Source organism: Streptomyces sp. NPDC006385, assembly GCF_040612485.1.
Taxonomy (GTDB): Bacteria; Actinomycetota; Actinomycetes; order Streptomycetales; family Streptomycetaceae; genus Streptomyces.
This window is the reverse complement of sequence record NZ_JBEXQG010000020.1, coordinates 1-57,671: the sequence shown is the minus strand read 5'-3', so window position 1 is coordinate 57,671 and position 57,671 is coordinate 1. Positions and strand designations below refer to the sequence as shown.

The 57,671-nt window shown below is 73.1% G+C and carries 43 protein-coding genes and 4 pseudogenes (1 of these 47 running past the window's edge); 24 read left to right on the top strand and 23 right to left on the bottom strand.

Annotation, left to right across the window (positions count from 1 at the left end; genetic code table 11):
• Together ABZ078_RS18070 and ABZ078_RS18065 are read left to right on the top strand one after the other, a co-directional pair.
• A protein-coding gene (locus ABZ078_RS18070; RefSeq protein ID WP_356576311.1) for a cytochrome P450 crosses the window boundary here: on the top strand, window positions 1–465 show its end. The gene continues 807 nt to the left of window position 1, outside the view; only the last 465 of its 1,272 coding nucleotides appear in the window; its start codon lies off the left edge, out of view; the stop codon is at window positions 463–465.
• Window positions 462–1,697 (top strand): cytochrome P450, encoded by a 1,236-nt coding sequence (locus ABZ078_RS18065; protein WP_356576309.1) that lies wholly within the window; start codon window positions 462–464, stop codon window positions 1,695–1,697. Before ABZ078_RS18070 ends, ABZ078_RS18065 begins: the two co-directional genes overlap by 4 nt.
• A gap of 124 nt (window positions 1,698–1,821) precedes the next feature.
• Here ABZ078_RS18065 and ABZ078_RS18060 read toward each other — a convergent pair whose 3' ends face one another.
• Window positions 1,822–3,354, bottom strand: a complete 1,533-nt coding sequence (locus tag ABZ078_RS18060; protein ID WP_356576428.1) for a helix-turn-helix domain-containing protein — start codon at window positions 3,352–3,354, stop codon at window positions 1,822–1,824.
• A gap of 232 nt (window positions 3,355–3,586) precedes the next feature.
• Here ABZ078_RS18060 and ABZ078_RS18055 point away from each other — a divergent pair, with 232 nt between their 5' ends.
• The 3 genes from ABZ078_RS18055 to ABZ078_RS18045 all read left to right on the top strand — a co-directional run bounded on the left by ABZ078_RS18055 (window position 3,587) and on the right by ABZ078_RS18045 (window position 5,974).
• Window positions 3,587–4,207: an L-threonylcarbamoyladenylate synthase gene (locus tag ABZ078_RS18055; RefSeq protein ID WP_356576307.1), complete on the top strand. Its 621-nt coding sequence runs from the start codon at window positions 3,587–3,589 to the stop codon at window positions 4,205–4,207.
• A 121-nt stretch (window positions 4,208–4,328) separates the two neighbouring features.
• Window positions 4,329–5,084 (top strand): dienelactone hydrolase family protein, encoded by a 756-nt coding sequence (locus ABZ078_RS18050; RefSeq protein WP_356576304.1) that lies wholly within the window; start codon window positions 4,329–4,331, stop codon window positions 5,082–5,084.
• 92 nt (window positions 5,085–5,176) lie between these two features.
• A complete protein-coding gene (locus ABZ078_RS18045) occupies window positions 5,177–5,974 on the top strand; it encodes a DUF899 domain-containing protein (RefSeq protein WP_356576302.1) in 798 nt (265 codons plus the stop codon).
• Window positions 5,975–6,048: 74 nt separating this feature from the next.
• Here the strand turns inward: ABZ078_RS18045 and ABZ078_RS18040 are convergent, their stop codons facing one another.
• From ABZ078_RS18040 to ABZ078_RS18030, 3 genes are all read right to left on the bottom strand, one after another.
• Window positions 6,049–6,543 (bottom strand): universal stress protein, encoded by a 495-nt coding sequence (locus ABZ078_RS18040; protein WP_356576300.1) that lies wholly within the window; start codon window positions 6,541–6,543, stop codon window positions 6,049–6,051.
• 76 nt (window positions 6,544–6,619) lie between these two features.
• Window positions 6,620–7,876 carry an SLC13 family permease gene (locus ABZ078_RS18035; RefSeq protein WP_356576427.1) on the bottom strand — a complete coding sequence of 419 codons (1,257 nt, stop codon included), beginning with the start codon at window positions 7,874–7,876 and terminating at the stop codon, window positions 6,620–6,622.
• A 109-nt stretch (window positions 7,877–7,985) separates the two neighbouring features.
• Entirely contained in the window at window positions 7,986–8,873 is an 888-nt protein-coding gene (locus ABZ078_RS18030) for an arginase family protein (RefSeq protein WP_356576298.1), read from the bottom strand.
• Window positions 8,874–9,041: 168 nt separating this feature from the next.
• Here ABZ078_RS18030 and ABZ078_RS18025 point away from each other — a divergent pair, with 168 nt between their 5' ends.
• The gene (locus tag ABZ078_RS18025) at window positions 9,042–10,544 is read left to right on the top strand and encodes a metallophosphoesterase (RefSeq protein WP_356576296.1); all 1,503 of its coding nucleotides are present in this window, start codon (window positions 9,042–9,044) and stop codon (window positions 10,542–10,544) included.
• Between the two features lie 26 nt (window positions 10,545–10,570).
• On the opposite strand, the gene ABZ078_RS18020 is transcribed toward ABZ078_RS18025, so the two are convergent.
• Entirely contained in the window at window positions 10,571–22,798 is a 12,228-nt protein-coding gene (locus ABZ078_RS18020; RefSeq protein ID WP_356576294.1) for an amino acid adenylation domain-containing protein, read from the bottom strand.
• Between the two features lie 117 nt (window positions 22,799–22,915).
• Entirely contained in the window at window positions 22,916–24,895 is a 1,980-nt protein-coding gene (locus tag ABZ078_RS18015; protein WP_356576292.1) for a BTAD domain-containing putative transcriptional regulator, read from the bottom strand.
• 144 nt (window positions 24,896–25,039) lie between these two features.
• Between ABZ078_RS18015 and ABZ078_RS18010 the strand changes: the two genes are divergently transcribed.
• The gene (locus tag ABZ078_RS18010) at window positions 25,040–25,918 is read left to right on the top strand and encodes an alpha/beta hydrolase (protein ID WP_356576290.1); all 879 of its coding nucleotides are present in this window, start codon (window positions 25,040–25,042) and stop codon (window positions 25,916–25,918) included.
• Window positions 25,919–25,969: 51 nt separating this feature from the next.
• On the opposite strand, the gene ABZ078_RS18005 is transcribed toward ABZ078_RS18010, so the two are convergent.
• From ABZ078_RS18005 to ABZ078_RS17995, 3 genes are all read right to left on the bottom strand, one after another.
• Complete coding sequence (locus ABZ078_RS18005) at window positions 25,970–26,944, bottom strand: TauD/TfdA family dioxygenase (protein ID WP_356576288.1); 975 nt, start codon at window positions 26,942–26,944, stop codon at window positions 25,970–25,972.
• 107 nt (window positions 26,945–27,051) lie between these two features.
• A complete protein-coding gene (locus tag ABZ078_RS18000) occupies window positions 27,052–27,657 on the bottom strand; it encodes an AAA family ATPase (RefSeq protein WP_356576286.1) in 606 nt (201 codons plus the stop codon).
• A 21-nt stretch (window positions 27,658–27,678) separates the two neighbouring features.
• The gene (locus tag ABZ078_RS17995) at window positions 27,679–29,232 is read right to left on the bottom strand and encodes a glycoside hydrolase family 32 protein (RefSeq protein WP_356576284.1); all 1,554 of its coding nucleotides are present in this window, start codon (window positions 29,230–29,232) and stop codon (window positions 27,679–27,681) included.
• A 190-nt stretch (window positions 29,233–29,422) separates the two neighbouring features.
• On the opposite strand from ABZ078_RS17995, the gene ABZ078_RS17990 reads away from it, so the two are divergent.
• From ABZ078_RS17990 to ABZ078_RS17975, 4 genes are read left to right on the top strand one after another with little or no spacing between them, the layout of a single operon-like run.
• Window positions 29,423–30,832: an extracellular solute-binding protein gene (locus ABZ078_RS17990; RefSeq protein ID WP_356576282.1), complete on the top strand. Its 1,410-nt coding sequence runs from the start codon at window positions 29,423–29,425 to the stop codon at window positions 30,830–30,832.
• Window positions 30,829–31,782, top strand: coding sequence for a sugar ABC transporter permease (locus ABZ078_RS17985; RefSeq protein ID WP_356576280.1), 954 nt, complete (start codon window positions 30,829–30,831; stop codon window positions 31,780–31,782). Before ABZ078_RS17990 ends, ABZ078_RS17985 begins: the two co-directional genes overlap by 4 nt.
• A 14-nt stretch (window positions 31,783–31,796) precedes the next feature.
• Window positions 31,797–32,651 carry a carbohydrate ABC transporter permease gene (locus ABZ078_RS17980; RefSeq protein WP_356576278.1) on the top strand — a complete coding sequence of 285 codons (855 nt, stop codon included), beginning with the start codon at window positions 31,797–31,799 and terminating at the stop codon, window positions 32,649–32,651.
• The gene (locus tag ABZ078_RS17975) at window positions 32,648–34,048 is read left to right on the top strand and encodes a glycoside hydrolase family 32 protein (protein ID WP_356576276.1); all 1,401 of its coding nucleotides are present in this window, start codon (window positions 32,648–32,650) and stop codon (window positions 34,046–34,048) included. Before ABZ078_RS17980 ends, ABZ078_RS17975 begins: the two co-directional genes overlap by 4 nt.
• Here the strand turns inward: ABZ078_RS17975 and ABZ078_RS17970 are convergent.
• Entirely contained in the window at window positions 34,011–35,075 is a 1,065-nt protein-coding gene (locus ABZ078_RS17970) for a LacI family DNA-binding transcriptional regulator (RefSeq protein ID WP_356576425.1), read from the bottom strand. The two genes, ABZ078_RS17975 and ABZ078_RS17970, sit on opposite strands and share 38 nt — an antisense overlap.
• Before the next feature lie 96 nt (window positions 35,076–35,171).
• Here ABZ078_RS17970 and ABZ078_RS17965 point away from each other — a divergent pair, with 96 nt between their 5' ends.
• The 3 genes from ABZ078_RS17965 to ABZ078_RS17955 all read left to right on the top strand — a co-directional run bounded on the left by ABZ078_RS17965 (window position 35,172) and on the right by ABZ078_RS17955 (window position 37,419).
• Window positions 35,172–36,002, top strand: a complete 831-nt coding sequence (locus tag ABZ078_RS17965; RefSeq protein ID WP_356576274.1) for an aldo/keto reductase — start codon at window positions 35,172–35,174, stop codon at window positions 36,000–36,002.
• Window positions 36,003–36,058: 56 nt separating this feature from the next.
• Complete coding sequence (locus ABZ078_RS17960) at window positions 36,059–36,670, top strand: DNA polymerase ligase N-terminal domain-containing protein (protein WP_356576272.1); 612 nt, start codon at window positions 36,059–36,061, stop codon at window positions 36,668–36,670.
• A gap of 314 nt (window positions 36,671–36,984) precedes the next feature.
• On the top strand, window positions 36,985–37,419 hold the full coding sequence (locus ABZ078_RS17955; protein WP_356576270.1) for a cupin domain-containing protein: 435 nt from the start codon (window positions 36,985–36,987) through the stop codon (window positions 37,417–37,419).
• A gap of 18 nt (window positions 37,420–37,437) precedes the next feature.
• Here ABZ078_RS17955 and ABZ078_RS17950 read toward each other — a convergent pair whose 3' ends face one another.
• The 4 genes from ABZ078_RS17950 to ABZ078_RS17935 all read right to left on the bottom strand — a co-directional run bounded on the left by ABZ078_RS17950 (window position 37,438) and on the right by ABZ078_RS17935 (window position 41,541).
• The gene (locus ABZ078_RS17950) at window positions 37,438–39,774 is read right to left on the bottom strand and encodes a SpoIIE family protein phosphatase (protein WP_356576423.1); all 2,337 of its coding nucleotides are present in this window, start codon (window positions 39,772–39,774) and stop codon (window positions 37,438–37,440) included.
• 97 nt (window positions 39,775–39,871) lie between these two features.
• The gene (locus tag ABZ078_RS17945; RefSeq protein WP_356576268.1) at window positions 39,872–40,330 is read right to left on the bottom strand and encodes a peroxiredoxin; all 459 of its coding nucleotides are present in this window, start codon (window positions 40,328–40,330) and stop codon (window positions 39,872–39,874) included.
• Window positions 40,327–40,707, bottom strand: coding sequence for a hypothetical protein (locus ABZ078_RS17940; RefSeq protein WP_356576266.1), 381 nt, complete (start codon window positions 40,705–40,707; stop codon window positions 40,327–40,329). The genes ABZ078_RS17945 and ABZ078_RS17940 overlap by 4 nt, the downstream gene beginning before the upstream one ends.
• A 72-nt stretch (window positions 40,708–40,779) precedes the next feature.
• Entirely contained in the window at window positions 40,780–41,541 is a 762-nt protein-coding gene (locus ABZ078_RS17935) for a helix-turn-helix transcriptional regulator (protein WP_356576264.1), read from the bottom strand.
• A gap of 27 nt (window positions 41,542–41,568) precedes the next feature.
• On the opposite strand from ABZ078_RS17935, the gene ABZ078_RS17930 reads away from it, so the two are divergent.
• Complete coding sequence (locus ABZ078_RS17930) at window positions 41,569–42,813, top strand: MFS transporter (RefSeq protein ID WP_356576262.1); 1,245 nt, start codon at window positions 41,569–41,571, stop codon at window positions 42,811–42,813.
• Here the strand turns inward: ABZ078_RS17930 and ABZ078_RS17925 are convergent.
• Window positions 42,744–43,070, bottom strand: a pseudogene (locus ABZ078_RS17925) (MarR family transcriptional regulator); the annotation flags it as partial. The gene ABZ078_RS17930 and the pseudogene ABZ078_RS17925 overlap by 70 nt on opposite strands.
• A gap of 199 nt (window positions 43,071–43,269) precedes the next feature.
• Between ABZ078_RS17925 and ligD the strand changes: the two are divergent.
• The 3 genes from ligD (at window position 43,270) to ABZ078_RS17910 (ending at window position 46,285) form a co-directional block, all read left to right on the top strand.
• On the top strand, window positions 43,270–44,250 hold the full coding sequence (gene ligD / locus ABZ078_RS17920) for a non-homologous end-joining DNA ligase (RefSeq protein ID WP_356576260.1): 981 nt from the start codon (window positions 43,270–43,272) through the stop codon (window positions 44,248–44,250).
• A gap of 140 nt (window positions 44,251–44,390) precedes the next feature.
• Entirely contained in the window at window positions 44,391–45,167 is a 777-nt protein-coding gene (locus ABZ078_RS17915) for an NPP1 family protein (protein WP_356576258.1), read from the top strand.
• Window positions 45,168–45,268: 101 nt separating this feature from the next.
• Window positions 45,269–46,285: a questin oxidase family protein gene (locus ABZ078_RS17910; RefSeq protein ID WP_356576256.1), complete on the top strand. Its 1,017-nt coding sequence runs from the start codon at window positions 45,269–45,271 to the stop codon at window positions 46,283–46,285.
• On the opposite strand, the gene ABZ078_RS17905 is transcribed toward ABZ078_RS17910, so the two are convergent.
• Entirely contained in the window at window positions 46,270–47,286 is a 1,017-nt protein-coding gene (locus ABZ078_RS17905) for a DUF5937 family protein (protein WP_356576421.1), read from the bottom strand. The two genes, ABZ078_RS17910 and ABZ078_RS17905, sit on opposite strands and share 16 nt — an antisense overlap.
• Window positions 47,287–47,402: 116 nt before the next feature.
• Between ABZ078_RS17905 and ABZ078_RS17900 the strand changes: the two genes are divergently transcribed.
• Together ABZ078_RS17900 and hemC are read left to right on the top strand one after the other, a co-directional pair.
• The gene (locus tag ABZ078_RS17900) at window positions 47,403–48,611 is read left to right on the top strand and encodes an MFS transporter (protein ID WP_356576254.1); all 1,209 of its coding nucleotides are present in this window, start codon (window positions 47,403–47,405) and stop codon (window positions 48,609–48,611) included.
• Between the two features lie 17 nt (window positions 48,612–48,628).
• Window positions 48,629–49,564: a hydroxymethylbilane synthase gene (gene hemC / locus ABZ078_RS17895; protein WP_356576252.1), complete on the top strand. Its 936-nt coding sequence runs from the start codon at window positions 48,629–48,631 to the stop codon at window positions 49,562–49,564.
• A 71-nt stretch (window positions 49,565–49,635) separates the two neighbouring features.
• On the opposite strand, the gene ABZ078_RS17890 is transcribed toward hemC, so the two are convergent.
• The 4 genes and pseudogenes from ABZ078_RS17890 to ABZ078_RS17875 form a co-directional block, all read right to left on the bottom strand.
• Window positions 49,636–50,157: a hypothetical protein gene (locus ABZ078_RS17890; RefSeq protein ID WP_356576251.1), complete on the bottom strand. Its 522-nt coding sequence runs from the start codon at window positions 50,155–50,157 to the stop codon at window positions 49,636–49,638.
• A gap of 291 nt (window positions 50,158–50,448) precedes the next feature.
• Window positions 50,449–50,832 (bottom strand): annotated as a pseudogene (locus tag ABZ078_RS17885) (multidrug ABC transporter permease); the annotation flags it as partial.
• Window positions 50,792–50,998 (bottom strand): annotated as a pseudogene (locus ABZ078_RS17880) (ABC transporter ATP-binding protein); the annotation flags it as partial. The pseudogenes ABZ078_RS17885 and ABZ078_RS17880, both read right to left, overlap by 41 nt.
• A gap of 119 nt (window positions 50,999–51,117) precedes the next feature.
• Window positions 51,118–51,285, bottom strand: a pseudogene (locus ABZ078_RS17875) (MarR family transcriptional regulator); the annotation flags it as partial.
• Window positions 51,286–51,576: 291 nt separating this feature from the next.
• Between ABZ078_RS17875 and ABZ078_RS17870 the strand changes: the two are divergent.
• Entirely contained in the window at window positions 51,577–52,368 is a 792-nt protein-coding gene (locus ABZ078_RS17870) for an RNA polymerase sigma factor SigF (RefSeq protein WP_356576249.1), read from the top strand.
• 16 nt (window positions 52,369–52,384) lie between these two features.
• Here ABZ078_RS17870 and ABZ078_RS17865 read toward each other — a convergent pair whose 3' ends face one another.
• Window positions 52,385–52,717: an ANTAR domain-containing protein gene (locus ABZ078_RS17865; protein WP_356576247.1), complete on the bottom strand. Its 333-nt coding sequence runs from the start codon at window positions 52,715–52,717 to the stop codon at window positions 52,385–52,387.
• A gap of 167 nt (window positions 52,718–52,884) precedes the next feature.
• On the opposite strand from ABZ078_RS17865, the gene ABZ078_RS17860 reads away from it, so the two are divergent.
• On the top strand, window positions 52,885–53,688 hold the full coding sequence (locus ABZ078_RS17860) for a VOC family protein (protein ID WP_356576245.1): 804 nt from the start codon (window positions 52,885–52,887) through the stop codon (window positions 53,686–53,688).
• 20 nt (window positions 53,689–53,708) lie between these two features.
• Here the strand turns inward: ABZ078_RS17860 and glgX are convergent, their stop codons facing one another.
• Complete coding sequence (gene glgX / locus ABZ078_RS17855; RefSeq protein ID WP_356576243.1) at window positions 53,709–55,853, bottom strand: glycogen debranching protein GlgX; 2,145 nt, start codon at window positions 55,851–55,853, stop codon at window positions 53,709–53,711.
• Entirely contained in the window at window positions 55,850–56,365 is a 516-nt protein-coding gene (locus tag ABZ078_RS17850; protein ID WP_356576241.1) for a pep a2, read from the bottom strand. The genes glgX and ABZ078_RS17850 overlap by 4 nt, the downstream gene beginning before the upstream one ends.
• A gap of 301 nt (window positions 56,366–56,666) precedes the next feature.
• Between ABZ078_RS17850 and ABZ078_RS17845 the strand changes: the two genes are divergently transcribed.
• Window positions 56,667–56,969 carry a DUF5133 domain-containing protein gene (locus ABZ078_RS17845; protein WP_356576239.1) on the top strand — a complete coding sequence of 101 codons (303 nt, stop codon included), beginning with the start codon at window positions 56,667–56,669 and terminating at the stop codon, window positions 56,967–56,969.
• Between the two features lie 70 nt (window positions 56,970–57,039).
• Window positions 57,040–57,671 (top strand): maltotransferase domain-containing protein (locus ABZ078_RS17840; protein WP_356576235.1); only part of this gene is annotated, 632 nt, incomplete at its 3' end.

Below are 57,671 nucleotides of genomic sequence, written 5' to 3'. Positions count from 1 at the left end.
GGGGCCCGCCCCGTGATGGACGCGGTGGTGGAGGTGCTCCACCACGAGACGCCGCTGGCCAACTACGGCATCCACTACGCGCGCAGGCCCGTGTCCTTCCACGGCGCGTGGATCCGGGCCGCGGTGCCGGTGGTCGTCTCCTACGGTGCGCTGGCACTCCCCCATGGCCCGAAAGGCATGGGAGGTGCTCCCATCGCCGCACGGGAGGTCACCGGCGGCCGCCATCCCAAGGACGCCTCGCACCTGTCCTGGTCGGCGGGCCCGCACGCCTGCCCGGTCCGACAGCACACGCTGCTCATCGCCACCGAGGCGATCGAGCGGCTCACCCAGTGGCTGCCCGACCTGGAACCGGTCGTGCCGCGCGAGCGCCTGACCTGGCGGCCGGGGCCCTTCCACCGCTCGCTGACCGCCCTGCCCGTCCGGTTCAGTCCTCGCTCCCCCGACCAGCCAGGAGTCCCCTCGTGACCGTGACCGATCGCATCGACCGCATCGCGTTGGACCCGTTCGGCGCCGACATCCCCGGCGAGAGCGCCCGGCTGCGCGCCCTCGGCCCGATCGTGCCCGTGGAACTGCCCGGCGGCATCCCCGCGTGGGCGCCCACCGGCTACGACACCCTGAAGGAGCTCATTCTCGACCCGCGAGTCAGCAAGGACCCCCGGCTGCACTGGCGGCTGTGGCCCGAGATCGGCGCGCACCCTTCCTGGGGCTGGATCCTGGGCTGGGTCGGTGTGGTCAACATGCTCTCCGCGTACGGCGCCGACCACGGACGGCTGCGCAAGCTGGTCGCGCCGAGTTTCACCCAGCGGCGTACGGAGACGATGCGTCCGCGGGTGGAGGCCATCACCGCGGAGTTGCTCGACGCGCTCGACGCCGATGACGGCGCGGTGGTGGACCTCAGGGCCGGGTTCGCCCATCCGCTGCCGATGCAAATGATCTGCGAACTGTTCGGGGTACCGGAGGAGTCGCGGGAGGCCACCGGGACGCTCGTCGCGGCCATCATGGACACCTCCGAGCCGGGTCCGGAGCACGCCGCGTTCGTGCAGGAGCAGATCGGTACGGTGCTGCCGGCGCTGATCGCCCACCGCGGCGAGCACCCCGGGGACGATCTGACGACCGAGCTGATCCGGGTGCGCGACGAGGACGGCGACCGGCTGAGCGACGAGGAGTTGCTGTACACGCTGCTGCTGGTGATCGGCGCCGGTTTCGAGACGACCGTCAATCTCATCGGCAACGCGGTCGTCGCCCTGCTGACCCACCCCGAGCAGCTGGCGGCCGTGCGGTCCGGGAAGATCGGCTGGGACGCGGTGATCGACGAGACGCTGCGGGTGCATCCGTCGATCGCGTCGCTGCCCCTGCGGTTCGCCGTCAGCGACATCGAGGTCGGCGACGTGACCATCGCGGCCGGGGACGCCATCCTCACGACGTACGCCGCCGCGGGGCTGGACCCCGCGCGCTACGGGTCGGACGCGGACGCCTTCGACGCCTCGCGCGGGGCGGACGACCATCTGGCGTTCGGGATCGGTGTGCACCGGTGCCTCGGCGCTCCACTGGCGCGCGTCGAGGCCCGCACGGCGTTGCCCGCCCTCTTCGACCGCTTCCCCGGCATGGACCTGGCCGTGGGGAAGGACGAGCTGCGTCAGGTGCCGTCGTTCATCGCGTTCGGCTGGCAGGAGATACCGGTGCGGTTGCGGGGCTGAAACCCGCGGGCGCGGGGACGCGACCGGTCCCCCGTTCCGGTCGTGCCCCCGCGGCGGAGTCGAACTTACGTCTACGCGGGGGGATTGGGTATCGCACCGATGCCCGCTTCACCGCCCGCGGGGCTCACTTGTGCACAAGTGAGTCCGGAAGGCCCGGTTTCGCCCCGGGCAGGGTGGGATGGTCCAGGTCGCCCGTGGCGAGATGGGCGAGGACGACCTCGTACAGATCGCTGCCGCCGGCGAGGAGTTGGCGTTCGAGGACGGGTTCCGCGCCGCGGACGTGCTCGCGGACGGTCTGGGCGTGCACGCCGAGAGCCTGCGCGGCGCGTTCGGCGTTGCCGCCTTCGGCGATCCAGGCGCGCAGGGTGCGGCGCAGGTCCCGGGTGCCGTGGTCCAGGCGGGCCAGCAGGTCCTGCGCCCAGGTGCCCATGGCGGGCCCGGAGAGCAGATCGCGCAGCGAGGCGTCGGCGGCTTCCGGGCGGTCGGGGTCGGCCGGTTCGTCCGCGCGGCTCACGTGGATGTTGAGCGCCAGATGGACCACCGCACGGGCGGTCAGGTCGGAGAAGTCCGTGCGCAGCAGGGCTTCCACGCGTTCCATGCGGGCGCGGACGGTGTTGCGGCTGACGCCGAGTACCTTGGCCGCGTTGACGGCGGTGAACTCCAGGCCCAGCCGGGTGGTGGCGAGCAGTTCGGCGCGGGTGTGGTGGGGCAGGGTGTCGAGCGGCCGCAGCAGCCGGGCCGTCCAGTGGTACAGGTCCGCCGGGTCGATGAGGCGCTCGGGGTGGGTGCGTTCGGCGTAGACCGCGGCCTTGTCCGGGCGGAAGTGCGCGACGGCCAGGGCGCTCACGGCCTGCCCGTAGGCGGTGGCGGTGCGGGCCAGGCTCTGCCGGACGCTGCCACCGAGGAAGGTGCGGGGGCGAGAGCCGATCAGCGACCGCAGTTGCCCGGCCTCGGCCTCGCCGGGCGTCACGACGATCACATGCCGGTCGATCGCCGGGCAGCGCACGACCAGGGCCCGCTCGCCCGTGGCCTCGATGCATTCCTCGGCGAGCCGGTCGCGCTCCTCGGCGGTGCCCTCGACCACGTAGACGCAGGCGGTCTCCGTGTCGAGCAGGCCGGGCCACAGTCCCGCGGCGACGCGGCGGGCGGAGACGGTGTCCTCGACCATCAGTAACTGCAGGATGGCCAGGCGCAGATCGGACGTGGCCCGCTCCAGCCGGCGTCCGGCGGCGGTCGTCTCGCCCGCCTCAAGCAGGAGCTCGATGACCTGGACGGTGTGCGTGACCATGTCGGCGGCGCGGCGGTCGAACGGTGTCTCCCGCGACACGGCGAGAACGCCCGCGGACGCCGAGTTCGGATACGCCACCCTGACCAGGCGCAGATGACGGCCCTGCCCCTCCCAGGCGGCGGAGGCGATGCGGCCGGCGGCGATGTCCGCGACGAGGTTGTGGTCCAGGGGCGGCCGCGTGCCGGCGAGGAGCGTGCCGGTGTCGTCCTGGAGTGCGGCGGTTCCCTGTACGGCGTCCGCGAGCCAGGCGACGATCCGGCGGACGTCGCGCCCGGTCGGCCGCAGGTGATCCAGCAACTGCTCCGCCCACGCCGGGGCGTCGGCGCTGCTCACCCCCGGCTGACGGATTCCGTCCTCTCTGCCATCCACGTCGGCCTTCTCCTCGTCCTGCACCTCATCCACGGCATACCGGTCGGGACGTTACCTCACGCGTGCGCGGTGGTATGCGGGCGTCCGCGTGGGAGAACGGGTTTCCCAGGACCGGGGGGCTCATCCCCCGTCCGGGGCGTCGAATCCGTGGCGTGCACGGGCGGCCGCGTTCCCCGGGCGTTCCTTCCCGGGCTTGCGTTGCCGTCCGTCCTCCAGGGCATAGGCTCGGCGGATGGCGAAGTACTTCGACGTGCACCCCGACAACCCTCAGCCGCGCACCATCTCCCAGGTCGCCGAGAGCGTCCGCTCCGGTGCGCTCATCGCGTATCCGACGGACTCCTGCTATGCGCTGGGCTGCCGACTGGGCAGCCGTGACGGCATCGAGCGGATCCGGACGATCCGCCGCCTGGACGACCGGCACCATTTCACCCTCGTCTGCCAGGACTTCGCGCAGCTCGGCCAGTTCGTGCGGGTCGACAACGACGTGTTCCGGATGATCAAGGCGTCGACGCCCGGCAGCTACACGTTCATCCTGCCCGCCACGAAGGAGGTGCCGCGCATGCTCCAGCACCCGAAGAAGAAGACGGTCGGCGTACGCATCCCCGACCACGGCGTCACCCAGGCGCTGCTCGCCGAGCTCGGGGAGCCGCTGCTGTCCAGCACGCTGCTGCTGCCGGACGAGGACGAGCCGATGACGCAGGGCTGGGAGATCAAGGACCGGCTCGACCATGTGCTGGACGCGGTGGTCGACTCCGGGGACTGCGGCACCGAGCCGACGACGGTGATCGACTTCTCCGGCGGCGAGGCCGAGATCGTGCGCAAGGGGGCGGGTGACACGTCCCGGTTCGAGTGAGAAAGGGCCGTGGTGGGGGTGGCCGAGGCGCCCACAGGTGTGCATGTCACGATGACCGTGAACCGGCCCCTCCCACGGGCCGTTCCCGCCGACGCCCCACGCAGAGAGGCAGGTCCCAGCCATGACCGCCGTACAGGGAACCTCCGTCGACATCCCCACCGAGGACGGCACCGCCGACGCCTATCTGGCCCGTCCCGTGGACGGGGAGCCCCGCCCGGGGGTCCTCCTCTACATGGACGCCTTCGGTCTGCGGCCCCGTCTCCAGGCGATGGCGGACCGGTTGGCCGAGGCCGGGTACACGGTGCTGGTACCCAATGTGTTCTACCGTCACGGGCGTGCTCCGGTGGTCGAGTTGCCCGAGTTCATCGACCCCGCGGCCCGGCCGGAGATCTTCCAGAGCATCATGCCGATCATGCGGGCGCTGACGACCGAGCGGGCGATGCGCGACGCCGGTGCCTATCTGCGGTGGCTGGCCGACTGCCCCGTGGCGGCCGACGGCCCGGTCGCGCTGACCGGCTACTGCATGGGCGCACGGCTGTCCCTGCTCACCGCGGGCACCTACCCGGAGCGGGTCGCGGCGGCGGCCGGGTTCCACGGCGGCCGGCTCGCGACCGAGTCGCCGGACAGCCCGCACCTGGTCGCCGGGAACGTCACCGCCGAGCTGTACTTCGGCCATGCGGACCAGGACCCGTCCCTGCCCGTCGAGCAGATCGAGCGTCTTGAGGCCGCGCTCACCGAGGCGGGGGTCCGGCACCGCTGCGAGGTCTACCCGGGTGCGGGGCACGGGTTCACGCAGGCCGACACCTCCTCGTACGACGCCGAGGCGGACGAAAGGCACTGGGCGGCGCTGCTCGATCTGCTGAAGCGGACGTTCTGAGGCTGTCGTCCGAGCATCTCGGCACGGTGTGCGGCACGGGTGGGGCGGGGGCAAGCTGAAGGAGTGCCTGCCTCGACCAGGGGAGATCCGAGATGACGTCGATGGCGAACCTGCCGGATGTGGTGTCGCGCGAGGAGTGGCTCGCCGCCCGCAAGGAGCTGCTGGCCAAGGAGAAGGAGCTCACGCGCGCGCGTGACCGGGTCAACGCCGAGCGGCGGCGGCTGCCCATGGTCCGCGTCGACAAGCCGTACGCCTTCGAGGGCCCGGACGGGACGGTGAGCCTGCTCGACCTGTTCGAGGGGCGCCCCCAGCTCGTCATGCACCACTTCATGTGGACGTACGACATCGACGCCGACGGCGTCGAGCATCCCCGTGACACCGGCTGCCCCAGCTGTTCCTCCGCGGCCGACTGGATCGGCGCGCTGCGACAGCTCCACGTCCGCAACACGACGCTGGTGGCGGTGAGCCGGGCGCCGTACGCGAAGATCGCCGCGTACCGCGCGCGGATGGGGTGGGCCTTCCCGTGGTACTCGTCGGCGGGCAGCGACTTCAACTACGACTTCCACGCGACCGTCGACGAGCGGGTCGCGCCGGTGCAGGTCTTCCATCGCACGGAGGCCGAGCTCGCCGAGGCCGGCATGCCGTGGTCCAAGGACCTGCGCGGCGACTGGCCGGGCATCAGCGCCTTCCTGCGGGTCGGGGACGAGGTGTTCCACACCTACTCGGCCTTCGGCCGTGGCATCGAACAGTTCCACTACGGCATCCCCTACCTCGACCTCACCGCGCTCGGCCGGCAGGAGGCGTGGGAGGAACCGCGAGGGCGCGCGGCGCCCCTGGGGTTGCAGGCCGGTGGTCCCGGCCTCCGGCTGCCCGACGAGTACGACGCTTGAGGCCGACGCGCGTATGACGTTCGGCGCCGGGTGTGACGTTCGGCGCCCGCGTGTCACCGCGCCCCGGCCGTGCGTCAGCGGGGGTGCGGCGGGGGCGGTGTCGTGGTGCCGGCCGGGTCCGGAGCGGGCTCCGGCCAGACCAGCAGGACCGGGCAGGGCGCGTGGTCCACGACGAACCGGCCGGCCGGGCCCAGGCTCCTGGGCCCGAGGTGGCTGCGATCACCGTCCCTGGCCACGATGAGCAGGTCGGCGCCCTCGGCGGCGTCGACGACCTCGTGTTCGACGCGGCCGGAGCGTTCCACGGGCGTGCAGGCCCTGCCGAGCCGGTGGGCCGCCTCCCCCAGCAGCCGGCGGGCGGAATCGGCGGCCAGCTCCTCCATCCGGGTGCCGGGGTCGCGCTCGGGATGGCCCCGGCCGAGCAGACCGGCGAAGGCGCCGTGCGCGGCGCCCGGGCTCTCGTGCCCGGTGACATGCAGCAGCACGATCTCCGAGCCCTCGGGGACGTGGGTGCGGGCCGCGTCCACGCAGGCGGGCCAGGTCCCCTCGACGATCCACACGATGACGGCCATACAGATCAGCCTCCGGCCTCTCGTTCCGGTCGTTCCGGCTCGGTCAGGTTCTGCTCGGGTCCTCCTCGGTGTCCGCTCAGGTTCCGATCAGGTGCAGTGCGCCCCACAGTGCCACCGTCGAGCAGGCGAGCGCGGCGGGCACCGTGTACAGGCCGAGCCGGGTGAACTCCCCCAGCTCGACGTCGGTGTCGTGTTCGTGCACGATCCTGCGCCACAGCAGCGTCGCCAGGGACCCGGCGTAGGTGAGGTTGGGGCCGATGTTGACGCCGAGGAGCACCGCCAGCACCGCGCCGGGACCGGCCGACTCGGTCAGGGGCAGCAGCACGAGCACGGCGGGCAGGTTGTTGATCACGTTCGCCAGTACGGCGGCCAGCGCCGCGATGCCCAGCAGCGCGAGCAGGCCGGTGCCGTCGGGGACGAGACGGCCGAGGGCGCCGTCCAGCCCGTTGTCGACGACCGCCCGCACCACGATGCCCAGCGCCAGGACGAAGGCGAGGAAGGGGACGGCGGTGGCGCGCACCAGGGCCGCCGGAGTGGTGCGGCGCCGGACCAGGGCGCGGACGGCCAGCACCAGCGCTCCCGCGCAGGCCGCCCACGCCGGATCGATCCCCGCCGCCGAGGTCACCAGGAACCCGGCGAGCGTGCCCGCCACGGTGACGAGGGCGAACACCGGCGGCTCAGGTGTCCCGGCGGCGGGCGGGGCCTGCGCGCCGGCGTCCAGCTCCACCGCGAAGAACCGGCGGAAGACCGCGTACTCGACGGCGATGGCGGCCAGCCACGGCAGCGCCATCAGCGCGGCGAAGCGGGTGAAGCTCAACCCGCTGGCGGCGAAGGCCAGCAGGTTGGTGAGGTTGGAGACCGGCAGCAGCAGCGAGGCGGTGTTCGACAGGTGGGTGCAGGCGTACACGTGCGGCTTGGCACGGGCACCGATCCGGGCGGCGGTGGCGAAGACCACCGGGGTCAGCAGCACGACCGTGGCGTCCAGGCTCAGCACCGCGGTGATCAGCGAGGCGACGAGGAACACCTGCCCCAGCAGCCGGCGCGGGCGCCCCGCGGCGGTGCGTGCCATCCAGGCGCCGCACGCCTGGAACAGGCCCTCGTCGTCGCACAGTTGGGCCAGCACCAGGACGGCCGCCAGGAAACCGATCACCGGGCCGAGGCGGGCGGCCTCGTCCGACGCGTGGTCCAGTGAGATCGCCCCGGTGGCGATGACCACCCCGGCGGCGGGGACGGCGAAGACCGCTTCCGGCAGCCCTCGTGGACGCACCACCGCGCAGACCAGCACCACCACGAGAAGGACGATGCAGAGCGCTTCCGCGAGGGAGCCGTTCAGGGTCGGAGCCTTTCCAGGGGGGGTGCCGGTGCGTCGGACGGTCGCCCGACCGCCTGATCATGAGGGTGACCAAAGCGTACGCAGTCACCCGTGCCGACCCCCGCGCCGGTCACCCCACCCGTACCGCCAGCCCGCGGCGCAGGCACTGGGCGAGGCGGACGGCGATCGTGCCGTCCGGGTCGAGGCGGGGGTTGAAGATCGTGACGTCGAGTCCCACGGCCCGTGTGCCGGCGAGAGCCGTGCGCAGCGCGATTTCCAGTTCCTCCCAGGTCAGCCCGCCGGGGATGCGGTAGTCGACGGCGGGCATGATCGCGTCGTCGAGGACGTCGACGTCGAGGTGCACCCAGAAGCCGGCGCTCGGGCCGGCGGTGAGCCGGTCGACCGCGCGGTGCGCTGCCGTGGCGGCGCCGGCCGCGCGTACGCCGTCGAGGTCGACGGCGTGCAGGTCGGGTGGCAGTGGCTGCATACCGGCCTCGGCGGACTCGTCGGCATCGCGGAAACCGAGGGCCACGACGTCCTCGTCCCGCAGCAGCGGGCCACGTCCCTCCAGGTCGGTGAGCGACCGGGGGCCGCGGCCGGTGGCGAGGGCGAGTTCCATCGAGGCCGCCTCGCCGTTCGGCTCCGCCGAGGGCTGGTAGAAGTCGGTGTGGCCGTCCAGGAACAGCAGGCCGTGCCGGCCGCGGCGGCGCAGGGCGAGGAGGTTGCCGAGCAGGATGCTGCAGTCCCCGCCGAGGACGACGGGAAAACGGCCGGTGTCGAGGACGTCGCCGACCGCGTCGGCCAGCCGAGCGGAGTACCGCGCGATGGCGTGCGCGTTGAGGACCCCGGTGTCGGCGTCGCGCACCGGGTCGTAGGCCGGGGGTTCGACCCGCCCGGCCCGTACCGCGTCGAGACCGGCCGTCAGGCCGGCGTCGAGCAGCGCCGTCGGCAGGTCCTGGACCCCGGAGGGCCGCAGGCCGAGTACGGACGGCGCCTCGATGATCGCGAGTTCCCGCATGTCCGGCCCTTTCCGCCGCTGCCCGCCGCCACCCGCTACCCGCCCGCACTCCATCTGTGCCACATCCGCGGGGCCGGCACCACTCGTGGCCGGGTTCGGGGAGTCGGCTCATGGGAGGCCCCGCCTCCCCCCTCTCGGCCTTCCCTAGATCATTGTTACGGTGCATCCGTGTCTGACTCCTCACGCGATACCGCCGAGGGCGCCGGCTGGGGCGCCGCCGAACTCGGCGTGTACAAGCGGCTGATGCCGCACAAGGTCGAGAAGATCTCCTGGCTCAACCCGAAGACGCTCTGGGCCGCCCGCAACGGCGTGCTGGCGTCCTGGTTCGCAGACCCCACGGGCCGTACCCGCAGCCGTTGGGTGGCGCAGCGGGCGGCCGCGGGGGCGCCCGCCGACAAGGTGATCCGACGCGACGACCCGGACCGCTTCTCCTTCCTCGTCATCGGCGACACCGGGGAGGGCGACGACTCCCAGTACGCCGTCGTGCCGGGCTTGCTGAAGGTGGGTCAGGACACGCGGTTCGCGGTGCTCGCCAGTGACGTGATCTATCCGGTCGGCAGTGCGGACGACTACGGCCCCAAGTTCTTCCGGCCGTACCAGGACTACCAGGCGCCCATCTACGCGATACCGGGCAACCACGACTGGTACGAGGACCTCGGCGCGTTCATGCGCGTCTTCTGCGACGACGCCCCACCCCTGGAGCCCGAGGCCGCGCCGCGTCCGCTCAGCAGGGCGTGGGTGCGGTCGCTGCTGTGGCACCGGCCGCGCAAGGACGACGGCCAACGGCTTCCGGAGGCACGGCGGTTGAGGTCGGCCGCCGCCCAGCGGGCCGTCCAGCCGGGGCCGTACTGGGCGATCGACGCCGGGCCGGTGCGGATCGTCGGCATCGACACGGGACTGCTCGGGACCATCGACGCCGAGCAGGGCGCATGGCTGCGCGAGGTGTCCCAGGATCCCCGGCCGAAGATCCTCGTCACCGGCCAGCCCCTGTACGTGGACGGTGAGCACCGCCCCTGCGCGATCGAGGGCGGCGGCACCGTCGACGAGATCGTGCGCGACCCGGCGCACCGCTATGTCGCGGCGATCGGCGGCGACATCCACAACTACCAGCGCTATCCCGTGCAGGTGGACGGCCGCACCATCCAGTACGTGGTCTCGGGCGGCGGCGGTGCGTTCATGCACGCCACGCACACGATCCCGCGGGTCGACGTCGCGAACGTCACCGAGAAGGACTTCCACTGCTATCCCCTGCGCGGCGACTCCCTGGCCTTCTACAGCAGGCTCTACGGGCGCCGGCTGCGCATGCGCCGCTTCTTCACCCTCACCGAGGCGGAGGCGGCGGCCGTCGTCGCCGAGCGCCTGGGCATCCCGCTGACCCGCGCCCAGGAGAAGACGGCCCGCATCACGTGGCGCACCCGCGTGGTCGCCGGTCTGCTGGGCGCCGGCCGCCGCCCCGACCGCACCGCGCGGTTCCGCCTCCCCGTGCGCAAGATCTACACCCAGCTCTTTTCACCGAGTTCGGAGACCTACAGCCCGCCGTTCTTCAAGTCCTTCCTGCGCCTGGACGTCACCCCCGAGACCGTCCGCCTGCGCTGCTACGCCGCGACCGGCAACCGCGCCCAGGAAGTCGACCCGCCGGTCGAGGACGACATCATCATCCCCCTGCGCTGACCTGCACGAGGGCCGTGCGCCGATCCTCACCGGCATCGCCGCCCGGCCGGTCCTGGCGCCGGGTCGGCGCTCGGCGGTCCGAGGAGCAGCCCCTCGCCCTCGGCGATGACGTGGTCGAGCAGGTGCAGCGGGGCGGGCCGGATCCCGGCGGCCTCGGCCGCGTCCCAGTGGGCGAGGGCACGGGGCAGGTCGACGAGGCCGTGGATCAGGGGCAGGTCGTCCGAGGGACGGCTGGAAACCGTGCGCCGGGTGTGGAGCAGTGATTCCAGGCGGCACGAGGCCATGGTGTCCGGGATCCCTGGCCGCAGGGCGAAGCCCGCTCTCGCCACGTCCGGCAGTTCCCCGCTCAGCCGGGTCCGGGTCGCGTCGAGGGCGAGCAGACCGCCTCCGACGACCAGCACGTCCTGGTCGCGGCGCATCCGCTCCCGTGCGGTCGTGGTGTCGAAGCAGTGCGGGAAGGAGTCGTCCACGACGATCGTTCCGGGGCGCAGCCGGCCGACGTCCAGGAGGGCGGTCGCGCCGCTGACGGCGGTGACGATCACGTCGGCTTCGTAGACCGCCGCGGGCAGGGTCCGTCCCGACTCCACGATCCCGACCGGCGTTCTCGGATGCCCGGACGACAGGTCTGCCGCCAGCCGCCGCAGCCGCGCGGTGCTGCCCGGCAGGTCGCACAGCAGCAGCCGGGCCGGTGGGCGGGGTGCCGTCGCCAGCAGCAGGCGGAGGGACGAGGTGCCGATCGAGCCGCACCCGACGACGGCCAGGGAGAGGTCGTCCAGGCGGCGGCCGGTGGCCGCGAGTGCCGAGTGGACGGTCTTGGCGACGGCGACGGTCGTCGCCGCGTGTCCGGTGGTGAGCGCCGCGCTCGTCTTGGTCTGGCGCAGGACGTCGTAGCCGTAGCCGGTGAGCGACGGGATCATGCCGGCGAGCGAGACGCAGCGGGCGCCGAGCGCGGCGGCGTGCTCGACGGCGCGGGCGGTGCGGGCCGCCAGGTCGCCGCCCGCGGCCAGTTCGTCGGCGAAAAGCGGGAGCGCGACGAAACCGGAGTTCCCGAGCGGGGTCGTGGTCTCCTCCAGCAGTCGGGCACGGCCGTCCGGGAAGAGGAGCGCCCGGACCTCCTCGCGGCCGAGGCCGGGGCTGTCGTACGGCAGGCCGGCGAGGGCGGCGAGGTGCTGCGGGGCGGGCAGGTAGCCGACGAGCGCGGCGTCGAGGGAGGCGGTGGGGCGCCGCCGGCCACGGGCACGGACGGGACCGGTCTCGCTCGGCGCGTCCCGCATCCGGCCGCGTATCGCCTGCGCGAACCCGTCGACTTCGCGGGCGGTGAGAGCCGCGGCCGAGGCCCGGACGGTGACGCGCAGGCCCGTCCCGTCGGCCACCGGGCGCACGGCCAGGAACACGTCGGTGCCCAGCGGCGGTGGGGCGAGGGCGGTGTCGGACTCGTCCACGTGCAGGGTCAGGCCGCCGTCGGGCAGGGAGCCGAGCGAGGTGAAGTCGAGGAAGGTGAAGAAGAACTGGGCGTGGTACGGCAGTCCCGCCGCCGTACGCGGCTCGCCCGGCCCCGCCGCCCGGGCCAGCTCCGCCTCCGCGGCGATGTCCCTCAAGTCTTCCTCGAATGAGGGCGGTTGCCGCCCCGGATCCAGTTCACCGGTCCGGGCCGGGCGCAGTGCCACCGCCTCCGCGAACGGGCCGAACACCCGGTGTGCGTCGGCGGTGGACTCCTCGCGCCCGGTGACGGCGAGCCCGAGCACGAGGTCGCGCTGTCCGGTGAGCTCCGCCAGCGCACGGTAGTAGGCGGTGAGCAGCGGCGCGTACAGGGTGCGCCGCGCCGCTCGGGCGAGTTCGCGCAGCGCCTCGGTGGTGGCGGCGTCCAGGGTGAACCCCGCGGTGTGGAACGCCGGTTGCGGCCCGGCGCCCTCGGCGGTGGGCCGGCGCAGCACGGGGGGCGAGTAGGGCGCGTGGAGCCGTGCGCGGTACTCCTCGGCCGCCCGGTCGCGGGGTCGCGGTCGTACGGCGGACAGGGCGACGTGGTCGCGGAAGGTGCTGTCGAGCGGCGGCAGGCCGTGCGGCAGACCGCGGTCGAGGCGGTCGTAGGCGGTGAGCAGTTCCCTGGTGAGCAGGGCGGCGCTGTAGCCGTCGCCGATCAGGTGGTGCGCGTGGACGAGGAGCACGTGCTCGTCCGGCGCCACGGTGAACAGCCGCAGCCGCAGCAACGGCCAGGTCCAGGGCTGGAGTCGGCGCCCTGCCTCCTCGGTGATCCGCTGCTCCAGCAGGTCGGGGTGCGCGAGGGTCTCCGCCTCCACCGGCAGGCGCAAGGAGTCCGGCAGTTCCTGCTGGACCGGCGGGCGGGCGCCCGCGGGGAAGGTCGTGCGCACCATCGGATGACGGGCCACCAGAACGTCGACGGCACGCTGGAAGACGTCGAGCCGCAGTGACCCGGTCAGCCGGAACCGGGCGAGCCAGCCGGAGCCCGCGGCGGGGTCGACGGTCTCGGCGAGCAGGAATCCCCGTTGGGAGGGCGTGAGCGGGTAGGGGCCCGCGGGCCGCGTGACGGCGGACCGCCCAGGCGGCTCGGGCGAGGGGCGGGGGGCGGCGGTGTCGAGGGCGGCGGTGTCGAGGGCCGCCGCGAGGGCGCTGAGCGTGCGGTGGGTGTAGACGGTGGTCGGCCGGGGGACGGCGGGCAGTTCCTTGCGCAGACGGGCGAAGAGTTCCAGCACCATGATGGAGTCGCCGCCGAGGGCGAAGAAGTCGTCCTCGCGGGTGACGGCCGGCACGTCCAGCAGGGCCGACCAGATGCGGGCCACGGTGTCCTCGGTCGGGGTGGCGGGCGCGGTCCCGGGTCCGGGGCGCGCGGGCACCTCGGCTGTTCCCTCGGACGTTCCCTCGGTCGTTCCCTCGGGCGTTCCCTCTGTCGTTCCCTCTGTCGTTCCCTGGGCCTCGTGGGCCAGCCGGTTGCGGTCGATCTTGCCGGTGCCGGTCAGGGGGATCGCCGGGAGCGTGCGGATGCGGCCGGGCAGCATGTAGGGCGGTAGCACGCGGGACAGGAAGGCGCGCACCTCGCGTGCGTCGGGCTCCCCGGAGCCGGGCCGGGGTTCCACGTACGCCAGCAGGCGCCCGTCGACGAGCAGCACGGCGGCACGGGCGAGGTCCGGGTGGGTGAGCAGCGCGGCCTCGACCTCACCGAGTTCCACGCGGTGGCCGCGGACCTTCACCTGGTCGTCGAGGCGGCCGAGGAATTCCAGGACGCCGTCGGCGCCTCGGCGGACCCGGTCACCGCTGCGGTACCAGCGGCGACCGTCGCGTTCGACGAACGCCTCCGCGGTGAGCCGCGGCTCGCCGAGGTAACCGGGGGTCAGCCCTGTTCCGGCGATGAGCAGTTCACCGGGTTCGCCGGGCTCGCAGGGACGGCCGTCCTCGGAGACGACGGCGAGGTCGGTCCCGGCCACGGGCCGGCCGATGGGCAACTGCCGTACGCCGTCGGCGGGCCGGGTGTCGATGATGTGGCAGGTGGCGTTGATGGTGGCCTCGGTGGGCCCGTAGAGGTTGGCGACCCTGTGCTCCGGGCCGCCGCACGCGTCGAGCAGGTCGAACCAGCGGCGTACGTGCGCGGCGGGCAGTGCCTCGCCGCCGACGTGCACCCAGCGCAGTGCCGACAGGTCCGGAGGTGTCCCGTCCTGCCGTGCCCGGGTCTCGGCGGCGGTCAGCAGGCGTTCCCACAGCGTCGGCACCGAACTCCACACCGTGATCCGGTCGTCGACGATCCGCTCCAGCAGTGCTTCCGGGTCGCGCAGGAGGTCCCGGGTGAGCGTGTGGATCGTGGCGCCGGCCAGCAGCGGCGCCAGCAACTGGCGTACGGAGGCGTCGAAGCAGACGGACGCCGTCTGCGCGAGCCGGTCTCCCGGGGCGTAACCGAAGGCGGTCAGTGACCAGTCGAGGTAGTCGAGCATCGATCGGTGGGTGATCGGGACCGCCTTGGGGCGGCCCGTGGAGCCCGAGGTGAAGATCACGTAGGCGATGGCGTCGGGATCGGCGGGCGGCGTCTCGTACGAGGGCGGGGCGGCCGGGTGCCGGTCGTCGGCCGCGACCGGCGTGATGCCGTCCAGCGCCGCAGCGGCTTCACGCGTCGCGGCCTGGCAGACCACTGCGCCGAGTCCGGTGCGCCGCACCTGGTCCCGCAGCCGGGCCACGGGATGCGTCGCGTCCAACGGCACCCAGCCGGCGCCCGCCCGGAGGATGCCGGCCACGCCGACGACGGTTTCGGCGCCCGGCTCGGTGAGCAGGCCGACCAGGTCGCCGGGGCGTACGCCCTTCGCTCGCAGCCGGGCGGCGACAGCTCCGGAGGCGGCATCCAGTGCGGCGTAGGTGAGCGTGGTGCGGCCGGTGTCCACCGCGACGGCTCGTGGTGTCGCCCGGAACCGGGCACACAGGCGATCGACGATCCCTCCGTCGCCGTCGCCGTCGCCGTCGTGCGGTTGCGGACGGGGGGACGGCGCGGTCGCGGCGTGCAGTTCGGCCAGGTACTCGGCCGCGAGACGTTCGACGGTCCGGCGGCGGAAGAGGTGAGCGGGGTGGTTCCAGGACAGGCGCAGGGCCGCGTCCGATTCCCAGCACAGCAGGCCGAGCCGGGTCGCGGCGGAGGCGGTGGCCGCGGCGGTCGGGGTCACGGTGACCGGCCAGTCGTGGCCGTGGCTCACCGGGAAGCGGGCGAAGCTGAACCCGGCCGGGGCAACCGTGCGCGGGGCGGGTCCGGTGGCGGGCAGCAGCGCGGCGATGTCGGGGCTGGTGAGCGTCGCGTGGGACTCCGCCTCGCGCCAGATCCGCCGCAGCCGCCGGGCCAGCACGGTCACGGGCTCGTCGGGGTCGACGGTGACGAACACCGGCAGGGTGTCGGCGAGCGGGCCCACCAGACGGTCGATCCCGGGCAGGGGCGCCTCACGGCGGGCACGCGCCACGTTCACGGCTACGTGCCGCCTGCCGCTCCAGCGGGCCAGGCAGCGGCCGTACACCGCGAGGAGCAGATGGAAGAGGGAGACCTCGTGCCGGGCGGCCAGCGCCCGCAGCGCCGCCGTGAGCGCCGGGTCGACGGTGGTCTGGTGGTGGGTGAGCGGCGGCGCCGGGAGTGCTTCCGGGTCGCCGTCGTACGGGAGGGCGGGTGCCGGTTCCTGTTCCGGTGCCGGTTCCTGTTCCTGTTCCTGTTCCGGTGCCGTGGTGGCCACGGTGTGTTCGGCGATGCGGTCGCGCCAGTACTGCGCGTCCCGGGTGAAGGCGGGCGACCGGCGGTCGGCGGAGAGGAGGTCCGCGTAGTCGGCGAACTCGGCGCATGGGGTGGGGAGTTCGGGAGGGCGGCCCTGGGCGAGCGCGGTGTGGAGCGACCAGAGCTCCTCGCACAGCACCTTGAGGCTGTAGCCGTCGGCGGCGCTGTGGTGGACGGCCAGCAGCAGGTGGGCGAGGTGGGCGTCCCGGGGGTCACGGACGAGGACGGCGCGCGCCGGGTCCTCGGCGGTCAGGTCGAACGGGCGGTTGCACAGCCGCTGTTCGAGCTCCGGCAGCGGTGGCGCGGTGTCGTCCGGCTCGTGCACCTCGTACCAGCGTGGCGCGCGGTCGGTGGGCTCGGCCGGCGCGATGTACTGGCGCGGCGGTGTGTCGTGCGCGGTGACGCGCAGGCGCAGCATGGGGTGCCGTGCGGCGAGGTGGGCCAGGGCACGGCCGAGGAGGCCGGTGTCGAGGGGGCCGCGGATGGTCTGGCGTAGGTAGCCGAAGGCGGCGACGCCCTCGTACAGCGCCTCGGTGGTGTGGAACGCGAGTTGGAGCGGGGTGAGGGGGCGCGGCGGGGACTCCTCCTGGCCGCGGTGCACGGCGGCGGGGGCATGCGGAGCGGTCGGCTTCTGCCCGCCGATGTGGGCGGTCAGTTCACCGACGGTCCGGTACTCGAAAAGCAGCGTGGCGGGCAGGGGCAGGCCGAGTTCCGTCTCCAGGCGGCGCGCGAGGTCCACGGCGGTGAGCGAGTCGAGCCCGAGGCCGAGGAACTGCTCGTCGTCGCCGATGTCTTCGGGAGCGCGGTGCAGTGCCTCGGCCAGCAGGCGCCGCACCAGCTCGGCGACGCCGGCCGGGTCGGGCACGGCGGCACCACCGTCCGGCGAGGTGCGGGTCGGGTGGGGCGCGCTGTCGTGCGAGCGGTCCTCGACGGCGACGGGCGCGGGCGCCGATGTCTCGGTGGAGGTCACGAGCAGGTGCGCGGCATCCGTGGCGACGGCCGTGCGCAGCGCGGCGATCGCGGACCGCGCGGTCATGGGCGCCACTCCGCGAGCGCGCAGCCGTGCCCCGGCCGGTGACCCGGCGGCCAGTCCCGCGTCGGCGACGGGCCCGAACCCGATCGCCTGCCAGGGCCTGCCCGCCGCGCGCTCGGCGGCGGCGAAGGCGTCCAGGAAGGCGTTGGCCGCCGCGTAGTCGCCGAGCGCGCCCGCCAGTCCGGGCACCACGGACGAGAGGGAGGAGAAGGCGGCACACACCGCCGGTCGCCGGCCGTGCCGGTGCAGCGCCTCGGCGAGCAGGAGCGTGCCGCGCACCTTCGCGGCGAGCACCTCCTCGATCTCCCCGTCGGTCTTGGAGCGGAGGGTGCCCGGCCGGACCGTTCCGGCGGCGTGGAACACCCCGTCCAACGGGGGCAGTGTGGCGAACAGGGCGTCGACGGCGGCTTCGTCGGACACGTCGGCCGCGTGATACCGGGCCCGGGCGCCCCGGGCACGCAGATCGGCGAGCAGGTCGTCGGGGGCGGTCTCGGAGCGTCCGGTCAGGATCAGTCGGGGCGTGCCTCGGTCGGCCAGGTCGCGTGCGAGCGCGGAGCCCAGGCCGCCGGCTCCGCCGGTGATCAGGTACGTGCCGTCCGGCGGGAGGACGCCGAGCGCCGTGGCGGCGTCCGTCACGTCGGAAGGCGTACGGCGGAGTCGGCGGCCGCCGCGCCACGCGACCGCGCCCATCGCACCCTCGGCGCCGTCCGCTTCCGGCCCCTGTGCCGAGAACAGCTCCCGTTCCAGGGCGTCGGCCCTGGCGTCGAGCGTGTCCTGCGAGGACAGGTCCACGCTGCGGGCGGTGAGCCCTGGGTGCTCCTCCGGGAGGGCCAGTGCGAAGCCGTGCGGGAGTGCCCGCGTCGGGCGTGCCCGTTCCGTCGCGGTGCCGGTCACGTACGCGTCCTCGGTGACCACCAGCAAGCGGGAGCGGCCGACGGCGAGCGCATCGAGTACGCGGCGCAGCGAGGCACCGCCGAAGCCCACGGCGACGTCCCCGGCCTGGTGACCGCCCTCCGCGGCCTCCTCCACGCCTCCCAGCCACACCACGGTGTCCGCCGAGGCAGCGCCCTGCCCGTGCGCATCGCCCTCCCCCAGCACCGTCACGCCACGGCCGGTGAGCCGCTCGGCCAAGGCCAGGCCGAGCGACTGGCCGGCGCCGAGCAGCCGTACCACGCGGGGGCCCGCCGCCGAAGTGAGCGGTGCGTCCCGCCAGTCGAGGCGCCGCACCGAGCTCGCCGAGCCGGGTGTGCGGGGCCGGTACCGGGTGCGCTGGTACGGGTACGTCGGTACCGGCACCCTGGGGCGAGGCGCAGCGCGGGGCGTCCGGTCGAGTGCCGCTCCGCGTGTCCACCATCGGCCCGCGGTCTCCAGCAACGCCCGCGCCCCGCAGGTGTCCGCGTCGCTGCCCGGAACCGAGGACACCCCCGTCGTCCACACCGCCACGTCCGACGCGGCCTGCGCCCCGGCGACCGCGCGGATCGCGCCGCCCAGGGTGTTCCCCGGGCCGAGTTCGACGAAGGTGTCGTAGCCCTCCTCCAGGAGCCTCGTCACAGCGGCGCCGAAGCGCACCGGCCGGACCGCGTGTTCCTGCCAGTGGGCGGGCGTGAGGCCGGGCCGCCACTCGCCGGTGACCGTGCTCAGCATGGGGACGGTCGCCGGTCTGACCGTCAGTGCCTTCGCCGCGTGCCGGAGTGGTTCGAGGACCGGCTCCAGCAGCGGCGAGTGGAAGGCGTGGGAGACACGGAGCCTGCGCGCGGTCACGCCCCGTCCGGTCAGCTCCGCGAGGGCACGGTCGACGGCCTCCTCGGCACCCGAGATCACCACCTGCCCGGGCCCGTTGACGGCGGCCACGCTCAGCGAGCCGCCGGACGCGCGGACGAGCTCGGCGACGGTGTCCTCGTCGCCCCTGACGGCGGCCATGGCTCCCGGCGGGGCCAGCTCACCGGTCAGGCGTCCGCGCTCCGCCGCGAACCCCACCGCCTCGGCGAGGCTCAGCGCACCGGCGGCGCACGCGGCCGCGATCTCACCGACGCTGTGTCCGGCGACCGCGTCCGGGGACAGACCCCACTGCGCCAACTGCCGTGCCAGGCCCACACCGAACGCGACGAGCAGCGGCTGGGCCACCTCCGTCCTGGCCAACTCCCCCGGATCCACCCGGGGATCGAGGCACCACTCGGCGAGCGAGCGCCCGAGCACGGGGCCGGTCAGCTCGGACGCCTCGTCCAGGACCTCGCGGAACACCGGAGCCGACCGGTACAGAGCGCGTCCTTGACCGGGCCGCTGGGCTCCCTGGCCCGGCAGCAGGAACACCGTCCGCGGGCGGGTCCGGGCGACCGCGAAGTCCGCTGGGCGGGCGGCGTCGAGACGTTCCGCGAGATCACCGTCGGCGACCACGGCGAGCCGGTGGGGGCCGTCGTCGCGGGCGGTGTTGACGGTGGAGCAGATGTCCGCCTCGCGCAGGTCCGGGTGCGCCCGTACGAACGCTGCCAGTGCGGCGGCGGACGCGCGCAGGGCGTCGGCGCCGCGGGCCGACAGGGTGAGCAGGTGCGGGCCGTCGGCGGCACGGCTCTCGGAGGTTGTCCGTCCGGGTGCCTCCTCCAGGACGGCGTGCGCGTTGGTGCCGCCGAAGCCGAAGGCGTTCACGCCCGCGATCAAAGGGCCGGGAGCCCGCAGTTCCCGCTGCTCGGTGACGAGTTCAAAGCCGGGGGCGACGCGTCGCAGGTACGGCGCGGGCGGAGTGGTGTGCGGGGAGGGCGGGATCCGGCGGTGCTGGAGTGCCAGGACCGTCTTGACCAGGCTCGGCATGCCCGCCGCGTTGAGCAGGTGCCCGATGTTCGCCTTGACCGAGCCGAGCAGGCGCGGGAGTCCGTCCGTGCGGGGTGGGAAGGCATGCCCGAGTGACTGCGCCTCGACCGGGTCGCCGACCGGCGTGCCGGTCGCGTGCGCCTCGACGTAGGACACCGCGTCGGGGTCGATGCCGCAGTCCTCGTACGCCTGGGTGATGACCTCGCGCTGGGTGCGCGGGTTGGGGGCGAGCAGGCTGAGCGAGCGGCCGTCGTTGTTGACGGCGGTGCCGCGGACCAGCGCGAGCACCGGGTCCTGGTCCCGCAGCGCGTCGTCCAGGCGGGCCAGGACGAGGGCCGCTCCGCCTTCCCCGGGCACGATCCCGTCCGCGGTGGCGCCGAAGGGGCGGCTGCCGCCCGTCGGGGAGAGCGCGCCCGCGCGTGCGAGCAGCCGGTGGCCGGTCGGGGTGAGGGCGAGCTGGACGCCACCGACCACGGCGACATCGCACTCACCGCTCTGGAGACTGCGACGCGCCAGGTGAAGCGCCACGAGCGCGGAGGAACAGGCGGTGTCCACCACGAGGGCGGGGCCGTCGAGGTCGATTGCCTGGGAGAGGCGGGCGGCCATGAGGTTGGGCAGGTTGCCGGTGAGCGCGCCGGGCTGGGCGGCGAGGTCGCCGTCCGTGGCGGCGGCCAGGATCTCCCGGTGTCCGCTGTCACCGACGGCGGCGAACACGCCGATCCGGCGACCGGTCCGCCGTGGCCCCGCGTATCCGGCGCGCTCCAGGGCTTCGTGGGCCAGTTCCAGGAAGATCCGCGCCTGCGGGTCGGTCGCGCGGGCCTCCTCGTCGTCCAGGCCGAAGAAGGCGGCGTCGAAGGAGGCGGGATCGGGGAGGAAGGAGCCGTGGAGACCGGAGGCGCCCGGTGCGCTCTCCCAGCCCTCCCGGCCCTCCAGGCTCTCCCGCCCCTCCCAGCGGCCCTCGGGCACACCTGTCACCGTGTCACGCCCGGACACGAGCAGGTCCCAGAACGCCTCGGGCGTCTCCGCGCCCGGGAACCGGCAGGCCATGCCGAGAACGGCCAGCGGCCGGTTCCCCCCGCTTGTGCCGGACGGCGCCGGGGCACGCCGGGTGGCGGTGCCGGTGCTAATGCCGGTGCCGGTGCCGGTGCCGGTGCCGGTGCCGGTGCCGGAGCCGAGAACCTGCCCGGCCAGCGCCGCCACGGTGTCATGGTCGCGCAGCACGCCAGGTTCCACTGTGACGCCCAAGGCGTCCTCGATGCCGGCGAGCACCGTCATCGCCTTCAACGACGAGCCCCCGAGGGCGAAGAACCGGTCATGCCGGCCGATGTCCGTCGGCGCCAGGTCCAGGGTCCGGGCCCAGATCCCCCGGATCACGTCCTCGACGTCACGCCGCGACCGCGGCACCGCCGCCACCGCCGCCGCCACCACCGGCACCCGCCAACCGCAGCCGCCCTCCGGCCGGTCCGGCTCGATCCCGGTCTCGGCCTCGCCTCTGCACCGCGCCGCCGACAGCCGCTCCTCGACCGCCGCGTAGGCGCCCGCCTCGAACCGGGCACGCATCAGCCCCCGCCGCAGCTTGCCGCTCGTCGTCCGGGGGAACGCCCCGGGCGGCAGGGGCACCACCCGTACGTCGTCGTGTCCCAGCGCCTCCCGTACCCGGGCCGCCGCGGCGTCGAGCACGGGAAGGGCGGTGGCCGGGGCGGGCCGCGCCCACTGGACGAACACCACGACCCGGTCGCCGCCGGTGTCCGGATCGGTGGACCCGATCGCCGCCACCGTGCCCTCGGGCAGTCCTGGCGTGGCGGCGGCGGTCTCTTCGAGGTCGGGCGCGTGGAAGGTGCGGCCGCCCACGAAGACGACGTCCTTGTGCCGGCCCGTGACACACAGCCGGCCCTCGTCCAGGAAGCCGAGGTCGCCGGTGCGCAGCCAGCCTCCGGAGAACGCGGCCGCGCTCGCCTCGGGGCTGCGGTGGTAGCCGCCGGCCACCTGAGGGCCGCGTACCTCGATGTGTCCGACGCGCCGTTCACCCAGCCGCTTCCCGGCGTCGTCCGTGACCCGGATCTCGCAGTCCGGGACGGGACGGCCCACGTCCATGAACTCCACGGCGTCCGGGCCGGGTTGCGCGGGCACGGCCCGCCCACGGCTGAGCGCCTTCCGGTCCAGGCGCAGGGGCGCGGCGATCTCCCCGAGCGGGGGTACGGTCACGGCGAGGGTGGCCTCGGCCAGTCCGTACACGGGCAGCATGGCCCTGGCGTCCAGCCCCGCCGCACCCGCCTCGGCGGTGAACTCCCGCCACACGCGCGGCGCGATGGGCTCGGCGCCCACGAGCATCAGGCGTACCCGGCTCAGGTCCAGTGCGGCCCAGGTGCTCCGGGGTACCCGCCGCACCGCGAGGGCCAGCGCGAAGTTCGCCGCCGACAGCAGGGTCGCGCGGTGCCGTGCGGCGGCTTCCAGCCAGCGCTCCGGGCGCTTGGCGAAGGTGACAGGCTCCAGTCGTACCTGCTTCAGGCGGGCCGCCATGGGGACGAGGTGGGTGCCTATCAGGCCCATGTCGTGGAAGTACGGCATCCAGGTCGCCACCACGTCGTCCGGCGTGATCGCCATGGCGGCGCGGATCTGCCGGAGGTTGGCGAGCACGGCCTCGTGGGTGAGTTCGACGCCCTTCGGGGTGCCGGTGCTGCCGGAGGAGAACTGCAGGAAGGCGAGGTCCTGCGGGTCCCGCCGGGGCAGGGGGCGCGGCGGCCCGGCCTCGCGCAGCTCCCGCAGGCGCAGGGCGCGCACCGGGCCCGGGACGTCGGCGAGGAGAGCTTCGGTGGCGTCGTCCACCACCACGGCGGGCCGACCCAGGAACTCCCACACCGGTCCCACCCGGCGTGCGTCGGGGGCGAGCGGCACGGGCACGAGTCCCGCGGCGAGCGCCCCCCAGAACATCGGCTGGAAGTCCTCGCCGAGCTCCGCGAGCAGCGGGACGGGCGTGCCCGGTTCGAGTCCCGCCGCGCGCAGACCTCCGGCGACGCGCAACGCGTCGTCGCGCAGCGCGGCGAAGGAGACGGCGCGCTCGCTGCCGTCTCCACTCACGTGCACGACGACCTGACCGGGTGTCTCCTCGGCGGCGTGCAGCAGGACGTCGAGGAGCGTGACGGCGGTACGGCGCCCGGGAGTCGGCATGCGCTTCCTTCCTCGTCCCACGGAGCGGGGCCCGCGGTCGTGCCCTGCCGCAATCCGGTACCGGGCACGGGCGTTTTCGATCATTGACCTGTACGACGACGAGTTCCGTCGAACGGTTCACCCGTGCCCCAGGGCGGAGGCGAGGTCGGCCAGGTGGGCCGAGACCGGGCCCAGGGTGAGCAGGCCGCTGCCGGCCCCGGCCAGTTCGTTCGCCGCCGGCGTCAGGGCGGTGTGGGCACGTGCCATGGTCTCCCGGTCGCCGAGGGTGAGTGCGGCGCGGGCGGTGAGGCACCACAGGACCTCCTGGAGGAGGTCGCGGGGCGGTTCCGGGGTCGCGCGGAGTGCTTCGGCGGCCTGCGGGCGACGGCCCTGGTCGAGGAGGAGCAGGGGAAGCGCCCAGGGGGCGTACGGGCCCCAGTCGGTGTCGGCGTCGGCGTCGAGGCCGGCGCGGAGAGGCATCGCGTGCCGCAGCCGCAGGCACAGCAGCGCGAGCGGCAGCAGGCCGTCGGCGAGGCCCGGCATGCCGGCGCCGTTCAGCAGGGCGGCCGCGTCCCGGTAGGCCGCCGCCACCTCCGGCACCGGGGCGTGGCCGGTGGCGTCCAGCCGCAGGGCGGCGTACCAGCCGGTGAACACGCCCACCAGCGGCGCCTCATGGCGTACGGCCAAGGCGTCCGCGGCTGCCGCATGGCGGTCGGCGGCGGTGAAGTCCCCGAGGGCGCTGCGGGCCTGGAGCCGGACGAGGTGGCCGAGGATCTCGAACGTGGCGAGGCCGTGCCGGGCGGAGAGGGCGACCAGTTCGGCTCCGATCCCGTCACGGCGCGGGGCCAGTCCCGTGCGGTCGAAGCACTGCATGAAGGCCGCGTTGAGGGCGAACGCCAGCAGCGCCGGATCGTCCAGTCGGCGGGCGATCTCCTCGGCCCGGCGGGCGGCCCGCGGGCCCCGGGCGAGCGGGGTGCCGCGCGATTCCAGGGCGATCGTGGCCAGCAGCCGGGCCTCGGCCGCCTCGTGGCCCTCGGCCGGCAGCGCGGTCAGGGTGCGTTCGGCGGCCGCGACCACCTGCGCTGCCTGTCCGGGATCGTCGAGGCGGGTCCAGATCGCCGGGACGTCGTAGGCGCCGATCACCCGGGCGGTCAGTTCGGCGTCGCCGAGTTCCTCGGCGGCCGCGATGGCCGCGACCCGGTGCTCGCGGGCGGCGAGCAGTCCGCTGCCTCCGGTGACGGCGAGGCTGCGCAGCAGGCCGGTCGTCGACTCCAGGCGTGCCCGGGAGTCGGGGGCGACGGTGCGGTCGTAGGCGGCGGCGACCCGCTCCCAGACCCGCCCCGCGGGAGTGCCGGGCGCCCGGTCGAGGTGGTCGGCCTGGTGGAGGATGTCCGCCTCCAGTGAGCGCAGGCCGGGGCCCGGGTCGATTCCGAGCTCCTGGGCCAGCAGGGCACGGGCCCGGCGCAGCACGTCCAGCGCGTCGGCCTGCCGGCCCGTGCGGTAGAGCGCGAGGGCCAGCAGGCGCCAGGCGTTCTCCCGCCATGGGTGCTCGGCGGCGTGCGCCCGCAGGTCCGCGGCCGCCCGGTCGGCCGTGCCGAGGGCCAGGAGCGCCTCGGCGCGCAGTTCCACGGCGTGCAGGCGCAGCTCGGCCAGGCGGCGGCTCTCGGCCCGGGCCCATGCCTGTTCGGCGAACTCCGCGTAGGCGGGGCCGCGCCACCAGCCGAGCGCCTCCTCCAGCCGTACGACGGCCTCCTTGGGCGGTGGTGTCGTGGCGGCGGCGACCGTCTGCTCGAAGCGCCAGGCGTCCACCGCGTCCGTCGGGGCGCGCAGGGCGTAGCCGGGGCCGTCGGTGACCAGCAGCCGGGCCGGCGTGCGGGGCGGGCGGTCGGGTTCGAGGGCGCGGCGCAGCGCGGCGACGAACGTGCGCACGGCGCCCACGGCGTCGGCGGGCGGTTCCGTCCAGAGGTCGTCGACCAGTCGGGAGACGGGCACGACGCGCCCCCGGGCGACGATCAGCCGGGCCAGCACCGAGCGGTGTCGCGGCCCCTTCAGGTCGATCGCGGTCCCGTCCGCGTCCCAGGCCGTGACCGGCCCGAGCACACCGAAGCGACGCCCCACCGTCCCCCACCGCCTTCCGTCTTCGCGGGTCGCCCCACGGCCTGCCGCTCATCCAGTGCTCATCCGCCCGCAGGAGGATCGGGGCACGAGATCCTCTTGAGAGCCATCCTCCACCCATCGATTCCCTTCGGAAGGAGCGGAGCCGTGGCACCTGTCATCGCCGGCTTCGGTCATCATCGCGTCCCCGTCGCCGACGGGGTGTCCCTGCACGCTGCCGTCGGCGGCTCCGGCTCGCCCGTCGTGCTGCTGCACGGATTCCCGCAGACCCACCTGATGTGGCGCCATGTGGCCGCCGACCTCGCCGCCGACCACACCGTGATCTGCCCCGACCTGCGCGGCTACGGCGCCAGCGACAAGCCGGCGGAGACCGACGGCAGCGTCTACGCCAAGCGCACCATGGCCGCGGACATCGTGGCGCTCGCCCGCGAGCTGGGGCACGAGCGTTTCGCGCTGGCCGGGCACGACCGTGGCGCCCTGGTGGCCTTCCGTGCCGCGCTCGACCATCCCGACACGGTCACGCACCTGGCCTGCCTGGACGTCCTGCCGACCCTGGACATGTGGGAGGTGCTGCACGGCGTCACCGCCGCCGTCGGCTTCCACCTGTACCTGATGGCCCAGCCGCCCGGCCTGCCCGAGCGCATGATCAGCGCCGCCCCGGACGCCTTCTTCGGTCACTTCCTCGACATCTGGACGTCCGACCGGCGGGCCGTGCCGGACCAGGTGCGCGCCGCCTACCTGGCGGCATGCCGCGAGGCGGTGCCCTCGATCGTCGCCGACTACCGTGCGTCGGCCGGCGTCGACATCGAACACGACCGGGCCGACCGGGCGGCGGGCACCACGCTCCGCATGCCGGTCGGCGTCCTCCAGCAGGACTGGGGCGCCGCCCTCGGCTTCGACGCCGCCGCCCTGTGGCGTGCCTGGGCGCCCGGTCTGCGGCACACCACGGTCACGTGCGGCCACTTCATGGCCGAGGAGGCGCCCGACGACATCGCGAAGGCGCTGCGGGAGCTGCTCGCCCGCTGACCGCCCGCGCCCCCAGGGGCACCTGCCGGACGCCGGGCGGACGGGCCTCGGCTACCAGCGCCCCGGTTCGGTCCCGGTGATCGGCTCGGAGGGTTTGCCGTCCACCCCGACCGGCACGTCACCGGCGAGCATCACCCGGTGCATGATCCGGGGGTGGTCGAGGTGGGCGTTGTCGCTGGGGGCGAGGTGGATGGTGGCCCGGTTGTCCCAGAAGGCGACGCTGCCGGGCTCCCAGCGGAAGCGGACCGTGTACTCGGGCCGTACGGCCTGCTCCATCAGCATGTCGAGGATCGCCCGGCTCTCGGCCCGCGAGAGGCCGGCGATCTGCTCGACGTAGTAGCCGTTGACGTACAACACCCGCTCCCCCGTCTCCGGATGGACGCGCACCAGCGGATGCAGCGAGGCCACCTGATGGTCGAGCAGATGGCGGACGTAGGCGTCGTCGCCGGGCCGCGGCTGGTAGCCGACGCCGAGGCGGTGCTCGGCGCGCAGGCCGTCCACGAACTCCCGCACCGGGCCGGACAGTCCGGCGTACGCGGCGGCGAGGTTGGACCAGGTCGTGTCGCCGCCGTACGGCGGTACGGTCTCGGCGCGCAGGATCGTCGCGGCGGGCGGGTCGACGCGGGCGCCGTGGTCGCAGTGCCAGCCGCGCAGCAGGGTGTGGCGGCGGCGGCGCAGCCACTCGTCGTGTTCCATGCCGAACTTCCCGCCCAGCTCCAGCCGGTCGGCGGTCGTCTCGACCTCGGGGAAGTCCGCCGGGGAGGCACTCCCCCGCTTGCGCAGGACGACCGGTTCGCCGAAGCGGCGCGCGAACGCCACATGCCCGGCGTGGTCCAGCCGCTGTCCGCGGAAGAACACCACCTTCCAGCGCAGCACCGCCGCCCGGATCGCGGCGAGCACAGTGTCGTCGAGCTCTCCGGCCAGGTCGACGCCCCTGATCTCCGCCCCGATGTGTCCGGCGACCGGTTTCACCTCGATCCCGGTGCCCTGCTCCGTGCCGTCCGCAGTGGCCCTGTCCGTCGTCATGTGCGCTCCGTAGGTCCGTCCGCCCGGCTCCGGTCCGAGCCGGTCCCCCGAAGATCGTGACAGTGTTTCGCGGCACTGGCGACAGGGCCCGCTCCCTGCCCCCTCGCCTACGCGGCGCGCACGTCGACGGCCGCCAGGACGAGGTCCGCCACCTCGGCCGCCGAGCGCCCTGCCGTGTCGATCCGCGCCAGTCCGTGCCGGTCGACGGCCTGCGCCATCAGCTCCTGGTAGCGCTCGGCGCGGGCGAGGAACTTGTCCACCAAGTACCGCTCCCGGTCCTCCAGTTGGCCGTAGCGAGCCGACGCCCGCATGCGCTCGCGCAGGGCCGTGTCGTCCGCCGTGAGCCATACGGCCCGTGCGTGCGGCACGGTCAGCCGGGCCACGCGGGCGGGCCAGAGCGCGGAGCCCTCCAGGACCAGGCCCGGTCCGTGCCCGGCCGCGTGGTCGGCGATCAGTTCCTCGATGCGCGGCCACAGGCGTGCGTAGTGGTCGAGCACCGAGCGGATCAGCTGGTCGACGTCGAGGGTGGCGTAGTGCTCGGCCACATGTGGCGGCGGCTCCCACTCGGGCGTCCGCCAGGGCCGCCCCGGGTGACGGGCCAGCAGGTCGGTCGAGCGGCAGTCGAACCCGAGCCGCCGCGCGACGGCCCGGGCCGCGGTCGACTTGCCGGTGTGGGACGTTCCCCCGATGAGCACTACGCGCACGTCCTGCATGCCGGTGATCCTAGGGGCTGCTCAGACCGAGAACTCCCTGATCACGGTGTTCCGGAACACCGCCGACCCGTCGATCGTGAACAGTGCGAGCCCGGTGTCGGCCGGATCCGGGAAGGCCTCGGTCGAGTGCACGTACCGGCCGTCGTCCACGAACATCTCGACGGACGTACGGTCGATCAGGATGCGCAGTCGCACCGTGCGCGCCGACGGGTCGAAGGGGCTTCGGCTCTCCTGCCATCGGCCGGAGGTGTCGGGGCTCACGGTGTATCCGCGGTTGACGAAGGCGTAGTCGCCGTAGATGCCGGCGTCGATGTGGCGGCCGCCGTCGGAGGATCGCCGCAACTGGAGCCCCGCGCCGGTGAGTTGATTCCAGGTGATCTCGGTCGTCAACTCGTAGGCCGTGCCGGTGTAGTCGAGCAGTAGGGCCCCGTCGACCTCCAGGTCGCCGAGATCCACCGTGCGGGAGACGTGTCCGTCGAGGCCGGCGACCGGCTGAGAGGCCAGGTAGTACGCGCCGTCCGCCGCCCGCTTCAGCGTGACCTCGCGGACGATCGAGTCGGTGCCGTTGAAGCCGTCGCACTCGATCGTGGGCGTGGTGTTGGCGTAGTCCCAGTGGTTCATCCAGCCGATCGCGTAGCGGGTGGCCGGGTCGAGCATGCCGTTCGCGTCCCGCTTCTCGAAGGTGACGGCCGCGTACCAGTCCCAACCATGGTCGAGCCACTGCGGGTCGGAGGCGTCGGCGGTGAAGGTGGTGCCGTCGAAGGCGCCCGTCCAGTAGGCGTACGTGCTCGGCAGCCCGGACGCCTTGCCGTTGGCGCTCACGCCCAGCACCCACTTCCAGGTGCCGTCCTCGGCCTGGATGCGGAAGAGGTCCGGGCACTCCAGGACGCCGATGCCACCCTTGATGAAGCCGCCGACGTACGTCCACGACTCGAGGTCGGCGGAGTGGTAGAAGCCCACTTTGTCGTTCTCGGCGAGCGTCATCACCCACCGGCCGCGTTCCTCGTCGCGGATCACCTTGGGGTCGCGGAAGTCCCGGACGCCGGGGTTGGGCAGGACCGGGGCGGTGCCGTGGTTGGTGAACGTACGGCCGCCGTCGGTCGAGTAGTACAGGTACTGCGCCTGCGTGACGTCGTCGGGCGCCATGGTGGCGAGGACGATCACGGCGCCCGCGCCGAAGCCCGCAGTGTTGCCGGTGTCGATCACGGCCGAGCCGGACCAGACGTCGCCGTTGGGGGTGGTGTTCTTCGGTACGGCGATCCCGCGGTCGGTGAAGGAGACCAGGTCGGTGCTGGTGGCCAGGCGCCAGGCGGTGCCGGCCGTCGTGCCGCCCGTCGAGTAGTCGGGGTTGTAGAGGTAGTAGTAGTGGTACTCGCCATCGATCCACACCGGTCGCTGCGGGTCGTTCATCCACTGGTCAGGGACGGTGAAGTGGTATTCGGCGCGGTAGTTGCCCGTGCACGCGGCGGCGGCCTCGGACGCGGCCGCCGCGGGCCTCGAACCGGTCGGCAGTAACGCACCGGCCGCACCCACGACCGAGGCAACGAAAAGCGACCTTCTGGATATTCCAGGCATACCGGATGCACCATGCACAGCACGGCTCCCTTCCCTGACAACGCCGTCAGAGTTTGCGGCTCACGTGAGATCAGGACTGTGGGACCTAACTCGTTAAAGGTCAAGTGGTTCGCAGGTATTGACAGGGCCGTAACACGCTTCCCATCATCTGGGGCATCACTTTCTCGACTAACACGAGTTAGGCCCCTGCATGACTGACTCGCACCTCAACCGCCGCACCTTGCTGCGGTACGGCGCCTACGGCGCCGGAGCCGCCGCGCTCGCCGGTACCGCCGCCGGCTGGGACCGGCTCACCGGAGCCGACATCCCGGGCCGCGACGACGGCTCCCTCGTCGTCGCCACGCTCGGCCCCGCCTACGGCCCGGAGGCCATCCGCACCCTCACCGAGGGCTTCAAGAAGGTCCACCCCGACATCAAGCTGCGGATCAACGCGGTGCAGGCCGTCGACTGGTCGGACTTCTTCGCGAAGATCCTCACCCAGGTCGCGGCGGGCACCGCGCCCGACCTCGTCTACGTCGCCACCGAGGGCGTCCAGCTGTTCGCGCAGCGCCTCGGCGTCCCGTTGGACCGCTGGGTGAAGCGGGACGCCGAGGAGCTGCGCGAGTACTTCGCCGACGTCCACCCCTCGCTGGTGGAGTCGATGATGTACGAGGGGAGTCTGTACCAGCTGCCGGTCGAGTTCAACGCGGCCGACATGTACTTCAACACCCAGGTGCTGAAGCGGGCGGGCGCGGACCTCCCGCCCGCCGACTGGACCCGCGACGACTTCACCGCGCTGCTGCGGGACATGAAGAAGTCGAGCGGCTCGCGGTTCACGCCGTACTTCTGGACGAACCGGCTGTGGGGCGGCGTGGTGCCCTGGCTGTTCGCGAACGGCACCAACCTGCTCGCGGAGTCCAAGGCACCCGGCGGCGCCTGGCTGTGGGACTCCTTCTACCCGCCCGCCCAGCGGCAGGGGCGCGGGGGCGGCTTCCGCTGGACGACGCCGCAGGCCACCGACGAGCGCGTGGAGGAGGCGTACGACTATCTCGCCTCGCTCGTCCAGGAGGACCTGTGCACGCGCCCCGAGGGCGGCAACGGCCAGAACCTCATCGGCGTGTTCTCCACCGGCCGGGTCGGGGTCACCCCCGCGGGCGGCTTCTGGGCGGGCGGCCTGCACCTGGCGGGCATGAAGACCGACGGATTCGACGTGCAGTACTTCCCGCGCTGGCGCACCCAGCGCATGCAGTACGGCGCCGCCGGCTACGCGCTGCTGCGCACCTCGAAGAAACAGGACGAGGCGTGGGAGTTCATCAAGTTCGCCGCCCGCAGGGACACCCTGATGCGGCTGTTCACCACGAACCAGACGACCCCGGCCCGCCGCTCGATGCTGACCGCCGACCGCTACCGGGAGACCGGCCCGAAGAACTGGCAGGTCTTCTACGACACCCTCGACAAGTTCCCCGACACCGGACCGATCCCGGCGCCGCCGCAGGTCGCCGAGGTCGAGCAGGTGTTGCTCAAGCACACCGGTACCGCCCTGGCCTCCCGGCGCTCGGTGGCGCCGGCGCTGCGCCGGATGCAGGGCGACCTGGAGAAGGCCATGGAGCGTGACGTATGACGAACACCCAGGTACCGGCCGTCCGGCCGCAGCGGCCGGCCACCCCATCGGCCTCCACGCCCCGGGCCGCGACCCGTGACCGTGCCACCCGAGTGCTGGCCACGCTGTTCCTGGCACCCACGATCGTCGGCATCGTCGTCTTCACGGTCGTGCCGATCGTCGGCTCGGTGGTGCTGAGCCTCTTCCACTGGAACGTCATCGACTCCCCGAGCTTCGCCGGGGCCGCCAACTACCGGGAGGTCTTCACCGATTCGACCGTGCTGGTCTCCTTCGGCAACACGCTCGCGTTCATGGTGTTCGCGGTCGCGCTGCAACTGCTCGTCGCGCTGGTGCTGGCCCTGGCGGTGAACGGGCGGATGCCGATGTGGCTGCGCTCGGTGTTCCGGTCGGCGTTCTTCTTCCCGCTGGTGCTGTCCGCCGCCTCGATCTCGGTGGTGATGAAGTACCTGTTCAACCAGGACTTCGGAGTCGTGAACTGGCTGCTGGGGCTGATCGGGATCGCTCCCGTGCCGTGGCTGACGTCGGAGAACTCGGCGATGGCCGCCGTGATCCTGGTCTACGTCTGGCAGCAGTTCGGCTTCTCCTTCCTGCTGTTCGTCGGGGGTCTGAACAACATCCCGAAGGAGATCCACGAGGCCGCCTCCCTCGACGGCGCGACGGGTCTGCGCAAACACCTGAGTGTCACGCTCCCCTTGCTGTCGCCCACGCTGCTGGTCGCGTCGGTCGTCGGCATCATCAACGCGCTCCAGGTCTTCGAGCAGCCGTACGTCCTCACCAACGGCGGTCCCGGCGACTCCACCCGCACCGTGGTGATGGTCATCTACGAGAGCGCGTTCGAGCAGTTGCGCTTCGGCGAGGCGTCCGCGGTGGGCGTGCTGCTGTTCGTGCTGATCATGGCGGTCACCGCCCTCCAGTTCCGGCTCAGCCGGCGTTTCGTCCACTACCAGTGAGCCGGGTGAGTCCCATGAGCCAAGCGACAGTGAACCTCAGCCGTGCCCGGTACTCGCTCGCACCGTGGGCGCGGATCGCCGGACTGACCGTGTGCGCGCTGCTGACCCTCGGGCCGGTCATCTGGACCGTCTCCACCTCCCTGCGCACCCCGGCCGAGTCCTTCGACCTGCCCCCGAAGATCATCCCGACGGACCCCACCGTGGAGTCGTACCGCGGGGTCTTCGACCAGATCGACGTGTGGCTGCTCGCCCTGAACTCGACGCTGGTGACCGCGCTGATCGCCGTCGGTCAGATGATCACGGCCGGACTGGCCGGGTACGCCTTCGCCCGCCTCGAGTTCCGGTTCAAGAAGCCGCTGTTCGGGCTGGTCCTGGCCACCATGATGGTGCCGCTCCAGGTCACCATCGTGCCGGTCTTCCTGGTGCTGAAGTCGATGGGTCTGACCGACACCCTGCTCGGTCTGATCATCCCGGCCTTCCCGACCGCCTTCGGGACCTTCCTGATGCGCCAGTACTTCCTGGGCATGCCCAAGGACCTGGGGGAGGCGGCGATGCTGGACGGCTGCGGTCCCTGGCGGACCTTCCGGTCCGTGTACGCCCCGCTGGCCGCGCCCGGTCTCGCGATCGTCGGTGTGCTGGCCTTCAACTATCACTGGAACGAGTTCTTCCGCCCGCTGATCCTGGAGACCTCCGGGCAGAACTACACCCTCCCCCTGGGCCTGGTCGCCCTCCAGGGCAACCTGGGCACCGGCTCCATCTCGGTGGTGCTCGCCGGTGTCGTCCTCTCCATGATCCCCGCCGTCGTCGTGTTCGTCGTCGGTCAGCGCCCTCTGCGTGAGGGCATCACGTCCGCAGGAGTCAACCGTTGAGCCTCGCCGCTCAGTCCACGGACCCGAGCGCCCCGCGCTTCCGGGTCCGTCCGCCCGCCAACTGGATCAACGACCCGAACGGTCCCTTCCGTTGGCGTGACCGGTACCACCTCTTCTACCAGCACAACCCCGACGCCCCCGTGCACGCGAACGTCCACTGGGGCCATGCCTCCAGCCATGACCTCGTCCACTGGGAGCACCATCCGATCGCGCTCACCCCGACGCCCGGCGGCCCGGACGAGGCCGGCTGCTGGTCGGGCTGTGTGGTCGACGACGACGGCGTGCCGACGGCCGTGTACACGGGCGTCGACCGGCAGCACGCCGGTCTCGGCTCGATCTGCCTGGCGCGGGCGCTCATGCCCCAGGACGAGACGCTGACGGACTGGCGGCCGCTGCCCACGCCCGTCGTGCCGGGACCGCCCGCCGACCTGGACGTGGTGATGTTCCGCGACCCGTTCGTGTTCCGCGACGGCGACCGACGATGGGCACTGGTCGGTGCGGGGCACGCCGACGGCACCCCGTCGGTGCTGCTGTACGACTGTGACGACCTGGCCGACTGGCGGTTCGCCGGGGTGCTGCTCGACGGCAACGACCCGGTCGCGCTGGACGCGTTCGGGGACGGGGCCGTCGGCTGGGAGTGCCCGCAGCTGTACGCGACGCCGGGCGGGGAGTGGGTGCTGGTCGTGTCCCTGTGGGACGGAGAACCGTGCGCCACCGCTTATCTGACGGGCCGTCTGGAGCCGTACGGCGAGGACGGGTTGCGCTTCGCGGCCCGCGTCGGCGGGCGGCTGGACCACGGCCGGGACTTCTACGCGCCCGCCGTGCTCCAGGAGCCGGACCGGGCGCTGATGTGGGGATGGTCCTGGGAGGCCCGCGACCAGAACGAGGTCGACCGCGCCGGATGGGCCGGTGTCCTGACCGCGCCGCGCGTCGTGGACGTCCATCCCGACGGGGCCCTGCGGGTCGTACCGGCTCCCGAGCTCGAACTGCTGCGTGCGGCCGAGCCGTTCGTCACGGCACCGGGCGCTCGCACCGCGCTGCCGGAGGCGTACGACCTGACCGTGACCGCGTCCGGCCGGACCGCCGTGGGTCTGCTGCGGTCCGCCTCGGGTGCGCGGCTGACGGTCCTGCTGGACCCGGACGAGGGCACGGTGACACTCGACCGCGGGGACTGGCCCCGGACGGAACCCGAGGCGGCGGCGCCGATCGTGGTGCGGGCGCCGGCCGGTGCGGTGCGGATCCTGGTCGACGGCTCACTGGTGGAGCTGTTCGTGGGCGACCGGGCGACGGTCACCGAGCGGGTCTACCGGCGGCCGGACGACGTGCCCGAACTCGTCGTCACCGGTTCCGCGGCGGCGGTCACCGGCTGGGAACTGGTCCCACCGACGCACGGCTGATCACCGGGCAGGCGAGGCGCCGTACCGTCGCGGGCGGCGTCCTGCCGGTGTCGATGGCGTCGAGGAGCAGCCGGGCGGCGGCCTCGCCCATCGCCCGGTGGGGCAGCGCGACGGTGGTGAGGGGCGGGGCGAGGAACTCGGCCATGTGCTCCTGGTCGTCGTAGCCGACCACCGACAGCTCGCCGGGGACGGCGAGGCCGAGCCGGGTCGCGGCGTGCAGGGCGCCGGCCGCGACCCGGTCGTTGTAGCAGAAGATCCCGGTGGGGCGCCGGTCGGCGGGGGCACCGTCGAGGACACGCATCGCGCCTTCGTACCCTCCGCTGATCTCCCCGCCGGTCCTGACGACCCACTCCTTGGGGACGGCGACGCCCTCGGCGCGCAGCGCGTCCCGGAAGCCGCGCAGGCGGTCGACGGAGGCGATGTCGTCCTGGCCACCGATCATGGCGACCCTGTGGTGTCCCTCGTCCAGCAGCAGCCGGGCCGCCGTGCGGCCGCCCGCGCGTTCGGCGGGGATGACGGCGGGCAGCGAGTCGTCCTCGGGCAGGCAGTTGGCGAGGACGGAGTGGGTGCGGTGCAGTCCCTCGGGCACGCGGACACGGCGCAGGGACATGGCCGCGTAGATGATGCCGTCCACGCGTCGGTCGAGGAGTTCGGCGACGGCCGCGTCCTCCTTGGCGGGGTCGCCGCCGGAGTCGATGGTCAGGACGAGGTGCTCGCTGCCCCAGGCCATGTCCATGGCGCCGCGCAGCAGGCGGCCGGCGAAGGGCGAGGAGGCGATCTCGTCGGTGACCAGGCCGATGACGGCCGTACGGCGGCGGCGCAGGCCGCGCGCGACGGGGTCGGGGCGGTAGCCGAGCTCGACGGCGGCCCGGCGGATGCGCTCCTGGGTGGCGGGCGACAGATTGCCCTCGGCACGGCCGTTGAAGACGAAGGAGACAGCCGTGTGCGACACACCCGCCATCCGGGCGACGTCCCGTGACGTGGGACGCCCGGACCCCGTCGCCTGCTTCTCCTCGGTGCCGCCCATGCCGTCCGCCGCCCTCATCCCCCACCCGTCCGGTTGATCGATCCACAGCCTATCCGTGACGCTGGGTGCACGGCACAGTCGAGGGAAGGTCCGACAGTGATCAGCATTCCGCCGCACTCGCTCAACGACGGTACGACGATCCCCGGGATCGGTCTGGGTACCTGGCCCCTGGACGACACCCAGGCGGAGAGGGCGGTTCATGACGCCCTGGAGCTGGGCTACCGCCTCGTCGACACCGCGACGAACTACCGCAACGAAACAGGGGTCGGCCGGGGCGTGGCCCGCAGCGGTGTTCCGCGCGAGGACGTGGTGGTGACGACGAAGCTCCCGGGCCGGCACCACGGCTACGAGGAGACCCTCGCCTCCTTCGAGGAGTCCCGGCGCCGCCTCGGGCTCGAGTACGTCGACCTGTATCTGATCCACTGGCCGCTCCCCCGGGTGGACAAGTACGTCGACTCCTGGCGGGCCATGATCAAGCTCCGCGAGGACGGTCTCGTCCGGTCGATCGGCGTCTCCAACTTCACGCCCGAGCACATCGAGCGGCTGGAACGGGAGACGGGCGTCCTGCCGTCCGTCAACCAGGTCGAGCTGCACCCCTTGTTCCCGCAGGACGAGCTGCGCGCCTTCCACGCCGGCAAGGGCGTCCTGACCGAGAGCTGGAGCCCGCTGGGCCGTGGCACCAGCCTGCTGGACGACCCGGTCGTCAAGGGCATCGCCGACACGCTCGGGGTGACTCCCGGCCAGGTCGTCCTGCGCTGGCACACCCAGCTGGGCGCCCTGCCCATCCCGAAGTCGGCGAACCCTCAGCGGCAGCGCGAGAACCTCGACGTCTTCGGCTTCACCCTGGACGCCACCCAGATGGGCGCCGTCGCCGACCGGACCCATCGGCGTCTCGGCGGGGACCCCGAGGTGCACGAGGAGTTCTGAACGGGACTCGCGCCTGCCGTCGCGGGGTACTCGGGGCGCTCGGGAAGGAGGCGCTCGTGGGCGGGAAGGACCGGTTGCGGGAGTATCACGGCAAGCGTGACTTCGGTCGGACGCGTGAGCCGGAGGGGCACGGGGCGGCCTCCGGTGACGAGCCGCGGTTCGTGGTGCAGATCCATGACGCCCGCACCCTGCACTTCGACTTCCGGCTTCAGGTGGACGACGTGCTGAAGTCCTGGTCGGTGCCGAAGGGACCGTCCGACGATCCCGGCGACAAGCGGCTGGCGATGCCCACCGAGGATCATCCGCTGGAGTACGAGGAGTTCGAGGGTGTGATCCCGAAGGGCGAGTACGGGGGCGGCACGGTGATCGTCTGGGACAACGGGACGTACGAGCCGCTGAGCCACGACCGCTCGGGCCGGCCCGTGGACTTCGGTGAGTCGCTGGAGCGCGGTCATGCCACGTTCCGGCTGAGCGGGTCGAAGCTGCGCGGAACGTACGCGCTCACCCGGATCCGCAGCGGGCAGGACGGCGACCGGGAGGCGTGGCTGCTGGTGAAGGCCGGCAAGGGGCGGGCACGCGGCCACGGCACCCCCGACCCGTACCGGGCCCGTTCGGTGCGCACCGGTCGTACTCTCGCCCAGGTGGCCGCGGACGGCGACGAGGGGTGAACGGTGCCGACCGGGCCCCTGGACCAGGGCCTTTGGACCGGCTTCCCGCCGAGCAGCGGCAGTTGCTGCGCTGAGCGACCGGCGGGACGGTGCGTGGGGTCGTGGACGCGCTCGGCGAGCAGAGGTGCGCGGGCTTCACCGTCGACGGCGAGATCATCGGCGCCAGGAGGCCGGCTCCTACGCGAGCGGGCGGCTGCGGTACAGGTGGTCCGGTGGTCCGGTGCATACCGCGGATGTTGTGGTTCTGCCCTCAACCGCCCTTGTGTGCCTCTATGTTCACGGCGACACCAGCTTTCGCCACAGGAGGCTTTCGTATGCGCCAAGCGCTCCGCACCGCCGTCACCGGCGTCGTGGCCGCCGCCACCGTCCTCGTCGCCGGGCCCGCCCAGGCGACGCCGCCCGGGCCCGGCGTCACGGCCCGGACGATCAGTCAGAAGACGGTCGGCGACACGGACTACATACTTCGGGAGATCACCATCCCGCCCGGTCAGGCGACCGGCTGGCACTACCACGACGGACCCCTGTACGCCTTCGCGCAGCAGGGCACGCTCAGCCACTACGACTCCACCTGCGCCTCCGACGGCGTCTACCCGCAGGGCAGCTTCATCCAGGAACCGGCCGGTCCCGGCAACGTGCACCTGGGCCGCAACGAAGGGGACACCTCGGTCGTCCTCGACGTGCTGTACGTGCTGCCGCACGGCGCCCCGCTCTCCCAGGACGCGCCGAACCCGGGCTGCCCCTTCGAGTGAGCGGACCGGCGGCGGTGCTCACGTCGGCGGCAGTGGCTGCTCGGCCCAGATCGTCTTGCCGCTGCCGGTCTGCCTGCTCCCCCAGCGCTGGGTGAGCTGGGCGACCAGCAGCAGTCCGCGGCCGCCCTCGTCGTAGGCGTGGGCCCGGCGCAGGTGCGGGGAGGTGGAGCTGCCGTCGGAGACCTCGCAGATGAGGGTGCGGTCGCGGATCAGGCGGAGCTGGATGGGCGGTGCGCCGTACCGGATGGCGTTGGTGACGAGTTCGCTGACGACGAGTTCGGTGACGAAGGCCGCCTCGTCCAGCCCCCAGGCGGTCAGTTGCTCCGTCGCGGCCTGCCGGGTGGCCGCCACGTGCTCGGGGTCCGGTCGTACGTCCCAGGTGGCGATGCGGTCCGCGCCCAGGGCCCGGGTACGGGCCAGCAGCAGGGCCACGTCGTCGCTGGGGTCCTCCGGCAGGACGGCTTTGAGCACGCTGTCGCACAGGGCGTCGAGGTTCTCGGCGGGCGCGGTCAGCGCCCGGCACAGTTCGGCGGTCGCGTGGTCGATGTCGCGGTCGCGGTCCTCGATGAGACCGTCGGTGTACAGGGCGACCAGGGAACCCTCCGGCAGCTCCACCTCCACCGCCTCGAAGGGCAGCCCGCCGACACCCAGCGGAGGCCCGGCGCTCATCTCGACGACCTGTGTGGAGCCGTCGGGCAGGACGAGGGCCGGGGACGGATGGCCGGCGGCGGCCAGGGTGAGGACGCGCGAGACGGGGTCGTAGACGGAGTAGAGGCAGGTGGCGCCCAGTTCGGCGACCTCGTCGGTGTCGTCCCCGGCCAGATGGGTGACCAGGTCGTCGAGGTGGGTGAGGAGCTCGTCGGGCGGCAGGTCCACGTCGGCCAGGGTGCGCACGGCCGTGCACAGGCGCCCCATGGTGGCCGACGACGGGATGCCGTGTCCCACGACGTCGCCGACGACGAGGGCGACGCGGCCGCCGGACAGCGGGATCACGTCGAACCAGTCACCGCCGATGCCGGCCTGGGAGCCGGACGGCCGATAGCGGTGGGCCACCTCGACGGCCGCCTGGCCGGGCAGTCCCCTGGGGAGCAGGTTGTGCTGGAGCGCCAGCGCGGTGGTGCGTTCCCGGGCGAAGCGCCGGGCGTTGTCGATGCAGACGGCGGCCCGGCTGCCGAGTTCCTCGGCGAAGACGGCGTCGTCGGCGCCGTAGTCGTCCGGTTGCAGCATGCGCACGGCCACCGCCACGCCCAGCGTGGTGCCACGGGCGCGCAGCGGCACCGCCATCATCGAATGGGCGCCCACCCGGTGGCGCCGTCCGGCCGGCCCTCGGGCGTTGCGTTCCGCGACCCACCGCATGAACGCCGGCTCGCCCGCCTGGCTCTGTACCACCCGGCCTTCGAGGATCGCCCGGGCCGGCGGCGAGAACGGAGAGTAGAGGTCCATCTCGCCCAGGTGCACGGCCGCTTCCGGGGTGCCCTCGGTGCCGGAGCCGTGGGCGACCCGGCGCAGCGCGATGTCCGTGCCGGCCAGGGCCGGCGGCTCCTCCGCTCCCAGGACCCAGTCGAACAGGTCCACGCTGGCGAAGTCGGCGAACCGGGGCACCACGATCTCGATGAGTTCCTCGGCGGTGCGCACGACGTCCAGGGTGGTGCCGATGACGGCCGCCGCCTCGTTCAGCAGGGCCAGCCGCTGCCGCGCCCAGTACTGCTCGGTGCTGTCGAAGGCCGCCAGGGCCGTGCCCAGGACCTCGCCGGAGGCGTCCCGCACCGGCCACATCTCGATGCTCCAGGCGTGCTCCCGGTTCAGGGCCGGAGCTCCCGTGAAGCTCTCGTAGCGGACCGGTCTGCCCGTCTCGACGACCTGGCGCAGATGCCAGTGGAAGCCGCGGCTGTGCTCGGCGTCCTCCACGGTCTCCGGGAAGTGCCGGCCGACCAGGACGTCCTCCGGCACGCCCATCACCTGGCAGGCGACGTCGTTGAGCCGCAGGTAGCGCTGCTGGGTGTCGAAGACCGACATCGACATCGAGGCCTGCTGGAAGGCCCGCCCGCCCAGGTCGGGCTCCGGATCGCCGGGGGGTTCACCGGTGACCATGTAGCCGTCGGGTGCGCCGTCCGCGGCCAGCACGGGGTGCGCCCGCAGGGTGACGGGTACCTGGGAGCCGTCGCGGTGGCGCAGGACGACGGTGCCGGTCAGCGCGGTCACGTCGGTGGGCGACGGTTCCTCGGCGAGCAGGTCGCGCGCGGGCCGTCCCACGACGTCCTCGGCCGTGCGGCCGGTCAGCCGCCGGGCACCCTCGCTCCACCCCTTGACCACACCCTGGGCATCGAGGATCGCCACGGCGGAGACGCGCTCCATGTCGTCCAGCATGGATCCTCCGCCGCACCGCATCAACCGCGACGCCAAGATGGTTGCGCCGCCTGGCCCCACCGGTCAGGCGGCGCAACCGGGGCGCTCACTTGCGCAGCGCGGCGAGGGCCCGGTCGGCGTGGGCGTTCATGCGCAGTTCGCTGCGGACGACCTCCAGGACCGTGCGGTCCTGCCCGATGACGAAGGTGACCCGCTTGGTGGGGGCGAGCGAGAAGCCGCGTGCCACGCCGAACCGCTCCCGGACGGTCCCGTCGGCGTCGGACAGCAGCGGCATGCCGAGCGTGTGCCGGTCGGCGAACTCCTGCTGCCGTTCGACCGCGTCGCCGCTGACGCCCACGGGACGCGCCCCTACGGCGGCGAACTCCGCGGCGAGATCCCGGAAGTGGCAGGCCTGCGCCGTGCATCCCGGGGTGAGGGCGGCGGGGTAGAAGAAGATCACCACCGGTCCCTCGGTGAGCAGCTCGGACAGGCTGCGGGTGGTGCCGGTCTCGTCCGGCAGCGCGAAGTCCTCGACCTTGTCGCCGACCTCCACTCGTGCGCTCACGACCGGCCCTCCGCGTTCTTCGCGACGCTGCGGGCCCACAGCACCAGGGGGATCTGCAACGGCAGCCGGCCGAAGGCGGCGGCCTTCTGCGCCGCGGGCCGGCGGCGCCAGTCGGCGGCCATCTTCACGTTCGCGGGGAACACGCCGACGAAGAAGGCCGCCGTGGCCAGCGCGGCGGCCTTGCGGGTGCGCGGCAGCGCCACACCGGCCGCGAGCGCGAGTTCGGCTACGCCGCTTGCGTACGTCCAGGTCCGGGGCGCCCCCGGCAGGGCGCGCGGCACGGTCGCGTCGAACGGCCGTGGGGTCGCGAAGTGGGCGACACCCGCGGTGGCCAGCAGGCCGGCGAGCAGCAGGGGGGAACGTCGGGACCGGGGCACGGATCCTCCTTGGATGTCCTGGCGCCGGATGCTACCGGAGGGTAGATCACGGCTCGCCACCTGCCCCGGCCGTCAGCGTCCCCGCTGGGGGGTGCGGCGGTTGTGGGTGCCGGGGGTGTAGCCGAAGGAGCGGCGGAAGACGTCGATGAAGGCGCTGGCGGAGGACCAGCCGCAGCGGTGGGCGACGGTCGTGACGGGTGTGTCCTCGGCGAGCAGACGCAGCGCGTGGTAGAGGCGCGACTGGGTGCGCCACTGCGGGAAGGTCATGCCGAGCTCGTTGCGGAAAAGCCTGCTGAGCGTGCGCTCGCCCGCTCCGGTGGCGGCGCCGAGGGTCGCGAGGGTGCGTGTGTCGGCGGGGTCGGCGTGGACGAGGGCGCAGACCGCGGCCAGGCGCGGGTCGGTGGGCGTGGGCAGGCGCAGGGGCTGCTGGGGCGAGGCGCGCAGCTGGTCGCGCAGGACGGCGAGGAGTCGGCGGCGCTCGGGGCTGTCGTCGTCGGGGTCGCGGGTGTAGGCGAGGATCAGCTCGCGCAGGAGCGGGCTGACGGCGAGGACGGTGGGGGCGTCCAGACCGAGGGGGTTGTCGTCGACGGGCAGGCCGACCAGGTGCAGGGCGAGGTGGCCGTGGGCGCGATGGGCGTGCACGGTGCCGGCGGGGACCCAGATGGCGCGGTTGCCGGGCGCGAACCACGTGCCGGCGTCGGTGGTGACGGCGAGGACGCCGGAGCCCGCGTAGACGATCTGGTGGTCGTCGTGCCGGTGCGCGGCGACGCGTTCCCCGGCGGCGAGGACCTGGGCGCGGGTCGGCGCCGAGGGCGTGTGGCGGATGTTCGGCACGATGGGGCAGATTATCGAAAGCGGGCCATGTGCGGCGACCGCGAGGATCGCGGGGTGTCCACGAAACGCAACCGCGCCATCACTCTGCTGTCCCTGGGCCATGCCTGTGTCGACGTGTACCAGGGCGCCGTGGCGGCCCTCGTTCCCTTCTTCGTCGCCGAGCGCGCCTACAGCTATGCCGCCGCCTCAGGTGTCGTGCTCGCCGCGTCGCTGCTGTCGTCGGTGGTGCAGCCGCTGTTCGGGGCGCTCACCGACCGGTGGGCGATGCCGTGGCTGCTGCCGCTGAGCGCGTTGACGGGCGGCGCCGGGGTCGCGCTGAGCGGTGTCATGGGCTCCTACGCGCTCACGCTGGCGGTGGTGGCCGTATCGGGCATCGGTGTCGCCGCGTACCACCCGGAGGCGGCCCGGGCGGCGCGCGACGCCGCGCACGGCAGTCATACGGCGATGGGCTGGTTCTCCCTCGGCGGCAACGTCGGTTTCGCCCTGGCGCCGCTGCTGGTGGCGGCGGTGGTCGCCACGGGAGGTCTCGGTGCGTCTCCGCTGCTGGTCGTCCCGGCCGTCGTAGGGGCGGCTCTGTGCGCGGCGGCGGTGCGTTCGGCCGGGTGCCGCGGCGCGGCCGTCGCCGAGGGCGAGGGCGGCGGGCCCGACGACTGGGGTTCGTTCCTGCGGCTGTCGGGCGCCGTCGTGTGCCGGTCGATCGTGTTCGTCGGGTTGAGCGCGTTCGTGTCGCTGTACGTCCGGCAGCGGGTCGGCGGCGGGGATGTGGCCGGCACCGCCGCGTTGTGCGTCCTCTATGCCGGCGGCGCGGTGGGGACCGTGGCCGGGGGGCGGCTCGCCGATCGGTACGGGCGGCTCACGGTCGTACGCCATGCGTACGTGCTGACGGTGCTCGCGGTGGCCGGGGTGGTCCTCGTGCCCGGGCCGTCGGTGTATCTGTTCGTCGCCCTGACGTCGGCCGGTCTGTACGTTCCGTTCTCGCTGCACATCACGCTCGGCCAGGACTACCTGCCCGGGCGGGTGGGCACGGCGAGCGGTGTGACGCTGGGGCTGACCGTGAGCGTGGGCGGTCTCGCCACCCCGGTGATCGGCGCGCTGGCCGACGCCACCTCCCTGCGGACGGCGCTCGCGCCCCTCGTCGTGCTGCCGGCCCTGGGGCGGCTGCTGCTGTGCGGGCTGCGGGAGCCGGTGCCGTTCCGCCGGGGTCATCCGTCCTCGTCGACGGCGTGGGCGAGGAAGTCGTCGACCATGCGGTGGAAGAGGCCGGCCAGCTGACGCAGTTCCTCGGGGGGCCAGTCGGCCAGGGCCGGCCGCATGCCGCGCGCGCCCGCCTCGCGGACCCGGGCGATGGCCTGCCGGCCGGCCTCGGTGAGTTCGATGCGCTGGGCGCGGCGGTCCCGGGGGTCGGGGACGCGGGTGACGTAGCCGCCCTTCTGCAGCTGCTGCACCGTGCGCGTGACGTGCGAGGCCTCCACACCGAGCCGGTCGGCCGGCTCCCCGGGGCGCAGCGGCTCCGAGTCGGCGATCTGGCGTACGCCCGGATCCTCATCGCACCGCGCCATGACGAAGCCCGGCGCCCGCGACCGGGGCCCAACTCGTCGGGGCCGCCTATCAGTCCGGGCTGGTGCGGGCCGTGCCGCCGAACGGGGAGCGGTGAGGACGCGGCCGCCGTTCAGGGGAAATCGGCGGCCGGGGCGCGTGGCGGCGGGCGGGGCCGTCGAGAACTGACCCGTGAGCCTGCCGCTGATCCCTCCCATGCTCGCCACGCCCGGCACCCTGCCGCCCGCAGCGCAGGACGCGCGCTGGGCGTACGAGACCAAGCAGGACGGCCAGCGCGCGGTGGTCTACCTGGAAGGGGACGGCAGCCTGCTGCTGCGGGCCCGTTCCGGCGAGGACATCACGGCCGCCTATCCCGAACTGCGGCCGCTGGGCGGCGCGCTCGGCACCACGCCCGCCGTGCTGGACGGGGAGATCCTGGCGCTGGACGCGCAGGGCCGCGCCGACTTCCAGTTGCTGCAGTCCCGCATGGGCCTGACGCACGCGCCGGCGCGGGCCGCGCGGATGGCGGCTCGCGCACCCGTCCATCTGGTGCTGTTCGACGTGATGCACCTGGCGGGCCGCTCCCTCGTCGCGCTGCCCTACAGCCGGCGTCGCGGGCGCCTGGAGGCGCTGGACCTCGCCGGGCCGTTCTGGTCGACGCCGACCGCGCTGGTCGGGCACGGCGCCGACGCCCTGCGGGCCACCCGCGAGCACGGGCTGGAGGGACTCATCTGCAAGCGGCTGGACTCGGTGTACGAGCCCGGGGTGCGCTCCCGAGCCTGGATCAAGATCCGCAACATGCGCAGTGAGGACGTCATCGTCGGTGGCTGGCTGCCCGGCAAGGGACGGCTCACGGGCCTCCCGGGGGCGGTGCTGGTCGGCCAGCGCGCGGCCGGGCGGCTGCGGTACGTCGGCAGCGTGGGCACCGGCTGGAGCGAGGCCGAGCGGACGCACCTGGCCGAACTGCTGCGGGCCTGCGAGACGGGCGCCTGCCCCTTCGACCCCGTCCCGCGCGTGGCCGGCGCGCACTGGGTGCTGCCCCGGCTGGTCGGGGAGGTCCGCTACAGCGTCCGCACCCGCTCCGGGCTGCTGCGGCAGCCGTCCTGGCTGCGGCTGAGGCCCGATCTGGCGCCCGAGGAGTCGGCGGCCGACCTGCCGGACGAGAGTGTGTGACGCGGTTTCAGCCGCAAGTGTTGCGCTGATCGTTACCAGCGGTACCTCCGTGGCTCTTGGCACGGCAGTGAAAAGCCAGCATCCTGAACTGCCTTTCCCCCCATGACCGTTGGGCTGCGCCCAATCAGGAGGAGGACGCAGTGTCGTCACAGACGCCCCGCACGCACCGCAGGAGATGGCTCACCGGGCTGGCCGGTGCCGCCGCTCTGGTCGTCGCCTTCCCCGGCACCGCCTTCGCCGCCCCGCCCGGGGCGCTGCCCGCCAACGCCGAGGTGGGCGAGAGGACTTACCAGCCGGCGTACGACTACGACACCGACGGCTGCTACTCGACACCCGCCATCGGCCCCGACGGCACCGTCAACGGCGGCCTCAAGCCGAGCGGTTCGCTCAGCGGCGGCTGCCGGGACGCCTCGGACCTCGACAACACCAACGCCTACTCGCGCTCCAAGTGCGACAACGGCTGGTGCGCCTACATGTACGACCTGTACTTCGAGAAGGACCAGGCGGTGTCGGGCAGCGGCATCGGCGGGCACCGGCACGACTGGGAGCACGTCGTGGTGTGGGTGCAGAACGACCAGGTGCGATACGTCTCGACGTCCAACCACGGTTCGTACACCGTGCACGCCGCGTCCTCGGTCCGCTTCGAGGGTACGCACCCGAAGATCGTGTACCACAAGGACGGCATCAGCACGCACTGCTTCCGCCTGGCCAACTCGGGCGACGAGCCGCCCGAGAACCACAAGGGCACCTGGCAGTACCCGCCGCTGGTCGGCTGGAACGGCTACCCGGCGGGCGTGCGCGACAAGCTGGTCGCCCACGACTTCGGCAGCGCCAACTTCGGTCTGAAGGACGGCAGCTTCCCGGGCAACCTGGCATCGGCCAAGCCGTCCGGCATCGCGTTCGACCCGTACGCCTGACCCGTTCTCCGCCCGGGCTCGGGATGTAGGACCGTGGCCCCGCCACGCTTACCTCCCGGGCCCGATCCGGGGACCGCGCTCCGTTCCCTAGCGTCGACGGCATGGACACGCACGACACGAGCGGGCAGCTCGAAGAAGCCCTGGAACGCCTTCACGCGTCCGGCCCCGAGCGACTCGGCCGGCTCTCGAACCACGCCCCCATGGTCGTCGAGGCGCTCGCCGCGAACGGCCAGGCGGGCGCGGTGCACCGATGGCTCGATCGGTACGAGAGCAGGCTGGAGGACTTCCCCGGCCGCGTGGCACCGGTCACCGACGACAACTGGCCCGCGGCCCTGGGCGACGTTCGCCGCGCCGCGGACTGGACCGAGTACTTCACCCGCACCCTCGCCGAGCACCCCTGGAAGAGCGTTCTCGCCCGGTGGTGGCCGCGCCTGCTGCCGGGGCTGTACGGCGCCGCCACGCATCCGGTGATCCGGGTCGGCCACGCCGTGCGCGCCCTCGGGCACGGCGAGAGCGCGCCCCGCGTCACCGAACTCGCGCACGCCCTCGGCTACTGGGCCGCCCGGCACCGGCCCGTCTCCGGGATCACCGCGCTGCCGGGTGCGCCGACCGCCGCGCGGTCCCTGGACGCCGTACCCCCGATCGAGGAGGCCGAAGGGGGCTTTCCGGCCCGCCTCGCCGCCGTACACCACCTGCCCGTCTGGGCGGGCGACGTGACCGATCCCGACACGGCCCGCGAGCGCCTCACCGAGCTCGTCCGTGCCGCGACGCACCGCTACGCCACCCACGGCCACGGCGAGGAGACCATGCTCGTGCACGCGGCGACCGCCCCCAACGCCGTACTGCGGACGCTGCGTTCGCTGCCACGCGCGCTGTGGGCGCCGAGCCTGCACGCGGCGTGGACGGCGACCGCGGCGGTCACCGCGATGTACGCCCCGAAGGAACCTGTCGCCTACACGCCTCCCGCTCGGCTCACCGCCGAGGAGGTCCTCCAGCGTGCTCTCGCCCACGGCGACGAGCACGTCATCAAGTTCACCGACACCGCGCTGGACGTCGGGGACGAACCCGCTCTCGCGGCCGCCCAGCGGGCGGTGGAGATCAGTCAGCCCCTCGTGTGAACTCCCCGTGTGAACTCCCCGTCCGCCAGGGCGTCTCCCAGGGCCGTTCGCCCGTACAGCACGCGGTGGCCCTGGCGTCGGGAGACCAGCAGGCCCGCCTCGCGCAGCACCGACAGGTGGGCGGAGACGGTGGACGGGGCCAGCCCGTGGCGGCGGGCGAGATCCGTCGTCGACGACGGGGCGGTGAGGCCGGCGAGGACGGCGGCGCGCTGGTGGCCGAGCAGGCGGGCGAGGGCCCGCGGTGGGCGCGGTGGCCGGGTGGTGTGCAGGTGGCCCATGCCGCGCGCGGGGTAGATGACCGTCGGCTGCCACGGCCGGGCGAAGCCGCTCACCACGTCCGGCCACACGAACACGCTCGGCATGAGCAGCACGCCCCTGCCGTCCGGGGGCTGGGCGTCGGTCACGTCGGCGTACCGGCGCAGGGTGAGGGTGTGGCCCGCCCAGTCGACCGCCGGGTGCAGGTCCGTGAGCAGCGCGTCGAGGCCGCCGTCCGCCGCCCGGCGTGAGCGGTGCGCGATGTCGGCCTCCAGGACGGCGCGGTGGCGCGGCCAGTCCGGGGCGAGCAGGGCGTGCCAGGCCCGTTCGGTGAGGTCGGCGAGGCGCCGGACGGTGGCGGCGGGGTCGTCGAGCGCGGCGCGCGCGTGGGGCGACTCGGCGAGGCCCGGCGTGCAGGCCAGGGAACGGGCCATCTCGGCGTGGGCCAGGGCGGGGTCGGTGGCGCGCATGCGGGCCAGTTCCGCCTCGATGGAGGGGTACGGCTCCTCCGGTGGCGGGCCCAGGAAGTCGGGGGTGTAGCCGCCGGGGGGTGGGACGAACAGCCACAGTGGTGCCAGGTCGAGTCCGGCGACCGTACGGCTCATGCGGCGCAGCCAGCCCCGGTGGTAGCCGTGCCGGGCGGGCCGGCGCAGCATGCGCAGCGCCTCGTGGGTCTGGCACAGCGGCGAGATCGCGAACCGGCAGCGCGTGAGGTCGGCGGTGCCGAGGTGCAGGGCGAGCGCGATGACGACCCCCTTGGTGTCCCTGGACGAGGAGAGATTCGTCCTGGAGCGAAAGAGTAGAGGCGTCCGCCGCCGCCCAGCACGCTTGCCCCGACTTCCCCTGTCGGAAAGGCGGATGAATGGGCGGCGTACGTACGGCTCCCTGGCACCGGGCCGCAGTCGTCGCGGCGCTGATGCTGGCGGCGTTCACCTTCAACACCACCGAGAACCTGCCGGTCGGCCTGCTCGCCCTCATGGCGGACGACCTGCGCGTGTCGCTCCCGGCCGTGGGCGCGCTGGTCACCGGGTACGGCCTGACCGTGGCCGTCGTGTCGCTGCCGCTCGCCCATGTCACGCGGTCCGTGCCGCGCCGGTACCTGCTCACGGGGCTGCTGGGGCTGCTCGCCGCGGCCAGTTGGGTGTCGGCGCTGGGAGGCGTGTCGTACGGGACGCTGCTGGCGGCGCGGGTGGCGACGGCGCTGGCGCAGGCGGTGTTCTGGTCGGTGATGGGGCCGGTCGCGGTCGGTCTGTTCCCGCCCGAGCGGCGGGGGCGGATCATCGGGCTGCTGTCCGTCGGCGGTTCGCTGGCCACGGTGGCCGGGGTCCCGGCCGGGACCTGGCTGGGCGGGCACACCGACTGGCGGACACCGTTCGCGCTGCTCGGCGTGCTCGCGCTCGCCTCGCTCGTGACCATCGGCGTCCTGCTGCCGACCTCACGCCCGCAGGACGGCCACTCCGCGTACGGCGCGGCCCCCGACCGGCGCCGGTTCCGCGTCGTCCTGACCGTCACCGCCCTGTCGGTGACCGGTGCCTTCACGGCCTTCACCTACCTCGTCGCCTTCCTCGACGAGGTCGGCGGATTCGGTGGGGACGCGGTGAGCGCCGTGCTGTTCGCCTTCGGCGGGGCGGCGCTGGCCGGGGTCATGGTGACCGGGCCGCTCCTCGACCGCTTCCCGCGCGCCACCCTGGCCGTGCCGGTGGCGGCCCAGGCGGTGGCACTGCTCGGCCTCTACGCGGCCGGGCACGTCCCGGCGGTGAGCGTCGCGCTGATCATGCTGCTGGGCGCCGCGGTCGCCCCCGCCTTCATGGCGACGCAGACCCGGGTGCTCCAGGTGGCCCCGGGCCGCACCGAGACCGCCCTCGCGGCCAACTCGGCCGCCTTCAACGCGGGGATCGCCGCGGGTGCGCTGCTCGGGGGCGCGCTGCTGCCGGCGGCCGGGGTGCGCGGCACGTTCCTGGTCGGCGGGTTGCTCACGGTGGGGGCGCTGGCGGTGCTGTCCCGGCCGGCGCGCGCGGGCGCCGGGGGCCGGGCGGGAATCGGGCGGTACCGTGCGGACGCGGGGTTGTGACGGTCTATCGTGTCCGCATGTCCGTCCCTGAACTGATCCGTATCGTCTCCCGCGACTCGCCGATGGCGCTCGCCCAAGTGGACCGTGTCCGTGCCGAGTTGGCGGCCCTGCACCCCGGTGTGCGCACCGAGGTCGTACCGGTGAAGACGACCGGTGACAAGTGGATGGGCGACCTGTCCCAGGTCGAGGGCAAGGGGGCGTTCACCAAGGAGGTGGACGCGGCGCTGGTGGCCGGCGAGGCCGATCTCGCCGTGCACTGTGTCAAGGACATCCCCGCCGACCGGCCGCTGCCCGCCGGGACGACGTTCGCCGCTTTCCTGAAGCGGGACGACATCCGGGACGCCCTCGTGCACCCGGGCGGTCTCACCCTGGACGAGTTGCCGGACGGCACCCGGATCGGCACCTCCTCGGTGCGCCGCGTCGCCCAGCTGGCGGCCACCCACCCGCACCTGGAGTGCGTGCCCTTCCGCGGCAACGCCAACCGGCGGCTGGAGAAGCTCGCGGCCGGTGAGGCGGACGCGCTGCTCCTCGCGGTGTCCGGCCTCGAGCGCATCGGCCGGCAGGACGTGATCAGCGAGGTCCTCTCCCCCGAGACGATGATGCCGCCGATCGGCGCGGGCATCCTCGCCCTGCAGTGCCGGGAGGGCGACAGCGACCTCATCGACGCGGTCAGCGGCCTCGGCGACCCGGACACCCACCGGGAGGCCACCGCCGAGCGCATGTTCCTGCACGTGCTCCAGGGGCACTGCAACAGTCCGATCGCCGGGTACGCGCGCGTGGACCGCGGCGGCGAACTGTCCCTGCGGGGCTGTGTCTTCACGCCGGACGGCAAGACACGGCTCAACGCCCACGAATGGGCCGGCCGCCTCGACCCGGCCACGCTCGGCACGTCGGTGGCCGTGGCACTGCTGCGGCAGGGGGCTCGCGAGATCATCGACGGCATCCCGCACTAGGTGTGCTGTCCGGAGCCGGTCGGACCGGCTCCGGGCAACGGGGGCTGGTCCAGCCCGGGTGACCGCCCCCGTCAGGCGGTGCCCTCTTCGGCCTGCTCGCGCAGGAAGTTGCTGACCTGGAGGGCGAGGCCGTCCCGCAGGGTGGCGGCGTGGGCGCCGGCGGAACCCTCCTGGAGTCCGACGCCGCCGGTCCACAGCCGGCGGTCGGCCCACTCCTCCTCGACGCGCAACTGGATCTGCACGTCGACCTGGCTCAGGCTCGCCTCCGGGCCGGCGGCGTACAGCACGGCGGTGGCCCGGCGCAGCGGGTAGACGTCGAAGCCCTCGATGAACTGCGAGTTGCGCCAGTCGATGAACGCCGCCTCCCCGTCGCGGCCGATCCGTACGTCGATCTGGCCGTCCTCGAGGTGGACGCCGAGGTGCCGGTCACCGCGGTTCTCGACGGTGACGCGCACCCTGAAGTAGGCCAGCCCCTCGGCGGCGTCGTCCCGTCCGCGCGGCGGCTCGGCGGCTTCCAGCTGGTGGACGCGGACACGCAGACCGGCATGCTCGTCGTACTCGTGCCAGTCCCCGACCACGTTCGGCTCGTACACAGTCCACCTCTCGACCTCAGAGAGCTGCTTCCTATCTTTGCGCTCAGTGCACTGTCAAATGAGCGGAATGCGCGGTGCCCAGCCCATTCGCCCCCTTGATCACCGATCAAGCCGTGGACTGGCAGAATGCGCTTTCTCGCCGAGTGGCAGGACTCACCCGCGTGCCGCACATCACGTTCGCCGCCCAAGATCAGCGAGCCGGCCGGCCGAGCAGCGAGGAGGCCGCGACGATGCCGAGCGGTGACCCCCGCTGAGCGGGTTGGCCTTGCTGAGGGCCTGGAGCCAGCCCGGCAGCTTGTCGAGGATGCCGGCGTCGCGCTCCCAGATGATCTGGATGCCGTAGAAGTAGAAGATGGCGATGAACATCGCGCAGTGGGCGATGATGCCGGGGGCCAGGTAGTCGATGTAGGGGACACCGTCGCTGGGGATCGCCCTGAGCCGGGTGAAGGTCTGGCCGAAGATCAGCAGCCAGAGGGCGGGCAGGACGGCGCGGGTGTGCAGCTCGGTGCGGTCGTGGCGCGGTTTCTGCAGTTCGACGGCGCACATCGCCACGACCCGGGCGGGGAGCAGCCGCCAGCCCGCGCGGGGTGCGGGCGGGCGCAGCAGCAGGTCGATGCCGTCGGCGCCGGCGCGGTCAGCCGACGCGGCGTGCGGTGCGGCGGGGGCTTCTGACATCGCGGAAGTCTCCTGAACTCTCGTCGAGTCCGCTGCCGGCGACGTCGCGGAAGACGTCCTCCGGCGTGGGCGGCGGGTCGGTGGCGGCGGCGCCCGCGGCACGCCGGCGCAGGCCGAGCCCTTCCCTGAGCTCGGCCGGGGTGCCGAGGGCCCGGGTGCGGCCGCGGCGCCGTTGGGGCCGAGCAGCCCGAAGCCCTCGCCCTCCCGCACCGTCAGGTCGAGTCCGTCGACCGCGTTGGTCGCACCGAAGGCGTAGGCGAGCCCGGTGCAGGCCAGACAGCTCTGCCGGGCCAGCCGGTTGGCCAGGGTCGACACCGAGTCGCCCGCGAGATGCAGCTCGTCGGCCGCGTCCGTGATCCTGATGCCGGGCCGCCGCTCCACGACCAGCCGCAGCAGCCGCTGGACGCCGACCAGCGCGTCGGCCAGTTCCTCCGGGGAGGGTTCCTGCGTCATGCCACGAAACTGCCTCTGTGACAGAGGTAAGTGGGCCAAGGGAAGGCAATGGTGTTCCCGTCTCCCGACCGCCTCCTGAGCAACACACAGTCATCCCGCACCAACACGTAGTCGCATTCACGAAAATTGTTTCTGGTTCGGATTCGGGGGGTATCTGCTCATATGTGCTTCGGACAGGAGGCACGTCCGTGGGAGCCGGCCCGCCGGGCCCCTGGGTGTCCTCCTGAGGTCCGCGACCGCGCTTCCCACGGTGTCTGTCCAGCCGGCACCGCTGAGGGAGGTGCGCACCCGATGAGTGCCACCACCAGAACGAAGCAACATCCGCACGACGACGCCCCTGACACCGCGGACGCGTTCGACCGGCTCGTGGGACTGCCCGACGGGCCGGAACGCAAGGCCCTCAGGGACGAACTGGTCCATGCCTGGCTGCCCATGGCCGAGCGGATCGCCGTCCGGTTCAAGGGCCGCGGCGAGTCCCTGGAGGACCTGTACCAGGTGGCGGCCCTGGGCCTGGTGAAGGCCGTCGACCACTACGACCCGGCACGCGGCCACGCCTTCGAGGCGTACGCGGTGCCCACCATCACCGGCGAGATCAAGCGGCACTTCCGCGACCACATGTGGACGCTGCACGTGCCGCGCCGGGTCCAGGACCTGCGCAACCGGGTGCGCAGCTCCGCGAAGGAGCTGTCGCAGAGGACCCCGGGGCGCCTGCCCACCGTGTCCGAGATCGCCGACCACGCCCATCTGTCCGAGGCCGAGGTGCGCACCGGCATGGAGGCCCTGGAGTGCTTCTCCGCACTGTCCCTGGAGGCGGAGATGCCCGGTACGGACGGTTACGCGCTGGGGGACGCCATCGGCGGTCCCGATCCGGCGTACGACGTGGTCGTCGACCGTGTGGCCGTCAAGCCCTGCCTGCAGCGGCTGCCGGAGCGTGAGCGGACCATTCTCTACCTCCGCTTCTTCGGCGGCATGACCCAGAGCCGCATCGCGCAGCAGCTCGGCATCTCGCAGATGCATGTGTCCCGGCTGCTGAGCGGCTGCTTCGCCCATCTGCGCGAGGAGTTGCTCACCGAGGTCCGCTGACCCCGCGAGGGGTGAGTCACTCCTGCGCCGATCCCGGAATCTGCGTCGGACCGTACCGCTCGAGGGCCTCTTCGAGTTCGACGCAGATCTCGGGTGGCATCCTCCCGTCCCGGCCCCAGATGAGGATCAGTTCCGCGACGTGGCGGAGCTTGATGTTGGTGTGCTGGGAGACCTCCTTCAGCACCGCCCATCCCTCGTCCGGCGAGACACGGCCCAGCGCGACGACCATCCCGATCGCCTGGTCCACGACGGCGTGCGAGACCACCGCCTCCTTGAGCTGGTCGACCTGCTCTTCCAGCTCGAGGATCCGGTCGGTCTCGTCCGCGGGCTCGTTCGGTACCGGTGCCACGCCTCCATCCTCGTCTCTTCGTCGATCCTGTGCCAGTGAACGCACGGCCCGGCCTCGGCCGTTTGGGCGCCACGCCGGGGGTACTCGACAGGCTCCGGAGCGGATACGGCTGGACACTGGGACAGGACCGGTGACCGCCGGCCGGGCGAGACCAGGACGCGACTGCCATGAACCACGATGCGAGAACCTCCAGGGGCACGGCCGAGGTCGTGTCCACACACTCCGTGTTCGGCGCACCCTGCTGGGTGAGCCTGACCAGCCGCGATCTCGAGGCGACCCAGGAGTTCTACTCCGCCGTACTGGGCTGGCGCTGGCGGCCGGCCAAGCTGGGCGACCGTTTCCGGGTCGCGCTGGCGGAGAGCGTGCCGGTGGCCGGGATCGGAGCGGTCGCCACGATGTGGCAGATGGCTGTGGCCTGGACCCCCTACTTCGCCGTGCCGAGTGCCGACGAGGCCGTGGCACGGGTACAGGAGCGCGGCGGCACGGCGGCGGTCGGGCCGCTCTCGCTGCCGCCCGGTCGGGCGGCGCTGCTGGCCGACCGGGACGGTGCGACCTTCGGTGTCTGGGAGGGCGAGCTCATCTCCAACTGGGAGACCTGGCGCCGCGCCACGCCCAGCTTCATCCGCCTGCACACCCGCGACGCCTTCGACGCCGCCATGTTCTACGGCGAGGTCCTCGACTGGGCGTCGGAGCGGCCGGGCTGCTGCGAGGTCCACTACGAGGGGGGCGAGGTCGTGCTGCGCAGCGGCGGCGATGTGGTGGCCCGCATCGAGTCGGGCGCGTTGGAGGCCGCGCCCGACCCGACCATCCGGCCGCACTGGCAGGTGCACTTCGCCGTCCCGGACGTCGAGGGGTGTGCGCGGGCGGCGGAGCTGCACGGCGGCAGCGTGCTGTCCAAGGGCGGCGACGAGGCGGTGCTGCGGGATCCGGATGGCGCCCAGTTCACGGTGACTTCGCGGCATCGGCGGTAGGTGGGACGGCCCCGCCCTCCTCAGCGCCTCGCGCGCGAGGGTCTCGAAAGAAGCACCAGGCTGCGCCGCTCGATCAGGAGGGCCGTGCCCGCCTTGTGCTCGGACTCGTCCGGAGGGCCCAGCGGCTCGGCCGTGTCGATCAGCGTCGTCCAGCGTTCGCCGTAGGTGCTGTCCGGCAGGTGGAACTCCACCGGCTCCCAGTACGCGTTGAGCAGCAGCAGGAAGGAGTCGTCCACGACCGGCTGCCCGCACCAGTCGGGTTCGGCGATGGCGTCACCGTTGAGGAAGACGGCGAGGGAGTGGGCGTCGGAGCGCTGCCAGTCCTCGTCGGTCATCTCGCGGCCGTCCGGCAGCAGCCACACGAGGTCGGGCAGCGGCTGGTCGGGGCGGGTGGGGGTCTCGCCCCGGAAGAAGCGGCGGCGGCGCAGGACGGGGTGGGCGGCGCGCAGGGCGATGACGTACCGGGTGAAGTCCGCGAGTGCGTGCTGGTCGTCGGTGAGGTGCCAGTCGATCCAGGAGATCTCGTTGTCCTGGCAGTAGGCGTTGTTGTTGCCGCGCTGGGTGCGGCCGAGTTCGTCGCCGTGGCAGAGCATGGGGATGCCCTGTGACAGCAGCAGGGTGACCAGGAAGTTGCGCTGCTGGCGGGCGCGCAGCCGCAGCACGGCCGGGTCGTCGGTCTCGCCCTCGGCACCGCAGTTCCAGGACCGGTTGTGGCTCTCGCCGTCCTTGTTGTCCTCCCCGTTGGCCTCGTTGTGCTTGTCGTTGTACGAGACGAGGTCGCGCAGGGTGAACCCGTCGTGCGCGGTCACGAAGTTGACGCTGGCGCGCGGGCGGCGCCGGCTGTGCGCGTACAGGTCGGAGGAGCCGGTCAGCCGGGACGCGAACTCGCCGAGCGAACCGGCCTCGCCACGCCAGAAGTCCCGTACGGCGTCCCGGTACTTGCCGTTCCACTCCGACCACAGGGGCGGGAAGTTGCCGACCTGGTAGCCGCCCTCCCCCACGTCCCACGGCTCGGCGATCAGCTTGACCCTGCTGATCACCGGGTCCTGCTGGATCAGGTCGAAGAACGCCGAGAGCCGGTCCACCTCGTGGAACTGCCGGGCCAGGGTCGCCGCGAGGTCGAAGCGGAAGCCGTCGACGTGCATCTCGGTGACCCAGTAGCGCAGCGAGTCCATGATCAGCTGGAGCACGTAGGGGTGGCGCATCAGCAGGCTGTTGCCGGTGCCGGTGGTGTCGTAGTAGTGCGCCCAGTCGCCGTCCACCAGGCGGTAGTACGAGGCGTTGTCGATGCCGCGGAAGGACAGGGTCGGGCCGCGCTCGTTGCCCTCGGCGGTGTGGTTGTAGACCACGTCGAGGATCACTTCGAGGCCGGCCGCGTGCAGCGCCTTCACCATCGACTTGAACTCGTCGACCTGCTCACCGCGGGTGCCGTGGGCGGCGTAGGCGTTGTGCGGCGCGAAGAAGCCGATCGTGTTGTAGCCCCAGTAGTTGGACAGGCCCCGGTCGAGCAGGACGCCGTCCTGGACGTACTGGTGCACCGGCATCAGCTCGACGGCCGTCACGCCGAGGGAGGTCAGGTGCTCGACGATCGCGGGGTGCGCGAGGCCGGCGTAGGTGCCGCGCAGTTCGGGCGGGACGTCGGGGTGGGTGCGGGTGAGGCCGCGTACGTGGGCCTCGTAGATGACGGTGTCGGCGTACGGCCGCCGGGGCGGACGGTCCTCGCCCCAGTCGAAGTACGGGTCGGTCACCACGCCCAGCATGGTGTGCCCGGCGCTGTCGGACTCGGACGGGGCGCCCGGCGTGCGCTCGAAGAGGGAGGCGTGGTTGTCCACCTGGCCGTCCACCGCCCGGCTGTACGGGTCGAGCAGCAGCTTCGCCGGATTGCACCGGTGGCCGAGGTCCGGGGCCCAGGGGCCGTGGACCCGGTAGCCGTAGCGCTGTCCCGGGCCGACACCGGGCAGATAGCCGTGCCAGACGAAGCCGTCGACCTCGGTGAGCGCGATCGTGGTGTGCCGGTCCTTGTCGTCGACGAGGACCAGCTCGACGCGTTCGGCGACCTCGCTGAACAGGGCGAAGTTCGTGCCCTGTCCGTCGAAGGCCGCTCCCAGCGGGTAGGGGTGCCCGCTCCACGCGGGCACCCCTGTGCGACGACGTCGCGCGGTCACCGGGCCTCCTCCGGTACGCCGCCGCCCGGGGAGCTCGCGGCGCCGGCCAGGACCGTGACGGGCATGTCGCGGGGCACGCCCCGCGCCTCGCGCAGACTGGGCGCGGGGGCCGTCGGCACGAGCGGGGCGCGTTCGCCGGCGCGGGCGCGCTGGGAGAACCAGATGACCTTGCTGCCGGTCTCGGTGGCGCAGCAGCCCCAGCCGTCGCTCATCGCGGCGAGGTGCTGGAGGCAGGCGCGCAGCTCGTGGTCGGGGCGCAGGGCGCGGTCGTTGTCACCGATGGCGGTGATGAGGTGCTGGCCGTTCCACCACATCTCGATCGATGTGTCCTTGTCCCTCGCGTGCTCGTCGATGGCCCGCAGCAGCATTTCCGCACCGCGGCAGACGGGCTGTACAAGCGTCTCCAGGTCCCAGTACCTGAGGTGAGCGGCCAGAATTCGGCTGACCTGACCCACCCGTTCGGGGCTGACTTCCACGTCGAGGTGGTAGTAGCAGGGCACTGCGGTCTTCACCGTCGTTACCTCCTCACCGCGAAAGCTCCCGCTCTCCTCGACCCTGCGGGACGGGGCCCCGAGCACGGAGCGTGAGCGCTGATCGCTTTTGAGTCACTCCAGGGTGGGTGCCGTACGCCATTCGTGCAACAGGAGCACATTCCTGAGGTAGTTGAATGTCCAACAGGACGCTGTGTGGTCGAGCATGCACCATATGTGAAGACCTCGATGCCCGTAACGGAACCCGTGCGTGTGCGCGCACGGGTTTCCGCCCGACCGTCGGGAGACGCGTCATCGAGCAGCCCGGAAGGTGAACGGCGCCATGCTGCTACCGGCCAAAGCCGAAGTCGCCCGGCAACTGCGGCGGTACCGGGCCTGGGAACGCGCCATGCTCGCGGCCCCGGCCGACCTCACGGTGCGCGCCACCTTCGAGGACGCCGGTTACACGCTGTGCGTGCTGATGGGCAAACGTTGTGCCCGTGAGGCCGCGGACGCGGCCGAGCGCTATCTGCGCATCACCCTGGCGGCCTACCTCCGGGAAGAGGACGAACGTCCTCATCTGAGCGCCACCGCGCGGCGTGGCCCGCCCAAGACGCGGCGGTGGCGTTTCCTTGCGGGGAGGTAAGGACCTTCCGGCGCAGTTTCGATCCCCGGCCGGGCCTCGTGCCCGGCCCTCAGCACGGTGGAGGTGAACCATGGGCAGGACCAGGACCAGGACCAGGAACGGGACCGGCACCGGGACCATCGGCCGCATCCCGGTACGCGACGTACAGCCGGCCGTGGCATGCGGCAGGCTTCCGGCGAAGGCGGTCGCGGGCGAGACCTTCGATGTCACCGCCACCGTGTTCCGTGAGGGCCATGACGCCGTGGCCGCCAATGTCGTGCTGACCGACCCGGGCGGCCGTCCCGGCCCGTGGACGCCGATGCACGAACTGACCCCGGGGAGCGACCGCTGGGGCGCCAAGGTCACCCCGCCCTCGGTGGGCCGCTGGACGTTCCACGTGGAGGCGTGGAGCGACCCGGTGGCCACCTGGCGCCACGCCGCCCGCATCAAGGTTCCGGCCGGACTCGATGTCGGGCTGGTCCTGGAAGAGGGCGGTGAGCTCTACGAGCGTGCGGCGGCCGGAGTGCCCGACGCGGCGGGGCGGGCGACCGTGCTGGCCGCCGCGGAGGCGCTGCGGGACGACTCGCTGCCGCCCGAGTCGCGGCTCGCGGCGGCGTTCGCGGCCAACGTGGACGCGGTGTTGGGGCGGTGGCCGCTGCGGGACCTGGTGACCGCCTCGGATCCGCTGCCCCTGCTCGTGGAACGCGAACGCGCCCTGTACGG

Coding starts and splice junctions, on each gene's coding strand:
- ABZ078_RS18020 (WP_356576294.1), bottom strand. CDS start 22,798: ATGCCGACTCCCGGGCGCCGTACCGCCGTCACGCTCCTCGACGTCCTG.
- ABZ078_RS18030 (WP_356576298.1), bottom strand. CDS start 8,873: ATGCGGGAACTCGCGATCATCGAGGCGCCGTCCGTACTCGGCCTGCGG.
- hemC (WP_356576252.1), top strand. CDS start 48,629: ATGTCCGTCCCTGAACTGATCCGTATCGTCTCCCGCGACTCGCCGATG.
- ABZ078_RS18045 (WP_356576302.1), top strand. CDS start 5,177: ATGACGTCGATGGCGAACCTGCCGGATGTGGTGTCGCGCGAGGAGTGG.
- ABZ078_RS17950 (WP_356576423.1), bottom strand. CDS start 39,774: ATGGAGCGCGTCTCCGCCGTGGCGATCCTCGATGCCCAGGGTGTGGTC.
- ABZ078_RS17845 (WP_356576239.1), top strand. CDS start 56,667: ATGCTGCTACCGGCCAAAGCCGAAGTCGCCCGGCAACTGCGGCGGTAC.
- ABZ078_RS17995 (WP_356576284.1), bottom strand. CDS start 29,232: ATGCCTGGAATATCCAGAAGGTCGCTTTTCGTTGCCTCGGTCGTGGGT.
- ABZ078_RS17930 (WP_356576262.1), top strand. CDS start 41,569: ATGTGCGGCGACCGCGAGGATCGCGGGGTGTCCACGAAACGCAACCGC.
- ABZ078_RS17870 (WP_356576249.1), top strand. CDS start 51,577: ATGAGTGCCACCACCAGAACGAAGCAACATCCGCACGACGACGCCCCT.
- ABZ078_RS17980 (WP_356576278.1), top strand. CDS start 31,797: ATGAGCCAAGCGACAGTGAACCTCAGCCGTGCCCGGTACTCGCTCGCA.
- ABZ078_RS17990 (WP_356576282.1), top strand. CDS start 29,423: ATGACTGACTCGCACCTCAACCGCCGCACCTTGCTGCGGTACGGCGCC.
- ABZ078_RS17985 (WP_356576280.1), top strand. CDS start 30,829: ATGACGAACACCCAGGTACCGGCCGTCCGGCCGCAGCGGCCGGCCACC.
- ABZ078_RS18005 (WP_356576288.1), bottom strand. CDS start 26,944: ATGACGACGGACAGGGCCACTGCGGACGGCACGGAGCAGGGCACCGGG.
- ABZ078_RS18050 (WP_356576304.1), top strand. CDS start 4,329: ATGACCGCCGTACAGGGAACCTCCGTCGACATCCCCACCGAGGACGGC.
- ABZ078_RS18040 (WP_356576300.1), bottom strand. CDS start 6,543: ATGGCCGTCATCGTGTGGATCGTCGAGGGGACCTGGCCCGCCTGCGTG.
- ABZ078_RS17900 (WP_356576254.1), top strand. CDS start 47,403: ATGGGCGGCGTACGTACGGCTCCCTGGCACCGGGCCGCAGTCGTCGCG.
- ABZ078_RS18055 (WP_356576307.1), top strand. CDS start 3,587: ATGGCGAAGTACTTCGACGTGCACCCCGACAACCCTCAGCCGCGCACC.
- ABZ078_RS17860 (WP_356576245.1), top strand. CDS start 52,885: ATGAACCACGATGCGAGAACCTCCAGGGGCACGGCCGAGGTCGTGTCC.
- ABZ078_RS17910 (WP_356576256.1), top strand. CDS start 45,269: ATGGACACGCACGACACGAGCGGGCAGCTCGAAGAAGCCCTGGAACGC.
- ABZ078_RS17970 (WP_356576425.1), bottom strand. CDS start 35,075: ATGGGCGGCACCGAGGAGAAGCAGGCGACGGGGTCCGGGCGTCCCACG.
- ABZ078_RS17955 (WP_356576270.1), top strand. CDS start 36,985: ATGCGCCAAGCGCTCCGCACCGCCGTCACCGGCGTCGTGGCCGCCGCC.
- ABZ078_RS18000 (WP_356576286.1), bottom strand. CDS start 27,657: ATGCAGGACGTGCGCGTAGTGCTCATCGGGGGAACGTCCCACACCGGC.